This window comes from Mesorhizobium album (assembly GCF_033977205.1).
GTDB lineage: Bacteria > Pseudomonadota > Alphaproteobacteria > Rhizobiales > Rhizobiaceae > Mesorhizobium > Mesorhizobium album.
Genome location: NZ_JAVIIW010000017.1, coordinates 56,841 through 112,595 on the forward strand (window position 1 = coordinate 56,841; position 55,755 = coordinate 112,595).

At 64.5% G+C, this 55,755-nt stretch carries 55 protein-coding genes and 1 pseudogene (2 of these 56 running past the window's edge); 28 read left to right on the forward strand and 28 right to left on the reverse strand.

Annotated features, from left to right (window positions below):
* Window positions 1-114, forward strand: the end of a protein-coding gene (locus RFN28_RS15940) for an ArsC family reductase (RefSeq protein ID WP_320288278.1). 240 nt of this gene lie to the left of the window's left edge; 114 of the gene's 354 nt are visible here — the last part of the coding sequence; its start codon lies beyond the left edge, outside the window; its stop codon occupies window positions 112-114.
* A 208-nt stretch (window positions 115-322) separates the two neighbouring features.
* Here the strand turns inward: RFN28_RS15940 and RFN28_RS15945 are convergent, their stop codons facing one another.
* From RFN28_RS15945 to RFN28_RS15955, 3 genes are all read right to left on the reverse strand, one after another.
* Window positions 323-679, reverse strand: coding sequence for a DUF488 domain-containing protein (locus tag RFN28_RS15945; RefSeq protein ID WP_320288279.1), 357 nt, complete (start codon window positions 677-679; stop codon window positions 323-325).
* Window positions 680-703: 24 nt separating this feature from the next.
* Window positions 704-1,960, reverse strand: a complete 1,257-nt coding sequence (locus RFN28_RS15950; RefSeq protein ID WP_320288280.1) for an aminopeptidase — start codon at window positions 1,958-1,960, stop codon at window positions 704-706.
* A gap of 85 nt (window positions 1,961-2,045) precedes the next feature.
* The gene (locus RFN28_RS15955; protein ID WP_320288281.1) at window positions 2,046-2,960 is read right to left on the reverse strand and encodes a LysR substrate-binding domain-containing protein; all 915 of its coding nucleotides are present in this window, start codon (window positions 2,958-2,960) and stop codon (window positions 2,046-2,048) included.
* 97 nt (window positions 2,961-3,057) lie between these two features.
* On the opposite strand from RFN28_RS15955, the gene RFN28_RS15960 reads away from it, so the two are divergent.
* The 3 genes from RFN28_RS15960 to sbmA all read left to right on the forward strand — a co-directional run bounded on the left by RFN28_RS15960 (window position 3,058) and on the right by sbmA (window position 5,868).
* Window positions 3,058-3,255, forward strand: coding sequence for a hypothetical protein (locus RFN28_RS15960; protein ID WP_320288282.1), 198 nt, complete (start codon window positions 3,058-3,060; stop codon window positions 3,253-3,255).
* 71 nt (window positions 3,256-3,326) lie between these two features.
* The gene (locus RFN28_RS15965) at window positions 3,327-4,487 is read left to right on the forward strand and encodes a YbfB/YjiJ family MFS transporter (protein WP_320288283.1); all 1,161 of its coding nucleotides are present in this window, start codon (window positions 3,327-3,329) and stop codon (window positions 4,485-4,487) included.
* 121 nt (window positions 4,488-4,608) lie between these two features.
* Entirely contained in the window at window positions 4,609-5,868 is a 1,260-nt protein-coding gene (sbmA, locus tag RFN28_RS15970; protein WP_320288284.1) for a peptide antibiotic transporter SbmA, read from the forward strand.
* Window positions 5,869-5,889: 21 nt separating this feature from the next.
* Here the strand turns inward: sbmA and RFN28_RS15975 are convergent, their stop codons facing one another.
* A complete protein-coding gene (locus RFN28_RS15975) occupies window positions 5,890-6,900 on the reverse strand; it encodes a polysaccharide deacetylase family protein (protein ID WP_320288285.1) in 1,011 nt (336 codons plus the stop codon).
* Between the two features lie 202 nt (window positions 6,901-7,102).
* On the opposite strand from RFN28_RS15975, the gene RFN28_RS15980 reads away from it, so the two are divergent.
* Both RFN28_RS15980 and der read left to right on the forward strand, forming a co-directional pair.
* On the forward strand, window positions 7,103-7,768 hold the full coding sequence (locus tag RFN28_RS15980) for a tetratricopeptide repeat protein (protein WP_320288286.1): 666 nt from the start codon (window positions 7,103-7,105) through the stop codon (window positions 7,766-7,768).
* 6 nt (window positions 7,769-7,774) lie between these two features.
* Window positions 7,775-9,202, forward strand: coding sequence for a ribosome biogenesis GTPase Der (gene der / locus RFN28_RS15985; protein ID WP_320288287.1), 1,428 nt, complete (start codon window positions 7,775-7,777; stop codon window positions 9,200-9,202).
* Between the two features lie 229 nt (window positions 9,203-9,431).
* On the opposite strand, the gene RFN28_RS15990 is transcribed toward der, so the two are convergent.
* Complete coding sequence (locus tag RFN28_RS15990; RefSeq protein ID WP_320288288.1) at window positions 9,432-10,349, reverse strand: LysR substrate-binding domain-containing protein; 918 nt, start codon at window positions 10,347-10,349, stop codon at window positions 9,432-9,434.
* A 116-nt stretch (window positions 10,350-10,465) separates the two neighbouring features.
* Here RFN28_RS15990 and RFN28_RS15995 point away from each other — a divergent pair, with 116 nt between their 5' ends.
* From RFN28_RS15995 to RFN28_RS16025, 7 genes are all read left to right on the forward strand, one after another.
* Entirely contained in the window at window positions 10,466-11,740 is a 1,275-nt protein-coding gene (locus RFN28_RS15995; protein ID WP_320288289.1) for an MFS transporter, read from the forward strand.
* A gap of 138 nt (window positions 11,741-11,878) precedes the next feature.
* A complete protein-coding gene (locus RFN28_RS16000; protein WP_320288290.1) occupies window positions 11,879-13,060 on the forward strand; it encodes a cell wall hydrolase in 1,182 nt (393 codons plus the stop codon).
* A gap of 266 nt (window positions 13,061-13,326) precedes the next feature.
* Window positions 13,327-13,719, forward strand: coding sequence for an AtpZ/AtpI family protein (locus tag RFN28_RS16005; protein ID WP_320288350.1), 393 nt, complete (start codon window positions 13,327-13,329; stop codon window positions 13,717-13,719).
* A 66-nt stretch (window positions 13,720-13,785) separates the two neighbouring features.
* Window positions 13,786-14,544 (forward strand): F0F1 ATP synthase subunit A, encoded by a 759-nt coding sequence (locus tag RFN28_RS16010; RefSeq protein WP_320288291.1) that lies wholly within the window; start codon window positions 13,786-13,788, stop codon window positions 14,542-14,544.
* An 80-nt stretch (window positions 14,545-14,624) separates the two neighbouring features.
* The gene (locus RFN28_RS16015; RefSeq protein ID WP_040971820.1) at window positions 14,625-14,849 is read left to right on the forward strand and encodes a F0F1 ATP synthase subunit C; all 225 of its coding nucleotides are present in this window, start codon (window positions 14,625-14,627) and stop codon (window positions 14,847-14,849) included.
* A gap of 62 nt (window positions 14,850-14,911) precedes the next feature.
* On the forward strand, window positions 14,912-15,493 hold the full coding sequence (locus tag RFN28_RS16020; protein WP_320288292.1) for a F0F1 ATP synthase subunit B: 582 nt from the start codon (window positions 14,912-14,914) through the stop codon (window positions 15,491-15,493).
* Between the two features lie 10 nt (window positions 15,494-15,503).
* Window positions 15,504-15,995 (forward strand): F0F1 ATP synthase subunit B, encoded by a 492-nt coding sequence (locus RFN28_RS16025; protein WP_320288293.1) that lies wholly within the window; start codon window positions 15,504-15,506, stop codon window positions 15,993-15,995.
* A 307-nt stretch (window positions 15,996-16,302) separates the two neighbouring features.
* Here RFN28_RS16025 and rnhB read toward each other — a convergent pair whose 3' ends face one another.
* Window positions 16,303-17,001, reverse strand: coding sequence for a ribonuclease HII (gene rnhB / locus RFN28_RS16030; RefSeq protein WP_320288294.1), 699 nt, complete (start codon window positions 16,999-17,001; stop codon window positions 16,303-16,305).
* Between the two features lie 255 nt (window positions 17,002-17,256).
* Window positions 17,257-18,411, reverse strand: coding sequence for a PA0069 family radical SAM protein (locus RFN28_RS16035; protein ID WP_320288295.1), 1,155 nt, complete (start codon window positions 18,409-18,411; stop codon window positions 17,257-17,259).
* Between the two features lie 148 nt (window positions 18,412-18,559).
* Between RFN28_RS16035 and RFN28_RS16040 the strand changes: the two genes are divergently transcribed.
* Complete coding sequence (locus RFN28_RS16040) at window positions 18,560-19,063, forward strand: glycosyltransferase (protein WP_320288351.1); 504 nt, start codon at window positions 18,560-18,562, stop codon at window positions 19,061-19,063.
* A gap of 174 nt (window positions 19,064-19,237) precedes the next feature.
* Window positions 19,238-20,212: a hypothetical protein gene (locus tag RFN28_RS16045; protein WP_320288296.1), complete on the forward strand. Its 975-nt coding sequence runs from the start codon at window positions 19,238-19,240 to the stop codon at window positions 20,210-20,212.
* Window positions 20,213-20,227: 15 nt separating this feature from the next.
* Here RFN28_RS16045 and RFN28_RS16050 read toward each other — a convergent pair whose 3' ends face one another.
* From RFN28_RS16050 to RFN28_RS16080, 7 genes are all read right to left on the reverse strand, one after another.
* Window positions 20,228-20,653 (reverse strand): GFA family protein, encoded by a 426-nt coding sequence (locus tag RFN28_RS16050; protein ID WP_320288297.1) that lies wholly within the window; start codon window positions 20,651-20,653, stop codon window positions 20,228-20,230.
* A gap of 121 nt (window positions 20,654-20,774) precedes the next feature.
* Window positions 20,775-21,332 (reverse strand): molybdenum cofactor biosynthesis protein B, encoded by a 558-nt coding sequence (moaB, locus tag RFN28_RS16055; protein WP_320288298.1) that lies wholly within the window; start codon window positions 21,330-21,332, stop codon window positions 20,775-20,777.
* Window positions 21,332-22,213, reverse strand: a complete 882-nt coding sequence (locus tag RFN28_RS16060; protein WP_320288352.1) for a 4-(cytidine 5'-diphospho)-2-C-methyl-D-erythritol kinase — start codon at window positions 22,211-22,213, stop codon at window positions 21,332-21,334. Before RFN28_RS16060 ends, moaB begins: the two co-directional genes overlap by 1 nt.
* Before the next feature lie 25 nt (window positions 22,214-22,238).
* The gene (locus RFN28_RS16065) at window positions 22,239-22,424 is read right to left on the reverse strand and encodes a hypothetical protein (protein ID WP_127229574.1); all 186 of its coding nucleotides are present in this window, start codon (window positions 22,422-22,424) and stop codon (window positions 22,239-22,241) included.
* An 83-nt stretch (window positions 22,425-22,507) separates the two neighbouring features.
* Window positions 22,508-23,365, reverse strand: coding sequence for a S49 family peptidase (locus RFN28_RS16070; RefSeq protein ID WP_320288299.1), 858 nt, complete (start codon window positions 23,363-23,365; stop codon window positions 22,508-22,510).
* Window positions 23,366-23,473: 108 nt separating this feature from the next.
* Window positions 23,474-24,268, reverse strand: a complete 795-nt coding sequence (locus RFN28_RS16075) for a tRNA1(Val) (adenine(37)-N6)-methyltransferase (RefSeq protein WP_320288300.1) — start codon at window positions 24,266-24,268, stop codon at window positions 23,474-23,476.
* Window positions 24,268-24,492, reverse strand: a complete 225-nt coding sequence (locus RFN28_RS16080) for a putative signal transducing protein (RefSeq protein ID WP_059186744.1) — start codon at window positions 24,490-24,492, stop codon at window positions 24,268-24,270. Before RFN28_RS16080 ends, RFN28_RS16075 begins: the two co-directional genes overlap by 1 nt.
* A gap of 162 nt (window positions 24,493-24,654) precedes the next feature.
* Between RFN28_RS16080 and RFN28_RS16085 the strand changes: the two genes are divergently transcribed.
* Together RFN28_RS16085 and RFN28_RS16090 are read left to right on the forward strand one after the other, a co-directional pair.
* Window positions 24,655-25,668: a polyprenyl synthetase family protein gene (locus RFN28_RS16085; RefSeq protein ID WP_320288353.1), complete on the forward strand. Its 1,014-nt coding sequence runs from the start codon at window positions 24,655-24,657 to the stop codon at window positions 25,666-25,668.
* 142 nt (window positions 25,669-25,810) lie between these two features.
* Window positions 25,811-27,586, forward strand: a complete 1,776-nt coding sequence (locus RFN28_RS16090) for a tetratricopeptide repeat protein (protein ID WP_320288301.1) — start codon at window positions 25,811-25,813, stop codon at window positions 27,584-27,586.
* Window positions 27,587-27,647: 61 nt separating this feature from the next.
* Here RFN28_RS16090 and RFN28_RS16095 read toward each other — a convergent pair whose 3' ends face one another.
* Entirely contained in the window at window positions 27,648-28,109 is a 462-nt protein-coding gene (locus RFN28_RS16095; protein WP_320288302.1) for a GNAT family N-acetyltransferase, read from the reverse strand.
* 145 nt (window positions 28,110-28,254) lie between these two features.
* Between RFN28_RS16095 and RFN28_RS16100 the strand changes: the two genes are divergently transcribed.
* Window positions 28,255-29,229: a glycine--tRNA ligase subunit alpha gene (locus tag RFN28_RS16100; RefSeq protein WP_430678153.1), complete on the forward strand. Its 975-nt coding sequence runs from the start codon at window positions 28,255-28,257 to the stop codon at window positions 29,227-29,229.
* Between the two features lies 1 nt (window position 29,230).
* On the opposite strand, the pseudogene RFN28_RS16105 reads toward RFN28_RS16100, so the two are convergent.
* Window positions 29,231-29,341, reverse strand: a pseudogene (locus RFN28_RS16105) (IS5/IS1182 family transposase); the annotation flags it as partial.
* 276 nt (window positions 29,342-29,617) lie between these two features.
* Here RFN28_RS16105 and RFN28_RS16110 point away from each other — a divergent pair.
* Entirely contained in the window at window positions 29,618-31,168 is a 1,551-nt protein-coding gene (locus tag RFN28_RS16110; protein WP_320288303.1) for an FAD-dependent monooxygenase, read from the forward strand.
* Window positions 31,169-31,273: 105 nt separating this feature from the next.
* Here the strand turns inward: RFN28_RS16110 and RFN28_RS16115 are convergent, their stop codons facing one another.
* The gene (locus RFN28_RS16115) at window positions 31,274-31,450 is read right to left on the reverse strand and encodes a hypothetical protein (RefSeq protein ID WP_320288304.1); all 177 of its coding nucleotides are present in this window, start codon (window positions 31,448-31,450) and stop codon (window positions 31,274-31,276) included.
* Between the two features lie 260 nt (window positions 31,451-31,710).
* Here RFN28_RS16115 and glyS point away from each other — a divergent pair, with 260 nt between their 5' ends.
* Window positions 31,711-33,864, forward strand: a complete 2,154-nt coding sequence (gene glyS, locus RFN28_RS16120; protein ID WP_320288305.1) for a glycine--tRNA ligase subunit beta — start codon at window positions 31,711-31,713, stop codon at window positions 33,862-33,864.
* Between the two features lie 220 nt (window positions 33,865-34,084).
* On the forward strand, window positions 34,085-34,399 hold the full coding sequence (locus RFN28_RS16125) for an ATPase (protein ID WP_320288306.1): 315 nt from the start codon (window positions 34,085-34,087) through the stop codon (window positions 34,397-34,399).
* A 91-nt stretch (window positions 34,400-34,490) separates the two neighbouring features.
* Here RFN28_RS16125 and RFN28_RS16130 read toward each other — a convergent pair whose 3' ends face one another.
* Window positions 34,491-35,054: a hypothetical protein gene (locus RFN28_RS16130; RefSeq protein ID WP_320288307.1), complete on the reverse strand. Its 564-nt coding sequence runs from the start codon at window positions 35,052-35,054 to the stop codon at window positions 34,491-34,493.
* Window positions 35,055-35,225: 171 nt separating this feature from the next.
* Between RFN28_RS16130 and RFN28_RS16135 the strand changes: the two genes are divergently transcribed.
* From RFN28_RS16135 to RFN28_RS16145, 3 genes are all read left to right on the forward strand, one after another.
* Complete coding sequence (locus RFN28_RS16135; protein ID WP_320288308.1) at window positions 35,226-36,188, forward strand: L-threonylcarbamoyladenylate synthase; 963 nt, start codon at window positions 35,226-35,228, stop codon at window positions 36,186-36,188.
* A gap of 19 nt (window positions 36,189-36,207) precedes the next feature.
* On the forward strand, window positions 36,208-37,650 hold the full coding sequence (locus tag RFN28_RS16140) for an FAD-binding oxidoreductase (protein ID WP_320288309.1): 1,443 nt from the start codon (window positions 36,208-36,210) through the stop codon (window positions 37,648-37,650).
* A 182-nt stretch (window positions 37,651-37,832) separates the two neighbouring features.
* Window positions 37,833-38,399 carry a DUF6101 family protein gene (locus RFN28_RS16145; RefSeq protein WP_320288310.1) on the forward strand — a complete coding sequence of 189 codons (567 nt, stop codon included), beginning with the start codon at window positions 37,833-37,835 and terminating at the stop codon, window positions 38,397-38,399.
* 237 nt (window positions 38,400-38,636) lie between these two features.
* On the opposite strand, the gene ubiA is transcribed toward RFN28_RS16145, so the two are convergent.
* Complete coding sequence (gene ubiA / locus RFN28_RS16150) at window positions 38,637-39,620, reverse strand: 4-hydroxybenzoate octaprenyltransferase (RefSeq protein ID WP_320288311.1); 984 nt, start codon at window positions 39,618-39,620, stop codon at window positions 38,637-38,639.
* Between the two features lie 320 nt (window positions 39,621-39,940).
* Here ubiA and purD point away from each other — a divergent pair, with 320 nt between their 5' ends.
* The gene (purD, locus tag RFN28_RS16155) at window positions 39,941-41,221 is read left to right on the forward strand and encodes a phosphoribosylamine--glycine ligase (RefSeq protein ID WP_320288312.1); all 1,281 of its coding nucleotides are present in this window, start codon (window positions 39,941-39,943) and stop codon (window positions 41,219-41,221) included.
* A 59-nt stretch (window positions 41,222-41,280) separates the two neighbouring features.
* On the opposite strand, the gene RFN28_RS16160 is transcribed toward purD, so the two are convergent.
* The 6 genes from RFN28_RS16160 to RFN28_RS16185 form a co-directional block, all read right to left on the reverse strand.
* Window positions 41,281-42,651 carry an alpha-glucosidase/alpha-galactosidase gene (locus RFN28_RS16160; RefSeq protein ID WP_320288313.1) on the reverse strand — a complete coding sequence of 457 codons (1,371 nt, stop codon included), beginning with the start codon at window positions 42,649-42,651 and terminating at the stop codon, window positions 41,281-41,283.
* Between the two features lie 20 nt (window positions 42,652-42,671).
* Window positions 42,672-44,342 carry an ABC transporter ATP-binding protein gene (locus RFN28_RS16165; protein WP_320288314.1) on the reverse strand — a complete coding sequence of 557 codons (1,671 nt, stop codon included), beginning with the start codon at window positions 44,340-44,342 and terminating at the stop codon, window positions 42,672-42,674.
* A 12-nt stretch (window positions 44,343-44,354) separates the two neighbouring features.
* A complete protein-coding gene (locus tag RFN28_RS16170) occupies window positions 44,355-45,491 on the reverse strand; it encodes an ABC transporter permease (protein ID WP_320288315.1) in 1,137 nt (378 codons plus the stop codon).
* Window positions 45,492-46,499 carry an ABC transporter permease gene (locus RFN28_RS16175; RefSeq protein WP_320288316.1) on the reverse strand — a complete coding sequence of 336 codons (1,008 nt, stop codon included), beginning with the start codon at window positions 46,497-46,499 and terminating at the stop codon, window positions 45,492-45,494.
* Between the two features lie 127 nt (window positions 46,500-46,626).
* Entirely contained in the window at window positions 46,627-48,705 is a 2,079-nt protein-coding gene (locus RFN28_RS16180; protein ID WP_320288317.1) for an ABC transporter substrate-binding protein, read from the reverse strand.
* Between the two features lie 103 nt (window positions 48,706-48,808).
* On the reverse strand, window positions 48,809-50,275 hold the full coding sequence (locus tag RFN28_RS16185) for an alpha-glucosidase/alpha-galactosidase (protein ID WP_320288318.1): 1,467 nt from the start codon (window positions 50,273-50,275) through the stop codon (window positions 48,809-48,811).
* 250 nt (window positions 50,276-50,525) lie between these two features.
* Here RFN28_RS16185 and RFN28_RS16190 point away from each other — a divergent pair, with 250 nt between their 5' ends.
* A complete protein-coding gene (locus RFN28_RS16190; protein ID WP_320288319.1) occupies window positions 50,526-51,368 on the forward strand; it encodes an AraC family transcriptional regulator in 843 nt (280 codons plus the stop codon).
* Between the two features lie 19 nt (window positions 51,369-51,387).
* On the opposite strand, the gene RFN28_RS16195 is transcribed toward RFN28_RS16190, so the two are convergent.
* From RFN28_RS16195 to RFN28_RS16205, 3 genes are all read right to left on the reverse strand, one after another.
* Window positions 51,388-52,497, reverse strand: coding sequence for a glycoside hydrolase family 25 protein (locus tag RFN28_RS16195; RefSeq protein WP_320288355.1), 1,110 nt, complete (start codon window positions 52,495-52,497; stop codon window positions 51,388-51,390).
* Between the two features lie 147 nt (window positions 52,498-52,644).
* Window positions 52,645-52,800, reverse strand: a complete 156-nt coding sequence (locus RFN28_RS16200; protein ID WP_320288320.1) for a type II toxin -antitoxin system TacA 1-like antitoxin — start codon at window positions 52,798-52,800, stop codon at window positions 52,645-52,647.
* 49 nt (window positions 52,801-52,849) lie between these two features.
* Complete coding sequence (locus RFN28_RS16205; RefSeq protein WP_320288321.1) at window positions 52,850-53,086, reverse strand: hypothetical protein; 237 nt, start codon at window positions 53,084-53,086, stop codon at window positions 52,850-52,852.
* Window positions 53,087-53,283: 197 nt separating this feature from the next.
* Between RFN28_RS16205 and RFN28_RS16210 the strand changes: the two genes are divergently transcribed.
* Window positions 53,284-55,053, forward strand: coding sequence for an acyl-CoA dehydrogenase family protein (locus tag RFN28_RS16210; RefSeq protein WP_320288322.1), 1,770 nt, complete (start codon window positions 53,284-53,286; stop codon window positions 55,051-55,053).
* A gap of 29 nt (window positions 55,054-55,082) precedes the next feature.
* Window positions 55,083-55,755, forward strand: partial view of a crotonase/enoyl-CoA hydratase family protein gene (locus tag RFN28_RS16215; protein WP_320288323.1) — the 5' portion only. 83 nt of this gene lie beyond the right edge of the window; the window shows 673 of its 756 coding nt (coding positions 1-673); the start codon lies at window positions 55,083-55,085; the stop codon falls past the right edge of the window.

The window sequence follows — 55,755 nt, forward strand, 5'->3', positions numbered from 1 at the left end:
AAGCTGATGCTCGCCAAACCGACCATGATCAAGCGCCCGGTGCTGGAGGTTGGCGACCGCATCCTGGTTGGGTTCAAGGCGGAGGCTTACGGGGAGGCGGTTGGCGGAAGGTAGCGTCAGCCTCGCACGTCGCGTTCCTTCGCGCCCCCTCTGTCCTGCCGGACATCTCCCCCACGAGGGGGGAGATTAGCAGCTCGGGTACCCTCGCTTATTCCTGCAACGTTGGCGATTGGCGAAGGCCGGCGCGACTACCGATCTCCCCCCAAGTGGGGAGATGTCCGGCAGGACAGAGGGGGGGGCTGTCCCGCCGGCGTCTCAGTGCTTATGCATGAGTTCGCAAATACCCCGCCAGCGCCACCGCATTGTTGTGCGCCTCGTCATGCGCGCCGTAGAGCAACGTCACCTTCCCCTCATGCAACAGCCCGCGCAGTTGCGTGACCGCCGCCTCGTTCCGGTCAAGCTCGGCACGATACCGCTTCTGGAACTCGGCCCAGCGCTCGGGATCATGTCCGAACCACTTGCGCAGCTCGTCGCTCGGGGCTATCTCCTTCAGCCACAGCGTCAGTTCGGCATCCTTCTTGGCGACACCGCGCGGCCAGATGCGGTCGATCAGCACCCGCTGGCCGTCGGTCTTCTCGGGCGCCTCGTAGACGCGCTTCACCGCTATGTCGAAGGCCATTACGCCTCCTTTTGCCCGAACCTCTCAGGCCCACTCGCCCTTGCGCATCACCGGCACGCGGCTGCCGTCCTTGGCCACACCGTCGATGTCGATCTTGTCCGAGCCGATCATCCAGTCGATGTGGATGAAGCTCTTGTTGCCGCCGCGCTGCGCGATCTCGTCCTGGCTGAGCGAAGCGCCGTTGACGAAGCACTTCGAATAGCACTGTCCGAGCGCGATATGGCAGGCGGCATTCTCGTCGAACAGCGTGTTGAAGAACAACAGCCCGCTCCGCGAGATCGGCGAGGAATGCGGCACCAGCGCCACTTCGCCGAGGCGGCGCGCGCCCTCGTCGGTGTCGAGCACCTTTTTCAACACGTCTTCGCCCTTCGAGGCCTTGGCCTCGACGATCCGCCCACCCTCGAAGCGCACCGAGATCTCGTCGATCAGCGTGCCTTGGTAGGAGAGCGGCTTGGTCGAGGTGACATGGCCCTCGACGCGCCAGGCATGCGGGGTGGTGAAGACTTCCTCTGTCGGGATGTTGGGGTTGCACGTAATGCCGTTCTTGGCGGTCGAGGCGCCGCCCATCCACTCATGCCCCTCCGCCAAGCCGACCGTCAGGTCGGTGCCGGGACCGGTGAAATGCAGCGCATGGAAATTGTGCTCGTTCAGCCATTTGGTGCGCTCCGCCAATGCCGCGTTATGCGCTTTCCAGTTGCCGATCGGATCCTCGACATCCACCCGCGAGGCCGAGAAGATCGCGTCGGCGAGCTTCGCCACCGCGACGTCGTCGAGCTCGCCCGGAAACACCTGCTTCGCCCAAGCCAAGTCGGGATAGGCGACGATGTTCCAGTTGATGTCGAAGCCGGTGATCTTCTCCAGCGCCAGCTGGTAGGCCATCGAGTTCGCCTTGTTGGCGCGCGCCACCTTGGCCGGGTCCTGCGAGGACAAGAGCGACGGGTCCTCGCCGCGCACCGCAAGCCGCGCCGCATTGTTGGAGAAGGCTTTCGCCATGCCTTCGTAAAGCCAGCCGGCGGCGCGATCGAAGCCGGCGTCGGCGCCGTAGCGGAAGCGTGCCAGCGTGATCTCGTCGTCGTTGAAGATCGGCGTCACCAGCCCGGCGCCGGCCTTGTAGGCATGCTCGACGATGCGCCGGGTGAGCGGCAGCGCCGCGATCGACGAGGTCAGCACCAGATCCTGTCCGGCCTGCAGCTGCAGCCCGACCTTGACCGCGACCTCCGCCAGCCTGTCGAGCTTCACCGGGTCGATCGTTGCTGAGACGCCGCGCGAATGTGTGGTCATGATCCTGCCTGCCGTATGTTGGGGTCTGGCCCATACATAGACCGGCAAGGTTGGCCTTTCCACCGCGATCGACTGGGCCTGTGTTTCAGGCGGCGCTGTCGAGCGCCCGGAACTGCGCCATCGTCGCCTCGATCTCCTCGCGAATCCAGGCCTTGAAATCGCGCACCTTGCGGCTCTCGCTTTTTGTTGCCGACGTGACCAGCCAGTAGCCCAGCCCGCTCTCGGCCCGCACGCCGAAGGGCGCCACCAGCCGGCCGTCGGCCAGCGCATCGGCGGTCAGCAATTGCCAGGCGAGCATCACGCCGTGGCCGGCGATTGCCGATTCCAGGCACAGCATCGGGTCGGTGAAGCGTGCGCCTTTTTGGAAAGTGACCGGCTCGACGCCTGCCGCCTCGAACCAGCTGTCCCAGCTGATCATCGCCCGCTCGTCGGTGATGGCGCAGGTCTGCGCCAGGTCCTCGATCGACTTCAGCTTGGCCGCGATCGAGGGCGCGCAGACCGGAAATACCTCTTGCGCGAGCAGCAGCTCAGCCCGGCCGCCCGGCCATTTGCCGTCGCCCAGCCGGATGGCGATGTCGATGTCGGAATGGTCGAGGTCGGCGATCCGAGCGGAAGCGTCGATGCGCAGCAGCACGTTCGGGTGGCGGGCGAAATGCCGCGACAGCCTTGGCAGCAGCCATTTCGAGGCGAAGGCCGGCGCCACCGATACCACCAGCGTGCATTCGGTTGCCTCATCGGCCAGCGCCACCGCTTGCACGAGCTCGCGGAAGCCGGCGCTGAGCCGCGCCGTGAACACAGTGCCGAATTCCGTCAGCACCAGTCCTGCAGGCGTCCGCTCGAACAGCGCCTGCCCCAGTTGTTTTTCCGCGCGCTTGATCTGCTGGCTGACGGCGCTGACCGAGACGTTGAGCTCGGCCGCCGCAGCGGCGAGCGATCCAAGGCGGGCAACGGTTTCGACGGCGCGCAGGCCGTTGAGGTGGACGCGATTCAGCATAGCCATTCAGTTTTTCTAAACAGGTGGGGCCGAAATCTCAATTGAAACCCGGCAAGGAAGGGCAGATTTTAGCGAGAGAAGGCCAGACCGTGGAGGCAATCCGATGAAGATTTTATCCTTCCTGAAGGGGCTTTCCGGTGCCGAGCCAAGACAAGCTCGGCAGGACGACGACGAGATTGCCCGCTGGATCGTCGACCCGCTGTCGCATCCGGTGCTCGACACCATGTCGGAGCGCGAGCTCGGCGACATGCCGTTCCGACTGACGGCCGGCCGCACGGTGTACGAGACAGCTTGCCGCTGAAGGCGGCCCGACCGAACTGGCCCAAGGCAACCGCATTGTTTCGCCTGCGCACACACCTATGTTGCGCTGCAATGAACGCCGCCTCGCCATCCCCTTTGCGTCTTGTTTTCGCCGGCATGGTCGCGCTTGCCGTCGCCATGGGCATCGGCCGCTTCGTCTACACGCCGATCCTGCCCGGCATGATGGAGGAGCTGCATCTGACGCCGGCCGATGCCGGCTGGATCGCCTCCGCCAACTATCTCGGCTACCTCATCGGCGCGCTTGCCGCGGCAGGCGGCTGGGCGCACGGCCGCGAGCGCCTGCTGATGTTTTCCAGCCTCGCCGCCAGCGCCGTACTTGCGGGCCTGATGGGCCTCAATGAGACGATGGGGGCATTCATCGTCATCCGCTTCCTCGCCGGCCTCGTCAGCGCTTTCGTCATGGTGTTCATGTCGTCGATCGTCTTCAGCCACCTCGCCGAAGCCGGCCGCAACGACCTGCAGGCACTGCATTTCGGCGGCGTCGGCTTAGGGATCGCGGCATCCTCGGCACTGTTGGCCATTCTCGTTACCTCCCATGCCGGTTGGTCTGCGGGCTGGCTGTGGTCGGGAGCGATTTCCGCTGTCGGCTTGGCCGCCGTCGCCTGGCTCACCGGCTCCGCCATGCCTGCCAACGGCGACGACGGGCCTGAGCCGGCCTTGCCGAAGAACAGATCGCTGACGAAGATGATTCTTGCCTACGGGCTCTTCGGCTTCGGCTATGTGGTGACCGCGACCTTCCTGGTTGCCATCGTGCGCCAGGGCGGCGGCGGGCGCGTCTTCGAGGCCGCGGTCTGGATGGTCACCGGACTTGCCGGTCTTCCGGCGACCTGGTTCTGGCAGAAGGCCGCCGGCAGGATTGGGCTCTACGCGGCTTACGCCGTGAGCTGCCTGGTCGAGGTGGTCGGCGTCACCGCCAGCGTCGTCATCAAAGGGTCCGCCGGACCGCTGCTCGCCGGCATCCTGCTCGGCGGCACCTTCATCGCCATCACAGCGCTCGGCCTGCAGGCGGGCAGGAAGCTTGCGCCACAGGCGCCGCGCCGCATCTTCGCGGTGATGACCGCCGCCTTCGGCCTCGGCCAGATCGTCGGCCCGGTCGCCGCCGGCCTACTCGCGCAGGCGTCGGGCAATTACGTGCTTGCCTCGGCCATGGCAGCTGCCGCTCTGCTGGTTTCCGGCGTCATTGCCTGGACGGCGGCGCCAAAATCGCCATGATTATGGTCTTGCTCGGTGCCGGGCATCGGGCAGGGCATTTTCTTTCCCACTAATGTGTGAATTTATGCCCGCCGAACAGCAACGCCGCTGATTTGCGGTCAGACCGAGGAAACCCGCCACAGTGTTCGTATCCTTCTTCCCGCAGCCGAAGCTTTTCTTCACCTCGGCGATCCTTTGGAGCGCGGTCATGGTCGCCGTGTGGTTTCTGGGCGGTGAGCAGATTGGGGCTCTGATCGGTTTACCTCCCGCCGCTGCCGACGCAGCGCCCATCATCGGCGTATCAGTGTTCTTGTCGCCTCCATTCCTCTGGTTCTACATCTACTTTACGCTTGGCGTGCTGGCCTTTTATGCCTTCTGGCAACTTTATGCCCCACACCAGTGGGCGGGTTGGTCGATCCTCGGCAGTTCGCTGATCCTCTTCACAACCTATTTTCAGGTGCAGGTCAGTGTTGCGATCAACGCTTGGTACGGGCCGTTCTGGGACCTTATTCAGGGAATCGTCAGCAAAAGCGTGAAGGCCACGGAAAGTGATGTTTACGCACAAATAATAACGTTCCTCGGTATCGCTCTTGTGGCCGTTACCGTGCTTGTTTTGACGAACTTCTTTGTCAGCCACTGGGTGTTTCGTTGGCGCACGGCGATGAACGACTACTACATGTCGCATTGGCCTAGATTGCGCCAGATCGAGGGCGCCGCCCAGCGCGTGCAGGAAGACACAATGCGGTTCTCCCGGATCATGGAAGATCTCGGCACGAGCTTCGTCGATTCGATAATGACGCTGATAGCCTTCATGCCGATTTTGCTCGGCTATTCCAAGCATATCACGGTGTTACCATTCGTAGGTCAGGTTCCTCAGCCGCTTGTCCTGGCTGCAATCTTCTGGGCAATCTTCGGCACCGTGTGCATTGCCGCGGCAGGTGTGAAGCTTCCCGGTCTGCAGTTCCGTAATCAGCGGGTCGAAGCCGCCTATCGCAAGGAGCTTGTGTATGGCGAGGACCATGCCGACCGAGCCCAGCCGGTGACCACCGCCGAGCTGTTCGCCAATGTCCGCCACAACTATTTCCGGCTCTATTTCCACTACGTCTATTTCAATGTAGTCCGCTACCTTTACCTGCAGCTCAATACCGTCTTTCCTTACTTCCTGATGGTTCCTTCGCTGATAGCCGGAACGTTGACGCTGGGCCTCATCAACCAGATCAGTTCCGCCTTCTCGCAAGTGACGAGTTCCTTCCAATATCTCGTCAATTCCTGGTCGACGATTGTCGAGCTTCTGTCGGTCCACAAGCGCCTGCGTGCGTTCGAAGCTACAATCAAAGGCGCGCCGCTGCCGGACATCGACCAGCGTTATCTCGCCAAGCACGGCGCGGAGGATGCGGCCTGAACCAGACCAGACGATGGGCGGCTAGCCGCCCACGACTGCCTGCTTTTGATCGGAACGCTGCCGCGCGATATAGTCGCGGAAGCTGATGCATTCCACATCGGCTTTCACGCAGACCTCGTCGGCGAAGCGCTCGAGCGCGTTCCAGTAGGTGCCGCCGTTCATCTGCGTGAAGTGGAAGCCGAGCTCCAGCGGAAGGCGCTTGCCGTTGTATTGCACCTCGAAGGCGGCGCGGAACGCGTGATAGGCGCGGTCGGCGAATTCGGCCGCCCTGGCCGGCTCCTCGAATCCGCTCGAATGGCGGACATAGAGATTGTAGTCCATGGCGACCACCGGTTTCGATTTCGGCCCTTCCGGGATCAGCGGCAATGCAAAATGCGTGACGCCGTTCTTCGTCGGCGGCAGGGCAGGGCCGTTCGAGACACCGCTCGCGTCGTATTGGAAGCCGGCCTCGGGTAGCGCCTCATAGAGCGCCTTGTCGGTCGACAGATACGGCGCGCGAAAGCCGACTACGGTGTGCCGCGCGAAATCGCGCCAGCCGGCGGGCGCCGGCGAAATGCCGTTGATCGTATAGGCATTCTCGAGGATGCGCCGGAAGGCTGAGAACTCGGCCAGCCAGTCGGCCTTGCTCCAATCCTTGCCGTCGAAATGGCCGCAGGCATGGCTGCCAAGGTCATGGCCTTCGGCGACCGCGAGGCGGATCTGGTCCAGCCGGTCCGCCACTTCCTGCTTGGAGGCCGCAAAGCCGATATTCGATTTGCCGGCGCCCTTGCCGGGCGCGATGTACTCAGCGCGCGTTTCCGGCGAGAGCAGGAAGACGCAGGACAGAAAATAGGTGAAATGCGCGCCGGTGCGCTTTGCCAGCGCGCGGCTGCGTTCCCATTGCGAGATCTCGCGCGCGCTGTCGAAGGAGATGAGGACGATCTGCTTTGGCTTTGCCGGTATCGGCTCCGGCGATTTGGGCGGATCGGCGAAGGCTACGGATGTGGCAAGCGAGGCGAGACTGAACACGACGACGCGGAACGGATGTGGCACTGGCAACCTTAGGGAGCAATCTTCTGAGGATTGGAAAGCCGGCTATTGCCCAATTGTGGCATCGGTGCGTTACGGCGCTTGTCGAACCGCCTAAGCCTGTCCCGCCGATTTTCCGGCGATCCCCCTTCCATGCCGATAAAATTTCGCTAAAACGCGGGGCTCAAGAAGCGCCCCGTTCCGGGGCCGCAATGGTTTTTGATTGATGTCGGACGACAGTTTTATCCGCGAAGTCAACGAAGAGATGCGTCGCGCGCAGGCGCAGGCGCTGTGGGATCGTTTTGGTCCGGCCCTGCTTGCCGCCGCGATCCTGATCGTGGTGGCGACAGCCGGCATGGTCGGCTACCGCTATTGGGACGAGACCCGCGCCAACCGTTCGGGTGATGCCTTCTCGCAGGCGCTCAAGCTCGCCAATGACGGCAAGAACGACGAGGCGATTGCCGCCCTCGATCAGCTGGAAAAGGACGGCTACGGCGCTTATCCGCTGCTCGCCCGCATGCGCGCCGCGACCGTCAAGGCCGACAAGGGCGACGTCGACGCCGCCGTCAAGGATTTCGACGAGGTCGCCGCCGACAGCGCCATCCCCGCCGGCATCCGCGACATGGCGCGGCTGAGGGCGGCGCTGCTGCTTGTCGACCACGGCTCCTTCGCCGATGTCTCCAGCCGTGTCGAGGCGCTGACCGCCGACACCAACCCGCTGCGCCATTCCGCGCGCGAGGCGCTCGGCCTTGCCGCCTGGAAGGAAGGCAAGTCGGCGGATGCGCTGAAACTGTTCGACCAGATCGCTTCGGATGAGGGCGCCCCGCGCAATTCGCGCCAGCGGGCGCAGCTGATGTCCGAACTGATCCGCGGGTCGGGCAACGCTTCGTGACCTCGGATGGGCTTCAAAGTCGCCATCATCGGCCGGCCTAACGTCGGCAAATCGACTCTTTTCAATCGGCTGGTGGGAAAGAAGCTGGCGCTTGTCGACGACACGCCGGGCGTGACGCGTGACCGCCGCGTCCACGCCGCCAAGCTCTACGATCTTCACTTCGACGTCATCGACACCGCCGGTTTCGAGGATGCGGCAGCTTCGACGCTGCCCGGCCGCATGCGCCAGCAGACCGAGATCGCGATCCGCGAGGCCGACCTGATCTTCTTTATTGTCGACGCCAAGTCGGGCCTGATGCCAGACGACCGGACCTTCGCCGAGGTGGTGCGCAAATCCGGCAAGCCGGTCGTGCTGGTCGCCAACAAGGCGGAGGCCCGAGGCGCGCAAGGCGGCATGTTGGAGGCCTGGGAACTCGGACTCGGCGAGCCGATCCCTGTCTCGGCCGAACACGGCCAGGGCATGCCCGACCTGCGCGACGCAGTGATCGCCGCGCTCGGCGAGGAGCGCGCCTTTGGCGAGGACGAGGAAGCGAGCGATGAGATCGCCGTCAGCGAAGTGCTGATCGGCGAGGACATCGCCGACCCCGACGCCGAGCCCGCCTATGACGATACCAAGCCGCTGCGCATTGCCGTCGTCGGCCGCCCCAATGCCGGCAAGTCGACGCTGATCAACGCGCTTATCGGCGAGGAGCGGCTGCTGACTGGTCCGGAAGCCGGCATCACCCGCGACTCCATTTCGGTCGACTGGGACTGGCGCGGCCGCCGGATAAAACTGTTCGACACGGCCGGCATGCGGCGCAAGTCGAAGGTGCAGGAAAAGCTGGAAAAGCTGTCGGTGCAGGACGGGTTGCGTGCCATCCGCTTCGCCGAGATCGTCATCATCGTGCTCGACGCCACCATTCCCTTCGAGAAGCAGGACCTGCAGATCGCCGACCTCATCATCCGCGAGGGGCGTGCGCCGGTGATCGCCTTCAACAAATGGGACCTGATCGACAACCCGCAGGAGCTTCTGGCCGAGCTGCGCGAGAAGACCGAGCGGCTTCTTCCCCAGGTGCGCGGCATCCAGGCGGTGACGGTCTCTGCCGAGACCGGCCGCGGCCTCGACCGGCTGATGGACGCCGTCATCAAGACGCACAAGGTCTGGAACAGCCGCGTCTCCACCGGCAAGCTCAACCGCTGGCTGGAAGGCATCCTCGCGCATCATCCGCCGCCCGCCGTCGCCGGCCGTCGGCTGAAGATCAAATATGTCACGCAGGCCAAGACCCGCCCGCCGGGCTTCGTCGTGTCCTGCTCGCGGCCCGACGTGATGCCGCAGTCCTATGTCCGCTACCTTTCGAACAGCCTGCGCGAGGCTTTCGACATGCCGGGCGTGCCGATCCGCATGGCGCTGCGCACCTCGGACAATCCTTTCGCCGGCCGGGCTAAGAAGCGCTGAGGCCGAGAAAACGGCAGCAAACCCATTCGGTCGTCATCCTTGGGCGCAGCGACGCGGAGCGGAGCGAAGACCCAAGGATCCTGTGACGTCGAAGCCGCCGCTACGGTGCAGAATTCTGCTCCGCCGCGCACCTCGGCGAACGTTACGGCAGGAACCCAGGGTCTCCGCGACGGAGCTTAGCTCCTGCTTCGCCCTGGGATGACGAAGTCGATAGGCTGCGGCTAAGAGACTAAGCGACGGCTTTCAGATTCCCTTTCGTCTCGGCACTCTCAGGCAGCGCCTCGAAAGCCGACTGCAGCAGGATGTCGGCCAGCCGCGCCGCGACCGGATCAAGCTCGGCATCCCTCTGATGCAGATGCAGCGCCATCTTCGGCAGCGCCGGCAGTCCGAGCGCTCCGGGCGCGAGCGCCCTGACACTGGCGGGCAGGCCGATATCGGTGCGGATCGTCAGCCCAAGGCCGGCCGCGACTGCTGCCCAGATGCCGCCGAGGCTCGGGCTCGAGAAAGCCATGCGCCAGGCAAGGCCGGCGCGGTCGAGCGTCTCGGTCGCCACTGTGCGCAGCAGGCAGGGCGCCTCGAACACCACCAGCGGCAGCGCTTCACCATTGTGGCCGGCCACCATCGGCTTCGCCGGGCCGATCCAGCGCGCCTGCACGTCGGCGATATGCCGGCTATAGGGCAGCGTCGTGCCGTCGTGCCAGGCGAGCGCGATGTCCAGGTTGCCGGAAAGGACGCGCTCGGCAAGCTCATGGCTGCGCCCGATCCGCGCTTCGATCCGGACTTTTGGATGGGCGCGGGCAAAGCGGCCGAGCACTTCCGGCAGCACGGCCTCGCCGAAATCCTCCTGCAGGCCGAGCCGCACCCAGCCTTCCAGCTCGACATCGCGGATGGCGGAGGCCGCCTCGTCATTGAGCTCGATCAGGCGCCGCGCAAAGCCGAGCATCGTTTCGCCGGCTTCGGTCAGCGCCAGGCCGCGCCCGGCCCTGCGGAAGATCGGCGTCGCCGCCTGCTCCTCCAGTTTCTTCAACTGCGCGCTGACGGCTGAGGTCGAGCGGCCGAGCCGCTCGGCTGCCTTGGCGAAGCTGCCCAGCTCCATGCCGGTGACGAAAGTCCTGAGGATGTCGAGATCGAAGGTGACGCGTCGCATGTGACCGTCCTTGTTTTCAGGATTATTGGTCAAAAACTTCCTGATTTTTTGAACGAAGCTATGGCGCTACACCCGTTCCGTCAAGGCCGGTCGACCGGCGCAACGGGAATGGAATCATGTCAGCCATCGTCACCCGCAACGACTGCCAATCGCCTGCGAGCGGAAGCGCCACCGCCTCGGCCGGCCGGACCTTCGGACCCAACCATCGCTGGAAGGTGCTGGGCATCGGGGTCGCCGCCAATGCCGGCTTCTCCGCCACCTTCTCCGGCGTTCCGGCAACCGCGGTGGTGATGCGTCAGGGCTATCATCTCGGCAATGCCGAGCTCGGTCTGGCGCTCGGCCTTCTCGGCCTCGGCGTGGCGCTCAGCGAACTGCCCTGGGGCGTGCTCACCGACCGCTGGGGCGACCGCCGTGTGCTCCTGACTGGGCTCGGCGCGACGGCGGCATGGCTCTTCATCATGGCGATGCTCGTCGTGCCAACGAAAACAGCCGTTCCCGGCATCACGCTGCTTTCGGCAAGCCTGCTCGTTGCCGGCCTGCTCGGCGGCAGCGTCAATGGCTCCAGCGGTCGCGCCATCATGGGCTGGTTCGGCGAAGGCGAGCGCGGCTTTGCCATGAGCATCAGGCAGACGGCGGTGCCGCTCGGCGGCGGGCTCGGCGCGATGGTCCTGCCTTCGCTTGCCTTGGGCTTCGGCTTTGTCGCCGTTTTCGGCCTGCTTGCGGCGCTGTCCGCGCTCTCGGCCTTCTTCGCCTGGCGCTGGCTGCACGAGCCGCCGACGAGAGACGACATACGCGCCGCCGCGGCGAGTGGCCCGGGGCCGCTGCGCAACATCGAGGTCTGGCGCATCTCGACGGCGATCGGCCTGCTCTGCTTCCCGCAGGTGGCGGTGCTCACGTTCGCCTCCGTCTTCCTGCACGACTTCGCCGGCATGGGCACGTGGGTGACCAGTGCCAGCCTTGCCGCCGTCCAGACCGGCGCCATGGCGATGCGCGTCTGGAGCGGGCGCTTCACCGATCGCAACGGCAACCGCCGGGCGTTCCTGAGGCTCTGCAGCGCGCTGAGCGCTTTGGCCTTCCTGATGCTGTGGCTGCTGGTCATCGCGGCAGCAGCGCAGCCGGCGCTGATGATGCTCCTGCCAGTCATGGTGGTCGTGGCCGGCATCTGCGTCTCGGCCTGGCACGGTGTTGCCTATACCGAGCTTGCGACGCTCGCCGGCGCCGGCCATGTCGGCACCGCGCTCAGCCTCGCCAACACCCTTGTCTTCGTCGGCTTCTGCCTGGTCCCGATCGCCATTCCATGGCTGCTGCTCCTGTTCGCTTGGCCGGGCGTCTGGCTGGCGGCCGCGATCTGCGCGGCGATCGCATGGCCGATCTTCCTGCGAACGGCCTGATTCTTGGCCGGCTTTCCACAGGAGTGAGAAGCCGGCTTGCCTTCAACATGAAAAAAACACGATCGATGTCGTTAACCGCCCATCAAGGTTAATGCTTCATTGTGGCTCTCCGGGGTCAGTAGCGTTCTGGAGAGTTCCGTGCATCGACGCGTTTTAACGCGGCTCGTCGCCGCCGCCGTTGCGAAAAAACGTTCCTTTCTTCCGCCTCTGGTCGTTGGGCTCGGCATCTGGGTCGGGTTCCCTTCCGTCGTCGCCTACCAGGACATGGCAAGCCTCGTTTCCGGGCTTGAGTCGCCCAGCGCTCGCTGGAACGCCTATGTCGAAAAATCCGTCGCCGGCTCGGTGCACGCCGCCGAGATGCCGTTCGTCGATTCCGCCGCCACCGGCTCGATCTCAGGCTCCGGCGTGAAGCTGCCCGGTGTCGGCAAGGTATCGTTCCGCGGCAAGGGCAATGCCGCCGGCGCGACGCCCGATGAGGATCGCGTCGTGCGCGCCGACAAGAAGGGCCGTCTGGTCCAGGTCTCGCCGGTGGCGCCGCCGAAGAATTTCAGCGCCGGCTCGATCTTCCAGCGCACCTCCTCGCTGCTTCGCCCCGCCATGGACAGCGGCCTGAAGCTCACCTTCGCCAAGCCCGGCATCAAGGGCAAGGAAGTGCAGATCGCCCAAGCCTTCCATATCCGCGAGGACAAGACGCCGGACCCCGGCGTGCCGGCCGCGCTCGCCGCCCTCGTCAACAACGACAGGCCGGATATCCTCGCCACCGCCTACGCCCAGTCGGCGCCCGATTACGCCAAGGCCTCGCCCTTCGAGGCGCTGCTGCAGGACGATCCGAACGATGGCCGCTTCATCCCGCCAATGGGCAAGGGCGACCACTCGTGGATACAGAATCCGCTGCCCGCGGCCGTCTTCTCCAAACCCGAGCAGGAATGCCTCGCCAAGGGCATCTATTTCGAGGCGCGCAGCGAGCCGGTGCGTGGCCAGGCCGCGGTCGCGCAGGTGATCCTCAACCGCGTCCGCAACCCGGCCTATCCGAAGTCGATCTGCGGCGTCGTCTATCAGAACGACAACTGGTTCAACCGCTGCCAGTTCTCTTTCGCCTGCGACGGCAGGAAGAAGCGCATCGACGACCCGGTCGCCTACAAGACCGCCCAGGATGTCGCCATGGCGGTGACCGCCGGCAAGATCTTCATCCCCGAGGTCGGATCCTCGACGCACTACTACGCCAACTACGTCCATCCCGGCTGGGCGCGCGCCATGCAGCGCATGACCAGGATCGGCCTGCACATCTTCTATCGCACCTATGGCGGCGGCTGGAGCTGAGCCGTTTAAGCGAGGCCTCCCGCCGTGTTCTTCGCGCCCCTGCGCGCACACCGATCGACGCGGCTTGCTGCGCGGATTCGCACCGAGTCCTCGCGCGGGTGTGGCGGGCACGATGTCGCACCTGAATAAGTCATTGATTTAAAATAGAAAAATACATCGCTTCGAAGTTCGACCCGTGGCTTGACGGGCGCGGACCCTCTAACTATGTTGCCGGCGACTTTAGAAGCGGACGGACGGTGATCGTCTGCCCGGGCAGGGGGGTTGCGATGGCCAACAAAGACAGGCCAGACGGAACCGGAGAAACCGGCCGCGGCAGGCAGCCAGACGCCTCCATCCGCGACGACGAACTTGAGCGCCGCCGGCGCGAGCTTGAAGCATCGCTTGCATCAAGACGCACGGACCGGCTCGAGGGGAAAGACGAAGCGAAAGCTGCGACCGGTTACGGTCAGGCACTCAAGCTGTCCAGCGAGTTCATCGCCGGAGTGGTGGTTGGTGTCGGCTTGGGCTGGATCATCGACCGCTTGGCCGGAACCGCGCCTTGGGGTCTGATCGTCGGCCTGTTGCTGGGCTTTGGCGCCGGCATACTCAATGTCCTGCGTTCGGCGGGACTTGCACCGGAATTCGGCCGGGGCGGCAAGCCGCCCGAGCCGAAGGAGTGAAGTGAGGCGCCGAAAGGCGCGAGAGCGAACTTAAGAAGCCGGTTGCGGCTTTGACGGGGATAAAAAGTGGCTGCTGACAAGGTCGATCCGATCCACCAGTTCCAGATCCATCCGATCATCCCGATTCACATCGGAGGCTACGACGTCTCTTTCACCAATTCCGCTCTGTTCATGGTCGTGACGGTCATCGTCGCTTCTGCTTTCCTTTACATGAGCACCGCCAGCCGCGCCCTCATCCCGGGTCGCCTGCAGTCGGTGTCGGAAATGGCCTATGAATTCGTCGGCAACATGCTGCGCGACGCGGCGGGCAAGCAGGGCATGCAGTTCTTCCCGCTGGTGTTTTCGCTGTTCATGTTCGTGCTGGTCGCCAACCTCGTCGGCCTGTTCCCCTATTTCTTCACCGTCACCAGCCACATCATCGTCACCTTCACGCTGGCCGCGCTGGTCATCGGCACCGTCATCGTCTACGGCTTCGCCAAACACGGCCTCGGCTTCCTCAAGCTGTTCGTGCCGCATGGCGTGCCCGGCTACCTCCTGCCGCTGGTGGTGGCGATCGAAATCATTTCCTTCGTTTCTCGTCCCGTCAGCCTCTCGGTTCGTCTTTTCGCCAACATGCTGGCCGGCCACATCACGCTGAAGGTGTTTTCGGGCTTCGTCGTCAGCCTCAGCGCGCTGGGCGCCGTCGGCATCGCCGGCTCGGTTCTGCCGCTCGCCATGGCGGTCGCGCTGACGGCGCTGGAGCTGCTGGTCGCCTTCCTGCAGGCCTATGTCTTCGCGGTGCTGACCTGCATGTATCTGAACGACGCTCTGCACCCGAGCCACTGATCGATTTTCACCGGCGCCCCGGCGCCAGCATACCCAACGTACCAACCGCAACGATTACGAAAAACCACAGGAGTTTTGAAATGGACGCAACTGCAGCAGCTGCTATCGGCGCTGGTATCGCCTGCATCGGCATGGGCGGCGCGGGCATCGGCCTCGGCAACATCTTCGGCAACTACCTCTCGGGCGCGCTCCGCAACCCGTCGGCTGCTGATGGCCAGTTCGGCCGCCTGATCTTCGGCTTCGCCGTGACCGAAGCTCTGGGCATCTTCTCGCTCCTCATCGCGCTGCTGCTGGTCTTCAAGTAAGAAGCGTGCGCTGACGAAAGGGGCCGCATGGTGCGGCCCCGCCGTATGGACAGGGGAATGAGATGTTCGTGACATCTGCCTTTGCGCAAGAATCCGCGCCGGCCGCGGCCGAAGGCGAGACGCATGCGGGCACCGCCGTGCCTGCCGAAGAGCATGGCACGTTCCCGCCGTTCAATGCCGCGACCTTCCCGTCGCAGATCCTGTGGCTCGTCATCACCTTCGGGCTCTTCTATCTGTTCCTGAAGCGGGTTGTGATGCCGCGCGTCGGCGGTATCATCGATGTCCGCAACGATCGCATCACCCAGGATCTCGACCACGCCGCGAGGCTGAAGGGCGAGGCCGATGCCGCCGTTGCCGCCTATGAGCAGGAGCTGGCGGAAGCCAAGTCGCGCGCCAACGCGATCGGCCAGCAGGCGAGCGAGGCCGCCAAGAGCGAAGCCGAAAGCACGCGCAAGAAGCTCGAGGCGGAACTCGACAAGAAGCTCGGCGAGGCCGAGGCGAGCATCGCCTCGATCAAGGCCAAGGCGATGAAGGAAGTCGGCACGATCGCCGAGGACACCACGTCGGCCATCGTCGAGGCGCTGGTCGGCGGCAAGACCGACAAGGCCGAGATTGCGGCCGCGGTCAGATCCGCGACCCGGTGAGGAGGGCATCATGGACGCCACATCACTCGCAACGCTCTGGGCAACCATTGCCCTGATCATCTTCCTCGGCGCCGTCATCTATCTGAAGGTGCCGGGCATGCTCGCCAAGTCGCTCGACGCCCGCGCGGCCAAGATCGCCAGCGAGCTCGAGGAAGCGCGCCGCCTGCGCGAGGAGGCCCAGCAGCTGCTCGGCCAGTATCAGCAGAAGCGCAAGGAAGCCGAGAAGGAGGCTGCCGACATCGTCGCCGCCGCCAAGCGCGAGGCCGAGCTGCTTGCTTCCGAGGCGCACAAGAAGACCGAGGACTATGTCGCCCGGCGCACCGCGCTTGCCGAGCAGAAGATCAGCCAGGCCGAGCGCGAAGCGATCGGCGAGGTGCGCGCCAGCGCCGTCGACATTGCCGTCGAAGCTGCCCGCGCGCTGCTTGCCGCCAAGGTCGATGCCAAGGCCGGTGCCGATCTGTTCAAGTCTGCGCTGCAGGACATGAAGGCCAAGCTGAACTGACGCGTTTCGCGGTCAGGGAATCGAAAAGCCGCCTGGGCAACCCGGCGGCTTTTTTGTTGTGGCGCGGAAGCTGCCAATCTCCCCCCTTGTGGGAGAGATGCCGGGCAGGGCAGAGGGGGCGCAAAGGATCGTCGGCGTCTCATCTTATGCGCTGGGTCGGGTGCAGATAGTCCAAGGAGTTCGCGGAATTGGCTGATAGGCTGGAGGGACAGCGCCTCCCTCTGTCCTGCCCGTCTTCCGCAGCAGCTGCGGAGGGTGGACCGGACATCTCCCCCACAAGGGGGGAGATCAGCAGCGTCGCCGTCGCTCACTCCAGCCCGGCGAAGCTCTCTTCTTCTTCGACCACCTCAACCCCACCCAGCCGGAACGGTGCGAACGACGCCCGGTGCAGCCGTGCCACCGGGCCATGCGCCTCGATCGCGGTCCGGTGGCGGACCGTCGCATAGCCCATGTGCACCTCGAAGCCGTAATGCTCATGATGGCCACCGCAGCAGCACATCATGCGGTCGCGCATCACCTTGGCGACGATCGAGGCGGCGGCGATCGATTGCGAGCGCTGGTCGCCCTTGATCAGCGCGCGGCCCTCGCAGGTGAGCCCAGGCGGCACGTCGCGGCCGTCGGCTAAAGCCAGCTTCGGCTGCAGCGACAGGCCGGCCGCGGCGCGGCGCATCGCTTCTAGGCTGGCTTTCAAAATATTGCTGTTGTCGATGCCTTCGGCGCTGATGGACGCCATCGAGACGCTGAGCGCCGAACCGAGGATCTTGAGGAACAGCGCCTCGCGCTGCAGATGCGTGAGGCGCTTGGAATCGTCCAGACCTTCCGGAATGTTGGCCGGGTCGAGCACTACGGCCGCGGCCACCACGGGACCGGCGAGCGGACCGCGGCCCGCCTCATCCATGCCCGCGACAGGCCAAAGCCCTTCCGCGATCGCCTTCGTTTCGATGGAGAAGTCGGGCTTCTCGACCATTTCAAAGAGAAACGGAGAATCGGAACGCGCGCGAGCCATGGTGCGGCGAGGTTCGCATCGGCTCCGATTCTCCGCAAGTCCCTCCGGGTCGGGTGGGGCGCCGGACCGGGAGGGCACCGTCTCACGGCCGGGGGACAAGGGCCGGACGGGATTCTTGAGCAATTCCAGGAAAAATGCGCAGCGGTTTTCCGTTAGGAATTGCGTAAAAACAAATACTTAGCGGGCTGCAATCCGGGCGGAAAACTCGCGTCTCCCGAATTGCCTGGCGCCGGCCTTTCGCGGCCGGCGCCGTCTTCACAGCAGCATCAGCTGCTCGCCGGCGCCGGACCCTGCGACGAATTGGTCCGTCCGAAGCTGTCGCCGCTCCATGTTGAGCCCGAGCCGCTTGGCCGCGATCTCGAAGCGCCGGCCGATCTGCCAGGCATAGGGCCCGGCGCCCTTCATGCGCTTGCCCCATTCTGAATCGTAATCCTTGCCGTCGCGCATCGAGCGGATCAGCGACATCACGTGCCGGTAGCGGTCCGGATAATGCCGCAAGAGCCAGTCCTTGAAGATCGGCGCCACCTCGAGCGGCAGGCGCAGAACGACATACCCGGCTTCGCGGGCGCCGGCCGCGCGCGCCGAATCGAGGATGCGCTCCAGTTCCGGGTCGTTGAGGCCGGGAACGATCGGCGCCACCATCACCGAGGTGGGAACGCCGGCATCCGAAAGCTGCCTTATCGCCTCCAGCCGCTTCGTCGGCGTCGACGCGCGCGGTTCCATGGTGCGCGCCAGCATGCGGTCCAGCGTCGTCACCGACAGCGCCACTTTGGCCAGGCCGCGTTCGGCCATGCGCGACAGGATGTCGATGTCGCGCGTCACCAGCGCCGACTTGGTGACGATGCCGACCGGATGGCCGCGCGCCTCCAGCACCTCCAGGATCTCGCGCATGATCCGGTATTGCTTCTCGATCGGCTGGTAGGGATCTGTGTTGGTGCCGATGGCGATGGTGCGCGGCTGGTAGCCGGGCTTCGACAATTCCCTGTCGAGCATGCGCGCCGCATCAGGCTTGGCGAAGAGCTTCGATTCGAAATCGAGCCCCGCCGACAGGCCCATGAAGGCATGCGTCGGCCTGGCGAAGCAGTAGACGCAGCCATGCTCGCAGCCTCGATAGGGATTGATCGAACGGTCGAATGAGATGTCCGGCGATTCGTTGCGCGTGATGATGGTGCGCGGCTTTTCGACCTGCACCTCGGTCTTGAAGGGCGGCAGCTCCTCCAGCGAGTTCCAGCCGTCGTCGAAAACATGCCGGCTGACCGGCTCGAACCGGCCGGACGGATTGATGCCGGCCGAGCGTCCGCGATTGCGGTCCGGCCGCACACGCATGCCGCTCTGTTCTATCATTGCGTTTGCCATTTCGGCCCTGCCTGCTCCGAAGGCGGCAATGTCGGCACGCACGATCTGTTCCATTTTCGCCCTCTCCCAAGGACTGTCGGCAGGCTGTCGAATCGTTCTGCTCATGAAACTATTCCTATTTTGCCGATGAGAACAAAGCAAGAACTTTTTGAGCCGCGATGCGCAACTGGCGCAGCGCCCGGCTTTCCGCTATTCGGCTGAAATGCTCAGCGTTCTCATCGAAACCCGCAACGACGAAGAAGGCCTTGCCCGCACGCTCGCCTCGCTGATCGGCGGCGCGGTCGAAGGCGTCGTGCGCGACGTCATCGTCTGCGATGCCGGTTCGACCGACCAGACGCATCGTGTCGCCGAGCACGCCGGCTGCCATTATCTGGCCGGCGGCATCGCAGCCGGCATCGGCCAGGCCAAGGGCGATTGGCTGCTGCTGCTCGAGCCCGGCGCTCGGCTGGCCGAAGGCTGGATCGAAGAGGTGGTGGCGCATACGGCAAGGCAAACCATGCCGGCGCGTTTTTCACGCGCCCGCGCCAATCGCACGCCCTTCCTGGCCCGGGTCTTTTCAGGCAACCGGGCGCTGGCCGAAGGCCTGGTCATCAGCAAGCGGCAGGCCTCGGCCCTCGCGAAAAACGCGCGCAGCGCCGAAGCCTTGGCGCGCGGCCTGGCCAGCAGAAGGCTGAATGCCGAAATCTGGGTGGCGCCGCCGAAGTGACGCCTAGCAAGGGAGGAAAAGCAGGGCGGCGAGTTTCAGTACTAACTTTATTGTGCGTTGCACAAAATCGAAGGTGAGGCTAGCATCCTCCTCACGCGGGACGATCGGGATTGGGTAATGCCGAAGCGGTAGGCGGCTGTCGCTTCGTCGAACTCCAAAGCATATGAGGACCCGATGAATCTTGCTCCCCCAGACAATTCCGGCGCGGCCAGCCTGGAGGCTATCGCCCGCGACGGCAGCCTGTTCAAGCGCATCGCCGTGCGCATCCCGACCTATCTGACGGACCTTCGCGAAAACCCGGCCTGGCTGCCGATGTTCGTACTGGCGCGCACCATGCCGGGGCGCCGCATGCACTGGCTGGGCGCCAAGCGAGCCCGTCCGCGCGATGATGCGGGAAACACGATGTTCACCGGCATCGAGCGCGAAGCGGTGGTCGAGGCCTTGCGCTCCGACGGGTTGTTTTCGGGCTTCATGCTGCCGCGGGAGATCCAAGAGGAGATCGCCGCTTTCGCGCAGCGCACGCCCTGTTTCGGCAATTTCGACCGCCGTCTCGAATTCATGCCGGGCGAGCATGACGAGGCGGAAAAGCGGTTCGGCCGCTCGCTGCTCAGTGGCCACTATTTCGAGCGCATCCTGGACTGCAAGGCGGCCCTTGCCATCCAGAAGGACCCGCTGCTTCTCGACGTCGCCCGGCACTATCTCGGCGGCCAGGCCAAACTGATCACGACGCGCGTCTGGTGGAGCTTCCCGACCGGCAAGGCATCAGATGCCGACAAGAACCTCGCCTCGCTCGGCAAATATCATTTCGACCTCGACGACTGGCGCATGCTGAAGTTCTTCTTCTATCCGAAGCCCTGCGATGCCGGCACCGGCCCGCATGTCTATATCCGCGGCAGCCACAGGCGGCGCGCGCTCAAGCACCAGCTGACGCTTCTGGTCGGCCACCCTGCCGAAGACGTGCTGGACGTCTACGGCCCGGAAAGCCCTGTGACGCTGACCGGCGAGGCGGGCCTCGGCTTCGTCGAGGATCCGTTCGGCTTCCATATGGGCACAGTGCCGGCGCACACGCCGCGGCTGATGATGGAGATCGGCTTCGGCGTCTCGCGCCCGTCACGTCGTCGCTTCCACGGCGAACCTGTCATCCGCTGAGCCGGACCTGGCCGGTCAAATCCCCTCAATCTCGACCGGCATCCATGCGGCGCGGCGCCTCGCCAGGCGCTGCTCGCGGCTTTCGGCGTCGTAGCGGACCGGGATCGGCTCGCGGCAGAATTGCTCGCGGTCGTCGAGCGCGCTGACGATGACGATCGCCCTGGCGTCATCGCCGCCTCCGGCAATCGCCGCGACATAGACGCCGCATTCGCGGCACAGAAGATAGTCGGCCGTGCGCAGGCCGAAACGGTAGATTTGCAGCTTTGCCCGGTTTTCGACCGATATGCTCAGCCTGCCGTTCGGATCGGCAGCCGCCCGCGATCCATGCCGGGTACAGAACGAGCACTGGCAGGCGCGGATTTCCAGTCCGGCAGGATCGAGCGCGCTGGAGAAACTCAGGCGGATGTTGCCGCAATGGCATCCGCCGCTGTGAACGGTCATGGCACTGTCCCTTGTTCCTCGCACAAGGTACTTCGCTCGCATCGGCTTCGGAATGGTGCCTCGAAGGCGGGAGCGCCATTCCACCTGCAAACCGGATGCCGATCGGTGCTTTGCCTGCGGTTTACGAGGCAGGCTTGCCGCCGCGCCGCAGATGCTCGTCGAGGCGCGGCATGATTTCCACGAAGTTGCAGGGCATGTGCCGGTAGTCGAGCTGCGGCTTGAGGATGCCGTCCCAGGCGTCCTTGCAGGCGCCGGGCGAGCCCGGCAGCACGAAGACGAAGGTGGCGTTGACGACGCCGCCTGTCGCCCGGCTCTGGATCGTCGAGGTGCCGATCTTGTCGTAGGAAATGCGGTGGAAGACTTCCGAAAACCCATCCATGCGCTTTTCGAAGATCGGCTCTAGCGCTTCCGGCGTCACGTCACGGCCGGTGAAGCCGGTGCCGCCGGTGGTGATGACGACATCCACCGCTTCGTCCTTCGACCAACCGAGCACTCTTTCGCGGATCATTTCCCGATCATCGGTGACGATGTCGCGGGCGGCCAATATGTGGCCTGCCTCCGCGATGCGTTCGGCCAGCGTCTGACCCGACTTGTCATCGGCGAGGCTGCGCGTGTCGGAAACCGTCAGCACCGCGATGCGCACTGGAATGAAAGGCCGGCTCTCGTCGATCCTGGCCATCAGTCAGCCTCCATGCTACGCGTCGCGGCGACGAACCAGCCGGGATGGCGAGCGCGGATCTCGATTGCCGCGCGCTTGGCGAAATTGCCGGTTTCGAATAGGCCGAAGCAGGTGGCGCCGGAGCCGGACATGCGGGCAAAAGCGGCGCCTGCTTTTTTGAGCGCCTTGAGCGCTTCGCCGATGCCGGGCTGGATCGAACGGGCAGCGTCTTCCAGATCGTTGCGCGTCATCTCCAGCCAATTACGGACACCGTGGAAATCGAGGCTTCGCGGCAGGCCCGGCAGCGCCTCATTTTCGCGCCGGGAAAGCGCCTTGAAGACTTCCGGCGTCGAGACTGCGACGCCCGGGTTGACCAGAACCAGCGCCAGCGCCGGAAATTCCGTTAGCGGCGACAATTCATCGCCGATGCCGCGCGCGATCAGCGGCTTGGCCTTGAGGCACATCGGCAGGTCGGCGCCGAGCGAAAGCCCAATCCGCGCCAGTCCAGCTTCGTCGATATCGAGCTCCCAGAGGCGCGCGAGACCGTTAAGCGCGGCCGCCGCGTCGCTCGAGCCGCCGCCGACGCCGGAAGCGATCGGCAGGTTCTTCTCCAGCCGGATGGCGACGGGCGGTGTCTGCCGCGCGCCGGCTTCCCGCCGCAAGGCTTCGCGCGCCTTTACCACCAGATTGTCGCCGCTGACCGGCACGCCCCCGGCGAACGGGCCTGACACCGAGAACGCATCGCGCTCCGCCGGCCCGATCTGCAGCCGGTCGCCAAAGCGGGCGAAGACGGCAAGGCTGTCGAGCAAATGATAGCCGTCCGCGCGCCGGCCGGTGACATGCAGCGCCAGATTGATCTTGGCAGGCGCAAGCCATGTCCGGGACTTGGCCTCGGGCTCCAGAATGTCGGCTGCTGACGAGATGGCTTCAGTCCTTGGCGAGACGGTATTCGCCGGTCTTCGGATCCTTGACCAGCGTGCCCATCGTGCCGTTGGCCGCCTGCTTCTCGGTGCGCCGGATCTTGGCCGTCACACGCTCGGCCTCACGCACGAAAGCGCGGTAGCCGAAATAAGCGGCGGCGCCGACGGCAGCGAAGAAAATGATCTGCGGCATCCCAAAACTCCTCCCGCGATTGCGCGGCAAGGCCGGCCGGACAGGTCGGTCAAGCCATTATGCTAGACGCTTTCATGGCTTTTTCAAAGCCCGAAGCGCGCCCACAGTGCGCGCTCTTCCGCCGCATCGATGATACCGTTCGCGGCGGCTGCGGCGATATCCGGCGCCGAAAAGCGCGAGCCGAACAGGCCGAAACGGCCGAAAAGCCCGCGCGGCGCGGTGATCAGCTTGAGCTGCGTCTTTTCGCCGAAACGGGTCTTGAGCACGCTGCGCATGTCGCCCAGGGCATCGACCAGACCGAGCTCCAGGCCCTTCTTGGCGGTCCAGAACAGGCCGGTGAACAGGTCCGGATCGTCCTTGAGTTTGGTGCCGCGCCGCTCTTTCACGAGATCGATGAAGGTCTCGTGCACCTCGAGCTGCAGCGCCTTCAGCCGCTCGACGTCTTCCTTCTTCTCCGGCTTGAATGGGTCGAGCACGGCCTTGTTCTGGCCGGCGGTATGGACGCGCCGCTCGACGCCGATCTTCTTCAACAGGTCCGGGAAACCGAAGGAGGCCGAGACGACGCCGATCGAGCCGACGATCGAGGAGGGGTCGGCGAAGATCTCGTCGCCGGCGATCGCGATCATGTAGCCGCCGGAAGCCGCCACGTCCTCGACGAAGACCAGCACCTTCTTGTTCTTCTCTGACGCCAGGTCGCGGATGCGCTTGAAGATCAGCCTCGACTGCACCGGCGAGCCGCCCGGCGAGTTGATCGAGATGGCAATCGCGGGCGCGTCGAAGGCGAATGCCTTTTCGATGACGCCGGCCGTCGAGGCGAGCGACAGGCTCGGCCGGAACTGGCCGCCGCCCGGCAGGATGGTGCCATGCAGCCGGATGACGGGAATGGTGACGACTGTCGAGCGCCAGGATTTCGGCAGCAGGCGGTTGAAGAAGCGTTTCACGAAAGCTTGTCTCCGGAAGAGGTGCAAAGAGCAAGGCGAGACCTCGTCCCTGCTCCCGGCATGTAGGAATTCGCCGGCCAACGGCAATGCCGCATTGCCGGCCTCTGATCAATCGCCGAACAGCGACGCCAGCCCGTTGTTGATCATCTCGGTCCGCTCCGCCGGCTCGTTGCCCGACGGTCCGTGCAAGGTGAGCGGCGGCCGGATCGACAGCTTGCCGCGCGCGCCGAGCACCGCCCTGACGACGATGCGGATCGCCGCCGCGTCCGGGCGCGGGTGGACGCACAGCATCTCGGCATCGCCGAAGCGGCCTTCGATCGCATCGAGGATGGCGACGAGCTGCTGCGGCCGGGCAATCACCGCCAGTCCGCCGCGCGGCTTGACGACGGCGGCAGCGCTTCTGATCCAGCGCTCGAACAGCCCGTCCTCCGTGACATGCGCCTCTCTGCGCAGCGCATCCGGCGTCGATCGATCCTCGACGGCGTTGAAGGGCGGGTTCATGATGACGAAGTCGAACGAATTGTCGGCAAGCCCGGCTTGGGCACGCGCCCGGCCGGCGAGCGTGACGTCGGCCGTCAGCGCCGAGGCGCGGTCGCCGAGATGCGCATTGCCGGGATGCGCAAGCGTGGCGGCGGCAAAGGCGGCCATCTCGGCGGAGCGTTCGACCAGCATGGCGCGCGCCTCAGGGCAGCGCGAAAGCACCGCGAGCGCGGCGGCGCCGGCGCCGGCGCCGAAATCGGCGAGCCGTCCGGAAAAGGCGGACGGGACGGCAGCGGCCAGCATCATGGCGTCCATGCCAGCGCGATGGCCTTGCCTCGGCTGCACCAGCCAGAAGCGCCCGCGATGGAAGGCATCGACCGTGTGGGCCGGCATGTCCGGGGCGAGGGCGGTCGACGCTGCCATTATTTCCGGCGAATCTCGTTCTCGATACCCGCATCCTTCAGGATGCGCCGCGCCGCATCGGCTTTGTCGGCATCGACCATGATGCGCCTGGGCAGGATGCCGATCGATCCGTCGAGCACGCTCATATTCTGATCGGCCACGAAACAGGCGATGCCGGCGTCACGCATCAGCGATTCGACGAAGGAGATGAGGACGGCGTCGTTGGTGCGGACGAGTTCAATCATGGAATGAAAATCGCAGGTTGCGGCGTTCATGTAAACGTCGAGACAATCCCGTGCCAGCCAAGCCGCGCCAATTCGCCTCTTGCGGTGCCCGGTTGTACCGACCTAGAGTCCGCCCGGGATCAGGGTGTTGTCGTGCGCGTCAACGAGACGGGAGTGATCGTGGTGGGAGTGGTTCTCAATATCGAAGGCAAGCGGGAACCCGCTTCGATCAAGGATCTCATCGATCTGACGGCAGCCGATATGGGGCGCGTCAATGAGCTGATCCTGTCCAAGGCCGGCTCCGACGTCGAGATGATCCCCGAGATCGCCAACCACCTGATCTCGTCCGGCGGCAAGCGGCTCAGGCCGATGCTGACGCTCGCCGCCGCCCAGATGTTCGGCTATGCGGGCGAAGGCCACGTCAAGCTCGCCACCGCGGTCGAGTTCATGCATACCGCGACGCTGCTGCACGACGATGTCGTCGACGAGAGCGCGCTTCGCCGCGGCAAGAAGACCGCGCGCATGATCTGGGGCAACCAGGCAAGCGTGCTGGTCGGCGATTTCCTGCTTGGCCAGGCTTTCCGCATGATGGTCGAGGTGGGCTCGCTTGAGGCCTTGGATATCCTGTCGAGCGCCGCCTCCATCATCGCTGAGGGCGAGGTGATGCAGCTTGCGGCCGCCAAGAATCTCGAGACCACCGAGGACGAGCATTTCGCCGTCATCAAGGCCAAGACCGCCGCCCTGTTCTCTGCCGCCGCCGAAGTCGGCCCGGTGATCGCGCTAGCCTCCCGCAACGACCGCGCGGCGCTGCGCTCCTACGGCATGAATCTCGGCCTCGCCTTCCAGCTGATCGACGACGCGCTGGACTATGGTGGTTCCAGCAAGGATCTCGGCAAAAATGTCGGCGACGATTTCCGCGAGGGCAAGGTGACGCTGCCGGTGATCCTCGCCTACCGGCGCGGCACCAAGGCCGAGCGCACCTTCTGGAAGCGCGCCATCGAGGACAACGTCGCCGACGACGCCGGGCTGGAAAAGGCGATCGGCCTGATGACCCGCCATGGAGCCATCGCCGACACGATCGGCCGCGCGCGCCACTTCGGCGAGATCGCCCGCGACGCGCTGGCGCCGCTGGAGGCGACGCCGCAGAAATCGGCGCTGATCGACGTCATCGATTTCTGCATCAGCCGCGTCAACTGAGCCCCTGCTAAGGCGCTGACCCGATTGTGAAATCGCGCCGGGATTGAAGCCCGACCGCAAAAAGGCCATGCTTTGTCAGGAAATGTTCGAGTCTGTGGGCGGTCCGCCGAAGGCGGGATCCCGTCTGGCTGAAAGGGATAAGATGCAGCAAAGACGCGCGCGCTGGCTGACGAGGCTGGCATTTTTGACGGGTGTGGCGCTTTCGGTGCTGCCTGCCCATGCCAAGGAAAACGCCCAACCGATCCAGATCACGTCCTTCTCGGGCGCCTATCTTGCCGCGCATATCGCCGAAAGCGACAACGATCTCGACAATGCCATCGCCTATTACAAGCAGGCGCTGGCCTTTGCTCCCAACGACACCGACCTGCAGCAGAGCCTGATGCTGGCGCTGGTCGCGCAAGGCCACTTCGAGGAATCGCTGGTCTATGCCGACAAGCTCAAGGAGGTGCCCGATGTCGAGCGCTTCTCGCGCCTGGCGCTTGCCGTCGATTCCTTCCACAAGAAGGACTACGCCAAGGCTCAGTACTGGCTGAAGCTGTCGCTCGAATCCGACCTCGACCGGCTGCTTTCCGGCGTCATGGACGGCTGGGCCAAGGAGGGTGCTGGAAATGCATCCGAGGCGATGGAGTCCATTGACAAGCTCAAGGGGCCGGACTGGTTCGGCCTGTTCAAGTCCTTCCATCGCGCGCTGATCGCCGACGCAGCCGGTCTTTCCGACAAGGCCGATGAGATCTACGCCGCCACGCTGGCCGACACCGCCGCCGGCGGCTCCGCGCCCGAGACCTGGATGCGCAACGCCCAGGCCTATGCCTCCTTCCTCGCCCGCAGGGGCGACAAGGCGAAGGCGCTTTCGGTGCTCAACCAGGCCGAAGCCTTCGCGCCGGGTAAGCTCGAAATCACCACGCTGCGCGACAGGATCAATAAGGGTGACAAGATCGGGCCTCTCGTCGCCAGCCCGTCGGACGGCGCCTCGGAAATCCTGCTCGACCTCGCCACCGCGCTCAACCGCGGCGGCGGCGAGCCTTTCGTTCGCCTTTATCTGCAATATGCGCTGGCGCTGAAGCCGGACAGCGACGCCGCCCTCGTGCAGCTCGCCGCCGTCGACGAGCAGCTGAAGGACGGCGAGGGTGCGATCGCGCTCTACCGCCGCATTCCGGCCTCCTCGCCGCTGAAGGAACTTTCCGAGCTGCAGCTTGGTCTCAACCTTGCCGACATCGACCGCAACGACGAGGCGATCGCGCACCTCAAGGGGTATGTCGACGCGCACCCGACCGACATGCGCGGCTATCTCGCGCTCGGCGGCGTCTACTCCTCCAAGGAGGATTACCGTTCGGCCGCCAATCTCTACGACAAGGCGGCAGAGGTGCTGAAGACGCCGACTGCCGCCAACTGGAACATCTTTTACCAGCGCGGCATCGCCTATGAGCGGCTGAAGGAATGGCCGAAGGCCGAGCCCAATTTCCGCAAGGCGCTGGAACTGCAGCCCGACCAGCCTCAGGTTCTGAACTATCTCGGCTATTCCTGGGTCGACATGAACATGAACCTCAAGGAAGGCCTGGCGATGATCCAGAAGGCCGTGGATCTCAGGCCAAGCGACGGCTACATCGTCGATTCGCTGGGCTGGGCCTATTATCGCCTCGGCCGGTACGACGATGCCGTGCGCGAAATGGAGCGCGCCGTGTCGCTGAAGCCGGAAGACCCGGTCTTGAACGATCATCTGGGTGACGCCTATTGGCGCGTCGGCCGCAAGCTGGAAGCAACGTTCCAGTGGACCCAGGCGCGCGACCTGAAGCCGGAACCGGACGTGCTCGCCGCCCTGCAGCAGAAGCTGCTCAAGGGCCTGCCGCCGATCGAATCCAACACGGCGCAGGAAACCCAGAAGATGAAGCCGGTCACGCCGCCCCCACCGAAGGGCTGAGGCCTCAGATCGAGCATTTCTTACGGGGCCCTCGGGCCCCGGAGTTCTATCAGCAGCTCTGTCAGAACAGCTTCCGGTAGACGACGAAGCCGGAGCGCTCGCCGATCCTGTCATAGAGCTGCATGGCGGTGTGGTTGGTCTCATGCGTCTGCCAGTAGACGCGACCCGCGCCCGCCGACCTGGCGCGCTCGCAGACGCCTTCGATCAGCGCGCGGCCGACGCCCTGGCCGCGCGCGGCCTGTGAGGTGAAAAGGTCCTGCAGATAGCAGTTGGGCGCGATCGCCGTCGTCGAGCGGTGGTAGAGATAGTGGACGAGGCCGAGAAGCTTGCCGTCGCGCTCGGCCACCAGCGCATGCATCGGCTCATAGGCGTCGAAAAAGCGCGACCAGGTCATCTGGGTGATCTCGCCGGCAAGCGCCGTCTCGCCCGAGCGGCCGTAGAAAGCATTGTAGCCGTCCCAGAGCAGCAGCCACTGCTCGTAGTCCTGCCGGGTGACGGGACGGACGAGGAGTTGACCGGGCATGGCTGAACCTTTGTCGTTGCGGCTGAGGCTGAGAAAACGGCGAGCGTGAGCGCCCGGCAATGGGCCAGCCGGCCGCAAAGCGTTCAACCTCTCCATGCTCGGCGCAAGGCGCTGCCTTGACGCTTGCCGGCCCGGCAACTAGGGAATGCCCAATCCCGCGCTTTCCGAGGCCGCCGTGACCGTCGACATTCCTGCCCCCATGCATCCCAGCCGCTCCTTCCAGGGGCTGATCCTGACCTTGCACAATTACTGGGCCGACTATGGCTGCGTCATCCTGCAGCCCTACGACATGGAAGTCGGCGCCGGCACCTTCCATCCGGCAACCACCTTGCGTGCGCTAGGCCCCCGCCGCTGGAACGCCGCTTACGTGCAGCCGTCGCGCCGGCCGAAGGATGGCCGTTACGGCGAGAACCCGAACCGGCTGCAGCACTACTATCAGTACCAGGTGATCCTGAAGCCGAACCCGCCCAATCTGCAGGAACTCTATCTCGGCTCGCTTGAGGCGATCGGCGTCGATCCGCTGCTGCACGACATCCGCTTCGTCGAGGACGACTGGGAAAGCCCGACGCTGGGCGCCTGGGGGCTTGGCTGGGAATGCTGGTGCGACGGTATGGAAGTCTCGCAATTCACCTATTTCCAGCAGGTCTGCGGCATCGAATGCGCGCCGGTGGCGGGCGAGCTCACCTATGGACTCGAGCGGCTCGCCATGTATGTGCAGGGCGTCGACAATGTCTACGATTTGAACTTCAACGGTCGCGAGGGCGCCGAGAAAGTCACTTACGGCGATGTCTTCCTGCAGGCCGAGCAGGAATATTCGCGCCACAATTTCGAATTCGCCAACACGGCGATGCTGCTTCGGCATTTCGAGGATGCCGAGGCCGAATGCAAGGCGCTGCTTGCTGCCGGCGCGCCAGCGTCGAACGACAATCTGGCAATGCACCGGATGGTCTTTCCCGCCTACGACCAGTGCATCAAGGCGAGCCACCTCTTCAACCTGCTGGACGCGCGCGGCGTGATTTCCGTCACCGAGCGCCAGAGCTATATCCTGCGCGTGCGCAATCTGGCCAAGGCTTGCGGGGAGGCGTTCCTGAAGACGCAGGCGGGTGGTCTGGCGGCCTGATGCGCGGCCTGGGATGATCAAGCAACGTGCCTGCGATCTGACCGTCGTGCGTTGGCCTGGCGTCGCCAAATCGGATCGGGAATCCTTGCGCATCGACGACGACGTGGATCTTGCAACCGGCCGTTCATCCTGTGTCGCTTATCCGCGCATAGCGTTGGGCGGCCGGCCGTTGCGGTTAGCTCTCCATGATGCTATGCGAGCCGCGTCGGAAAAGGCAGACTTGGTTTGGTAAGCCCAAGTCCTTTCGGTAACGAAAGCTCTGGTCTTTGGCCTCGCGCACGAGATCCCCACGACGAACAACGGACGCTCTTCAAGCGCCCAATCGTTCGTCGGTGAGGTTCTCAGGTTCGAGAAACGCTCCGGTCGAACGTCGACAACGGAGAAGTTTATGCACCGCCCCGACACTGCCCTCTATGACGTCATCATCGCCGGCGCCGGTCCCGTCGGCCTGTTCCTGGCTTCCGAGCTGCGGCTTGCGGGCTGTTCGGTAACGGTGCTGGAAAAGGCGCAAGACCCGCATTCGCCGCTGAAGGACCAGCCGTTTGGGCTGCGTGGCCTTTCGGTGCCTACCATCGAGTGCTTCGATCGCCGTGACCTGCTGAACGATCTAAAGGTCCGCGCGGCCGGTCGCAACACGCCGGCGTCCGCGCACTGGATGCAGCAGCAGCGTCGCCCGGGCGGTCACTTTGCTGGTATCCAGTTCTTCCACGATCAGATCGACAGCGCGCAATGGCCATATCGCCTGTCCGGCCCGACCGGCAGCATCGCGGCCGATATGGCGAGCATCGAGGCCGTGCTGGCGATTCGCGCCGAGATGCTGGGCATAGAGATACGGCGCGGCTGCGGCGTCGAGACTCTCGAGCCATCGGGCGATCACGTCACCGTCGAGGCGGGCGGGGAAACGACCCGAGGCCGTTGGCTCGTCGGCTGCGACGGCGGGCGCAGCACCGTGCGAAAGGCGGCTGGTATCGGGTTCACCGGCACCGATCCGGAGTTCACCGGCTATTCGGTGCAGGTCGAGCTGGCCGATCCGGCCGCGCTCAGGCCCGGTCGCCATTACACAGCCTCGGGCATGTACACCTATGCGGCGCCCGGCACGATCGCGATGGTCGATTTCGACGACGGCGCCTTCCACCGCACCGAGCCTGGGCGCGACCATGTCGAGACGGTGCTGCGTAAGGTCTCAGGCATCGATGTGACGGTGACAGCCCTTCGTCTTGCCACCACCTGGACCGACCGCGCCTATCAGGCGACGAACTATCGCGAGGGCCGCGTGTTGCTGGCCGGCGATGCCGCGCATATCCATTCGCCGCTGGGCGGCCAGGGCCTGAACCTCGGCCTCGGCGACGCGATGAACCTTGGCTGGAAGCTCGCCGCCACGATCCGGGGCGACGCGCCGGACGACCTGCTCGACAGCTATGCGAACGAACGGCATCCGGTGGGCGCACAGATCCTCGATTGGTCCCGCGCGCAGGTCGCGCTGATGCGGCCGGGCGCCAGCTCGCGCGCGCTTGAAGCCATCATCCGCGATCTCATCGACACGCGCGACGGCGCGACCTATTTCGCCGAGCGCGTATGGGGCGTCGGGATCCGTTATGATCTGGGCGAGAGCCATCCGCTGGTTGGTCGCAGCGTGCCGGATTTCGAACTGCTCGACGGCAGCAGGGTGAACCACCATCTGCGGAACGGACGCGGCCTGCTGCTGGACTTCGGCGCGAATGCATTGCTGCGGGCGCTTGCGGCCCGCTGGGGCGATAGGATCAGCTATGTCGCGGAGGGCGCGACCGAGCGGCTTGGGATGAAAGCCGCGCTGGTTCGGCCGGACGGCGTGACTGCCTGGGCGTGCGACGCGAAGGCCGATCTCGGAGAGTTAGCGCAGATCGCGACGCGGTGGTTCGGCAAGCCGAAGGATTTTACGCAATCAGCCTCCGGGGTTTGACTGGCTTTGATGCTTGACGCGGAACGGCGGCGTTCCTGCCTGCGTCGCTCGAAAGGGCCTGACCGAGAACCACCAATCTCGGTCATTCCCGATTCATTGCCCAGCTCAATACGGCTTCGTGATTTCCGCGGCGGCGGTGACCGGCCACGTATTCTGGCTGCTTGCGCCGTCGATCGTGCGCATCGCCTGGCGGACGCCCGGCATCGAGAACGTGCCATGCATCTGGGCGGCGAAGCAGGCGCTCAGTGCCAGGATCTGCAGGGTTCTCGATACCGCCTTCATGGTCGTTCAGCCAATAGTTCTCTGCCTGAGCGTTGGTCGCTTCAGCGCTGCGTTCGGTTCACGGGAATTTCTGCTCCTAGGACGGGCAGGTCCGCGCCATCCCGACAGTCGGCCGAAAATTTCGCGAAATCGGCAGTAGCCAAGGCCTCGCTTGCGGGGTGACAGCGGCCAGCCGAGTTGCTATTTCCCGCGCATTCATGACACCCACCGGCGCTATGCGCCGGCCCTCCCCATCGAGGGGAGGGTGAGGAGCTCAATTTATGCCCGACCTGCTTTTGGAACTTCGCTCCGAGGAAATCCCCGCGCGCATGCAGCGCAAGGCTGCCGGGGATCTGAAGAAGATGCTGACCGACGGCCTGGTCGAGGCGGGTCTGACCTACGAGGCGGCGCGCGAATACTGGACGCCGCGGCGCCTGGCGCTCGACATACGGGGGCTGACCGCGCGCTCGAAGGACATTCGCGAGGAGATCAAGGGTCCCTCGACCACGGCGCCGGAGCAGGCTGTTCAGGGTTTCCTGCGCAAGGCCGGCCTTGCCTCGATCGCCGAGGCGCATATCCAATCCGATCCGAAGAAGGGTGACTTCTATGTCGCCCGGATCTCGAAGCCCGGCAGGGCGGCGGAAGCAATCATCGCCGAGCTGGTGCCGGGCATCATCAAAGACTTCCCATGGCCGAAATCGATGCGCTGGGGGCCGGCATCGGCCAAGCCAGGTTCGCTGCGCTGGGTGCGGCCGCTGCAATCGATCGTCTGCACTTTCGGCCCCGAGACCGAGGAGCCGGTGGTGGTCGATTTCGAGATCGACGGTATCCGCTCCGGCAACGTCACCTACGGCCACCGCTTCCACGTGCCGGGCGCGATCACCGTGCGCCGCTTCGACGACTACGTGGCCAAGCTCGAGGCGGCCAAGGTCGTGCTCGATGCCGACCGGCGCAAGGAGATCATCCTTCACGACGCCCGCAACATCGCCTTCGCCAACGGCCTCGACCTCGTCGAGGACGAAGGCCTGCTGGAGGAAGTCTCCGGCTTGGTCGAATGGCCGGTCGTGCTGATGGGCGAGTTCGAACAGGATTTCCTCACCATTCCGGCCGAGGTCATCCGCCTCACCATCCGCGCCAACCAGAAGTGCTTCGTCACCCGGCCGCACGGCGCGGCCGAGGACCTCTCCAACCGCTTCATCCTGGTCGCCAACATCGAGGCGTCCGATGGCGGCAAGGAAATCGCATACGGCAACGGCAAGGTGGTGCGGGCACGCCTGTCCGACGCGCTCTATTTCTGGAAAACCGACCAGGGCGACCTGCCGGACCTCGACCAGCTGCAGGAGTCGGCGGCAAAGTTCGACCTGAACTTGAAGAAGCCGCTTGACCAGCGCATGGCGCGGCTCGATCATCTCAACGTCACCTTCCATGCCAAGCTTGGCACGCAAGGGGCTCGCGTGGAGCGCATCAGGCGGTTGGCCGAGGAGCTGGCACCGGTGGTCCGCGCCGATCCCGCGCTCACCGCCCGAGCTGCGGTGCTCGCCAAGGCCGACCTGCAGACCGAGGTGGTCGGCGAGTTTCCGGAGCTACAGGGCGCCATGGGCCACAAATATGCGCTGCTGCAGGGCGAGCATCCGTCGGTGGCCGCGGCCGCCGAGGAGCATTACAAGCCGCAGGGCCCGTCCGACCGCGTGCCGACCGATCCGGTCTCGGTTGCCGTCGCCCTTGCCGACAAGCTCGACACGCTCACCGGCTTCTGGGCGATTGATGAAAAGCCGACGGGCTCGAAGGACCCCTTCGCGTTGCGTCGCGCAGCACTTGGCGTGGTAAGGATCCTGATCGAGAACCGCATTCGGCTGGGGCTGACTTCGATCTTCGGCAAGGCCTTTGCGAACGTCGCCGGCGGCGCCGGCCAGACGTCGGACCTGCTTGCCTTCTTCCACGACCGTCTAAAAGTCTATCTCCGCGATCAGGGCGCACGGTACGACCTGATCGACGCTGTCATCACGCCACAGTCTGACGACCTTCTGCAGATCGTCCGCCGCGTCGAGGCACTAGGCTCCTTCCTCGACACCGAGGATGGCAAGAACCTGCTTGCCGGCACCAAGCGCGCCGCCAACATCCTGGCGGCCGAAGAGAAGAAGAAAACGCTGATCGCCGAGACTGTTGAGCCGGCGCTGTTCCGCGAACACGCGGAAAAGAAGCTGTTTGTTGCGGTGAATCAGGCCGAGAAGGAAGCCGGCCAAGCGATTCAAAATGAAGATTTTTCCGCAGCTATGCTGACGCTTAGCGTGTTGCGTGAACCGGTTGATTCATTTTTTGAAGGCGTTCTCGTGAATGATGAGGACCGGGCCGTGCGCGCCAACCGGTTGGCCCTGCTTGCCCGCATCCGCGCCGCCACCGACCAGGTCGCCGATTTTTCAAAAATCGTCGGCTGACGGCTCAAAAATCGGATGATCCAAGGCTGCCTGCACCCACAAGGTGCGGGCATGCTTCAGCAATCTGGCGTCCGAAATTTAATGCGCCGGAGCCGGCTTACAGTCATATGGCGATGACCTCCGCATGGGAGAACCAATGCATGTCGCCCAGAAGTGTGCAGCGGTTCTGGGACAACGACATGCATCAAACAAAAGACGTTCCCTACCACGGAGGCATGCCATGAATTCCGTTCACGACATCGAATTGACCGAACAGACCCCGGCCGCCGCCGAGGCCATCGAATCCGCTTCCAACGACATCCTCGACCATGCCGCCGCTGCGGCGGTCGAAGCCGCCGATCTGTCCGACGAGGACGAGGAAGAAGGCGACGAGGGCGACGATGAAGACAGCGACGAAGTCAGCGACGACGATGACGACGAAGACGCTGATGAGGAAGCCAAAGCCTCGGGCGACGATGAGTCGGACGACGAGGATGAAGACGGCGAGGACGACGAAGACGAGTCCGAAGACGACGACAAGGAAGAAGCGGCCTGAGCCGTTTCTCGTTGCGTGAAAAACGAAGGGCGGCGCGGCAAGCGTCGCCCTTTTTTCATCGGTTCCCGAGATCGGCGGCCGCGCGGCTGGCCTACATTGCCTTGCCGACCGGCGGCAGTGTCGCGGGGGTTTTTGGTTTGGCTTGCGGCTGCGCGTGGCCGCCCGACGCGTTTGCTGCCGCCTTGTTGTCTGCAGCTTTCGTCTCGCCGTTGGGCGCCGCCGCAGTGGTGCCGTTTGCCGGTATCGCCGTAGCCGGCGCGGTACCGGTCGCCGGTGTCGCCGGCGCGGTGGTCTTGGCTGAGGCGGTCGCCGCAGGCGTCGCGAAGGCGCCGCCGACCACACCGCCGCGAATGATCATCGGCGTCTGCGCGTGCCGCGATTTCTCCGGGATCGCCGCGACCTTCTCATCCGTGACGGCCGGCACCGGATCGCCGAGCGCCACGATCGACGGCGTCGAGGCAGCGGAGATCTGCCCGACCGCGGCCAGCCTGACCACCGATGGCGTCGAGGTCGCAGCGCCAAGCACGACGATGGATGAAGCTTGCGCCAAACCGGTCGTCGCCAAAAGGCCGATGCCGATAGCTCCCAGAGCAATTCCGGGAAAAGCGGGTAACGCTTTTCCGTCCGGAATTGCGCCAAAATAAAGCATGCGCATCACGAGAACTCCCCGAGCCCAACAACCGGAAATCCGCACCCTAGTGCCGGCGAATTGATGCCGGCTTGCCCGGAAACTTAACATTTTAGGGATTGATAAATCGCCAATGCCCGCCTTGCCCCGAATTCGCCGCCGTATTACGGGACCGGCGTATCGATGATGGTGACGAATTTGGCTGAGATACTTGCCGTCGGCGAGGCGATGAAACGGGCGCTGGCGCTGCTGGAAGGCGGCGAGGTTGTCGCCATCCCGACCGAGACCGTTTACGGGCTGGCGGGCGACGCCACCAGCGGCGCTGCCGTGGCGCGCATCTTCGAAGCCAAGGGCCGCCCGCGCTTCAATCCGCTGATCGCCCATGTCGCCGATCTCGCCATGGCCGAACGCATTGCGGTGTTCGATCCGCTGTCGACCAAGCTGGCCAAGGCCTTCTGGCCCGGCCCGCTGACACTGGTGCTGCCGCAGCGCCCTGAAAACGGCATCCATCCGCTTGTCACCGCGGGGCTGGACACCATCGCGCTGCGCATGCCGCGGGGCTTCGGCGGCGGGCTGATTGCGCGGCTCGGCCGGCCGCTCGCCGCCCCCAGCGCCAATTCCTCGGGCAGGATCAGCGCCACGACGGCGCAAGCGGTTGCGGCCGATCTCGGCGGGAAGATCAAGCTGGTCGTCGATGGCGGCGCCACGCCGGTCGGCCTGGAATCGACCATCGTCAAGATCGAGGATGGCAAGCTGAAACTGCTGAGGCCGGGCGGCATCGCTGCCGAAGAGATCGAAGCTGTCGCCGGCGTGGAACTGGTGCGCGGCGCTGCCGGTATTGAGGCGCCCGGCATGCTCGCCTCGCATTATGCGCCGGGCGCTTCGATGCGGCTCAATGTCGGCAGGATCGCCAGCGGCGAGGCGCTGCTCGCCTTCGGCCGCGATCGTGCGGAAGGCTGGCAGAATGCGGTGGCGGTGCGCAATCTTTCCGAGACAGGCGATCTGCGCGAGGCGGCGACCAATCTATTCGCCTATATGCAGGCGCTCGACCGCAGCGGCGCCGCCACCATAGCCGTCGAGCCGATCCCGTTCGACGGCCTCGGCGAGGCGATCAACGACCGGTTGGCGCGCGCCGCCGCGCCGCGTGACAAGATCGAATGAGCGCCATAGTTTGGGCTCCATGAACGATCAAGCCGACGACCAGCCCTTCGACCTCGATCCCGCCCTCATCGACCGTTTCGCGGCCATCGTCGGCGACAAATACGCGCTGCGCGACCAGGCCGACATCGCGCCCTACATCACCGAGCGGCGCGGCCTCTGGCACGGCAGGACATCGCTGGTGCTCAGGCCGGGCAGCGTCGAGGAAGTGAGCCGCATCATGCGGCTGGCGAGCGAAACCGGAACGCCGGTTGTGCCGCAGAGCGGCAACACCGGTCTGGTCGGCGCCCAGGTGCCGGACAAGTCCGGGCGCGACATCGTGCTGTCGTTGTCGCGGCTGAACCGCATCCGCGAAATCGATGTGCTGTCGAACACGATCACCGCCGAGGCCGGCGTCATCCTGCAGACGCTGCAGGAAGCAGCCGACGCCGCCGACCGCCTGTTTCCGCTGTCGCTCGCAGCGCAGGGCTCCTGCCAGATCGGCGGCAATCTCTCCTCCAATGCCGGCGGCACCGGCGTGCTCGCCTATGGCAATGCGCGCGAGCTGTGCCTGGGCGTCGAGGTGGTGCTGCCGACCGGCGAAGTGTTCGACGATCTGCGCAAGCTGAAGAAGGACAACACCGGCTACGATTTGAAGAACCTCTTCGTCGGCGCCGAGGGCACGCTGGGCGTCATCACCGCCGCGGTGCTGAAACTCTTTCCCAAGCCGAAGGGCAGGGAGGTCGCCTTCGTCGGCCTGTCTTCGGCGAGAGATGCGCTCTCACTGTTCACCCTGGCGATGGACCAGGCCGGCGCTGCGCTCACCGCCTTCGAGCTGATCGGCAAGAGGCCCTATGACTTCACGCTTCTGCATGCGCAGGGCGTGACGCGGCTGCTGGCCGGCGACTGGCCGTGGTATGCGCTGATGCAGATCTCTTCCGGCCGCTCGGAGGCGGACGGCAGGGCGCTGATGGAGGAGGTGCTGGCGGCCGGCCTGGAGCGCGGCATCGTCGGCGACGCGGTGGTCGCGGCAAGCCTTGCCCAGGGCTATGCCTTCTGGAATTTCCGCGAGGTGCTGCCCGAGTGCCAGAAGCCCGAAGGCGCCTCGATCAAGCACGACATCTCGGTGCCGATCGCCTCGATCCCGGATTTCATCGAGAAGGCCGCAAGCGCGGTCGCCTCCGTCAGCCCCGGCGCGCGCGTCGTCTGCTTCGGCCACATGGGCGACGGCAACCTGCACTACAACATTTCGCGTCCCGAAGGCGGCGACGACGAAGCCTTCCTCGCTCTCTACCGCCCGATGAACAAAGCCGTGCACGATGTCGTGCGCTCCTTCCACGGCTCCATCTCGGCCGAGCACGGCATCGGCCAGCTGAAGCGCGACGAACTGATCGCAACGGCGCCGCCGATGGCGATCGAACTGATGCGCCGGGTAAAGGTGGCCTTCGATCCGGCAGGCATCATGAATCCCGGTAAGGTTATCTAACTCTTCCTACATCTTGTGGCTGGTCGCATTCCGATAACCATGGCTCAGATCAGCAAAATTTAACCGACTTTCTTAAGCGCGGCGGTAAGAAGCGAGCACTAATGTTTCTCCCATAACGAGGCCGGAAAACCGGCCCGGAGAGAACCGGAAAACGGCCCTCAGGAGAAACAGGAAGGCACTCGATGAACACTGGACTGAAGCCAGTCTGGGCCGGGCGCAACATGCGTCTCGACCCGTTTCGCCTGCCGCAAATGGTGAGCTATGCCACGCGCGACGACTATGGCGATGTTACCTTCACCATCGACCAGCGTGGCGCGATCATCCGGCGCATGCTGGAGATGAGCGGCGTGCCGGCGATCATCGCGCTGCCCGCCAAGGCGTTTCGCGGCGTCGCCGCCCGCGCCATGGAAGACCCGGACGGCAATGTCACCGTGACGCTGGAGCTTCTGCACAATGATCCGATGCTGTCGGTGCCGCTTCTGGTCGCCGACGATCTCGACGACGTTGCCGCCGACTGGCGCGCCTGGGCCGAAGCCTATCGCCTGCCGATGCTCCTGATCGAGGCCGACGGCATTGCCCGCACGCTGGAAGAATCGCTCGGCGCCGCCATCAAGGCGCTGCCGCCGCAGGAGCGCCGCAAGGGCCGCGTGTCCAACATGCGCCGCCCGCGCTTCCTAGCACGCCGCAAGGCCGGCAATCTTGGCCTGCGTCTCGTCATCGGCGGCGAGGAGATCATCGCGCGGGAGTAGGCTGCTTGTCGCGCTGGCGATTGGCGAAACCGTCGATGACAGCCTTCTTCCCCCGTCACTATACGGGGAGAGGTGCCCGGCAGGGCGATGAGGGGCGGCGCTGACCTTGATGTTTGGCCATCTCAAAATCTAATCCGACGCACCGCGGTATCGCCGCTGTGCATTCGCCTTGCCTCCAAGGTTGGCGCTACATCCGGCTGCCGCCACCTTCCCGTATAGTGACTGGGAGAAGGGAGACTACACCAGCGGCTTCAGCGCCACCCACAGCGCGCCGCCGATAAGCCCCAGAAAGATCAGCCAGCCCACCTGGTTGTTCGACTTGAACAGTCTCAGGCACTGATCCGGATCGTTGATGTCGAGCCGGATGATCTGGCGCGCCATATGCGCGCCGGCGGCGATCAGTCCGGCCAGCGCCGGCATCGGCACTTGCGCCGAGGCGAAGGCGATTGCGAAGCAGACGAGCGTGCCGCCATAGAGCCCGGTGAGCCAGGTCTTAGTGTTGTCGCCGAAGAGCCGCGCCGTCGAGCGCACGCCGACAATGGCGTCGTCTTCCTTGTCCTGATGCGCGTAGATCGTGTCGTAGCCGATCACCCACAGGATCGAGCCGACATAGAGCATGATGGCCGGCCCATCGAGATCGCCGAACTCGGCCGCCCAGCCCATCAGCGCGCCCCATGAGAAGGCCAGCCCAAGCACCAATTGCGGCCAGTTGGTAATGCGCTTCATGAACGGATAGACGGCGACGATGGCGAGCGAGGCGATGCCGAGCAGAATGGCGAAACTGTTGAACTGCAAAAGCACCGCGAGGCCAATCAGCGCCTGGATGACCAGAAACGCCCAGGCCTGGCGGCGCGTCACCTTGCCGGCCGGCAGCGGTCGCGAGCGCGTCCGCTCGACCTGGTTGTCGATGTCCTCGTCGACAATGTCGTTGTAGGTGCAGCCGGCACCGCGCATCGCGACGGCGCCGATGAAAAACAGCAGCAGGTACCAAGGCGCCGGCAACAGCGTCAGCAGCGGATCGGTCGGTCGCGGATAGGCGCTTGCGGCAAGGGCTGCAGACCACCAGCAAGGCCACAGAAGCAGTTGCCAGCCGATCGGTCGATCCCAGCGCGCAAGCTGCGCATAGGGCCACAGCCAGCGCGGCAGCGCGCGGTAGACCCAATGGCCGCTCGGCGCATCGGCGACGCGGCCCTGATTTGCTTTCGACTGGATGGGTTCCATTGCTTTGGAGTGGCAGCAGCGGCGGGCGCCGTCAAGCGGCAGGCAGAGCAATTCCGAGAAACGTGTGAAGCGGTTTTCCGTTCGGAATTGCGTGAAAACAAAGAGATAGAGTGGTTCGCCGTTTCCGTGAAACGGTGAACCACTCGAGCGGTCAGCCGGTGAAAACATCGTGAGCCAGCGAGGCCATCGCAGCCTGGAGGATAGCCGGCGCGCTATTGTTCTGGTGTGCAACCGTCACCAAATTGCCGACACGCCTTGACCCGCCGCCCGCGGACCAATAGCGGGTTCAGGGCAGAGACGATCGGCAGCAAGAGGTGGCCATGAACGTTCTTCTTCTCGGTTCGGGCGGCCGCGAACACGCGCTGGCCTGGAAGCTCTCCGCCTCGCCGCTGCTCACCAGGCTCTATGCCTCGCCGGGCAATCCCGGCATCGGCCGCGTTGCCGAGCTGGTCAAGCTGGACATTTCCGACCATTCCACCATTGCCGCCTTCTGCCAGCAGAACAAGATCGATCTCGTCGTGGTCGGTCCGGAGGCCCCGCTGGTGGCCGGCATTGCCGACGATCTGCGCGCCTGGGGCATACGCGTCTTCGGCCCATCCAAGGCAGCTGCCCGGCTCGAAGGCTCGAAGGGCTTCACCAAGGACCTTTGCGCGAAATTCAATATTCCGACCGCCGCTTATGGCCGCTTCAGCGACCTCGCTTCGGCCAAGGCCTATGTCGAGAAGATGGGAGCGCCGATCGTCATCAAGGCCGACGGGCTCGCCGCCGGCAAGGGCGTCACGGTCGCCATGACGGTGGACGAGGCGCTTGCTGCGCTCGACGCATGCTTTGACGGCTCGTTCGGCGCTGCCGGCGCCGAGGTGGTCGTCGAGGAATTTCTGACCGGCGAGGAGGCGAGCTTCTTCTGCCTCTGCGACGGCGCCACCGCCTTGCCCTTCGGCACAGCGCAGGACCACAAGCGCGTCGGCGACGGCGATACCGGCCCGAACACCGGCGGCATGGGCGCCTATTCTCCGGCGCCGGTGATGACGCCTCAGATGACCGAGCGCACCATGCGCGAGATCATCGAGCCGACCATGCGCGGCATGGCCAATATCGGCGCGCCTTTCGCCGGCATCCTCTTCGCCGGGCTGATGATCACCGACCAGGGGCCGAAGCTCATCGAATACAACACCCGCTTCGGCGATCCCGAATGCCAGGTGCTGATGATGCGGCTGAAGGATGATCTGCTCGTCCTGCTCAACGCCGCCGTCGATGGCCAGCTCGCGCATATGTCGGCGCGCTGGAGCGACGAGGCCGCGCTCACCGTGGTGATGGCGGCGAGGGGCTATCCCGGCACGCCGGAAAAGGGCTCGGTCATCCGCGGTTTGGAGCAGGCGGAAGGCGAGGGCGTGGAGATCTTCCACGCCGGCACCACCATCAATGGCGGCGCGCTGGTCGCCAATGGCGGTCGCGTGCTCAATGTCACCGCGCTCGGCGCCACTGTCGGGGAGGCGCAGAAACGAGCCTACGCCGCGCTCGACCGCATCGACTGGCCGCAGGGCTTCTGCCGCCGCGATATCGGCTGGCGCGCCGTCGAGCGCGAAAAGGCCGGCGTCTGAGCAATTCCAGGAAAAGTGCGTAGCGGTTTTCCGTCCGGAATTGCGCAAAACAAACGTGATCAGGCGGCCTTGCTCCTGCCGTCCTTGCGCGCCCAGGCCGGCAGCCAGTCGCCGTGAGCGGCGATGAGATCGTCGACAAGCGACCAGATCTGGTCGAGATCGAGCTCGGCCGCGGTGTGCGGATCCATCATCGCCGCGTGGTAGATGTGCTCGCGGTTCTCGCTCATCAGCGCCCGCACCGTCAGTTCCTGCACATTGATATTGGTGCGGATCAGCGCCGTGAGCTGCGGCGGCAGGTCGCCGATATAGGTCGGCTGGATGCCGGAGGCATCGACCAGGCATGGCACTTCCGCCGCGCAGTCGAACGGCAGCGAGGTGATGCAGCCATTGTTGCGGACATTGCCGTAGATCACCGACGGCTCGGCGGTCCAGACCGAGTTCATGATCTCTGAGGCATATTCCCTCGACTGCGCCACCTCGATCCGGTCGGCCGAGCGGTAGGCCTCGGCCTGTCTCTTCCAGCCCTCGATCTGCTCGATGCAGCGCTTGGGATATTCATCCAGCGGAATGCCGTATTTCTCGATCAGGTCGGCGCGGCCGTCCTTGATGAAATAGGGCGTGTACTCGGCGAAATGCTCCGAGCTTTCGGTGACGAAATAGCCGAGCCTGGTCAGCATCTCGTAGCGCACCTTGTTCGGGCAGCGCGGGTTCCAGCCGGGCTTCGGCGCCCGACCCTCGCGATAGGCGCGGATGAGGTCGGGGTAGAGGTCACGATAGGAGCCGTCCGGCTGGCGATGCTCGAACTTGAGATAATAGGCCATGTGGTTGATGCCGGCCGAGCGGTAGCGGATCTCCTCGTAAGGGAGGTCGAGGTCGTGCGCCAATTCCATCGCCGTGCCCTGCACCGAATGGCAGAGGCCGACCTGCTTGATTTGGGGGTATCTCTCGGCGATCGCCCAGGTGTTGATCGCCATCGGGTTGACATATTGCAGCATGATCGCCTCGGGGCAGACGGCGAGCATATCCTCGCAGATCTTCCACAGATGCGGCACGGTCCTTAAGCCCCGCATGATGCCGCCGACGCCGAGCGTGTCGGCGATCGTCTGGCGCAGGCCGTATTTCTTCGGCACCTCGAAGTCGGTGACGGTGCAGGGCTCATAGCCGCCGATCTGGAAGGCGACGACGACGAAGTCGGCGCCGGAGAGCGCCTTGCGCTGGTCGGAATAGGTCTCGGCCTTCGCCTTCACGCCGAGCGTGGCGATCAGCTTGTTGACGACGAGCGCGCTTTCTTCCAGCCGCTGCGGATTGATGTCCATCAGCGCGACCGTGGCGCCCGAAAGTGCCGGCCTCTGCAGCACGTCGCCGATGATATTCTTCATGAATACCGTCGAGCCGGCGCCGATGAAGGTGATCTTGGGATTTCTTGCCACTGTAAGCCTCCGGAAAATGGTCACGCCACATCGAAGGCGGCCCTGACGAGCCGTTCGGTGTAGACGGTCTTGGGATTGGAAAGGACTTCGTCGACGGACCCTTGTTCGACGATCTTGCCCTGCTGCATGACGATGACGCGGTGGCAGAGCGCCCGCACCACCTTGAGGTCGTGCGAGATGAAGAGGTAGCTCAGGCCGCGCTCGTCCTGCAGCTTGCGCAGAAGGTCGATGATCTGCGCCTGTACGGACAGGTCCAGCGCCGAAGTCGGCTCGTCGAGCAGGATGAACTCCGGTTCCAGCGCGATGGCGCGGGCGATCGCGATGCGCTGCCGCTGGCCGCCGGAGAATTCGTGCGGAAAGCGCGACAGGATATCGCCCGGCATGCCGGCACTGACCAGCGCCTCGCGCACCCGCTCGATCCGCTCGCGCCGCGTCGCACCAATCCTGTTGACGACCAGCCCTTCCTCAATGATCTGGCCGATCGTCATGCGCGGATTGAGCGAGGAGAACGGGTCCTGGAAGACGATCTGCATGCGCGAGCGCAGCGGCCGCATCTCGGCGCGCGACAGGTCCTGGATGGGCTGGCCGTCGAAACGGATCTCGCCGCGCTTGGCGTCCAACAGCCGGAGCAGGGCCTGGCCGAAGGTAGTCTTGCCGGAACCGGATTCGCCGACCAACCCAAGTGTCTCGTGACGGCAAAGTTTCAGGTCGAGGTCGTCGACCGCGACCAGCTCGCGCCAGTCCGGCTTCAAGAACGTGCCGTGGCGCAGCGTGAAGCAGACGCGCACGCCGTTCGCCTCGAGGATTGTGCCGGACTTATCGGGCAGCGGCTTCGGCCGCCCATGCGGCTCGGATGCGAGTAGCCGCCTTGTGTAGGGATGCTGCGGATCGGCGAACAGCCGTTCGGTGACGTTGTGCTCACGCATCTCGCCATGCTGCATGACATAGACATAGTCGGAGAACTTGCGCACCACGGTGAGGTCGTGGGTGATCAGGATCACCGCCATCCGCAATTCTTTCTGCAGGTTGCGGATCAGGTTCAGGATCTGCGCTTGCACCGTGACGTCGAGCGCGGTTGTCGGCTCGTCGGCGATCAGCACGTCAGGATCGTTGGCCAGCGCCATAGCGATCATGACGCGCTGTCGCTGGCCGCCGGAGAGCTGATGCGGATACTGCTTGAGCCGTGCTTCCGGCTCGGGAATCTGAACATGCCGCAAAAGCTCGAGCGCCCGCGCCCAGGCTTGCCTGCGGCTTACCTTGCGATGCACCCTGATCGCTTCGACGATCTGGCTGCCGACCGTGTAGATCGGGTTGAGCGAGCTCATCGGCTCCTGGAAGATCATCGAGATGCGGTTGCCGCGCAGCTTGCGCCGGGCGCGTTCCGGGAATTTCAGGATGTTTTGCCCGAGATATTCGACACTCGACCTCGGCGACACCGTCGCCCGCCGCGACAGCAGTCCCATGACCGTACGGGCCGTCACCGACTTTCCGGAACCGGATTCGCCGACGATCGCGATCGTCTCGCCGCGATAGAGCTGGAACGAGACGTCCTTCACCGCCTCGACGGTGCCGTGCTCGACCTTGAAGGCGACCTCGATGTTGCGGGCGTCGATGACGGGCTGGTCATGGCGTCCGTTATGGTCAAGCCGGACGGCTGGTGCGAAGGATTCGGCAAGCGCGATCGTCGTCATCTCTCTGCCACCTCAATAGGGATCGACGGCATCGCGCAGGCCGTCGCCCAGCGCGTTGAAGGCAAAGACGGTGACCAGCACGAAGCCGACCGGCGAGAGGATCCACGGATAGGTACCGATGACCGAATAGGTCGCGGTGTCCTGCAGCATCAGGCCCCAGGAGATCAGCGGCGGCTTCACCGCAAAGCCGAGGAAGCCGAGGAAGGATTCCAGAAGCACCACCGTCGGGATCGCCAGCGTCACGGCGACGATCACGTGGCTCATCACATTGGGGAAGATGTGCTGCATGATGATGCGGCGGTCGGTGGCGCCGACCGCCATGGCGGCGCGCACATAGTCGATTCGCGCCAGTGCCAGCGTCTTGCCGCGCACCTCGCGCGACATCTGCGCCCAGCCCAGCGCCGACATCACGATGATGACGAAGGCGAGGAAAACATTGGTCGGCGCCGTGACCGGGATCAGTGTCGTCAGCGCCAGATAAAGCGGCAGCTGCGGGAAGGCGAGCACAAGCTCGACGAAGCGCTGCATCCAGACATCGAACCGGCCGCCGAAATAGCCGGAGACCATGCCGACGGTTGTGCCGATGACGGTGATGATGAAGACGACGGTGAGCGCGATCATCAGCGAGACGCGCGAGCCGTGGATGGCGCGCGACAGCACGTCGCGGCCGAACTTGTCGGTGCCGAGGAAGTGTACCGGCTGGCCGTCCATCGAGCCGAAGAAATGCCGGTTCGCCGGGATGAGGCCGAAGAGCTTGTAGGGCGCGCCCTCGACGAAGAAACCGAGCAGCCGCGGATGGTCGTAGTCGGGGCCGACGATCGGCTGGAAGGTGACCGGGTCGAGATCGGCCGATTCAGCGAGCGCATAGATTCTCGGCCGCGCGACGAAATTGCCGTCCTTGTCGTGGAAAACAGCCACCTGCGGCGGCGCGAAGGCGATATCGGTTGCCTTCGGGTCGAGAGGTGCCAGAAATTCCGCGAACAGGGCCATCGCCAGCAAGAGCACAACCAAGCATAGTCCGGCCATGCCGGTCCAGGAGCGCCTCAGCCGGCGCCAGACGAGCGCGATGTAGCTCTCGTTGCCGTGCGCCGGTTGGCTAACGGCGCCTTCGGCCGGCATCGGCGGGGGGGAGGGATCGCGCGCCAGCATCTAGTGCTCCCCGAACTGGCGCACGCGCGGATCGAGCAGGGCGAGCAGCATGTCGGCGATGATGTTGCCGACGATCAGCGTCGCCGACAGCACCATCATGAAGGTGGCCGTCACATAGACATCGCCCACCGCCATCGAGCCGACGATCGCCGGCCCGACGGTCGGCAGCGCGAAGATGATCGCCGTCTCGATCTCGCCGGTCAGCATGTAGGGCAGCACCACGCCCTGATACATGACCAGCGGATGCAGCGCATTGGGCACGGCGTGGCGCATGACGACCGCGCCGCCGGTCAGGCCCTTGGCCTTGGCCGTCTCGACATATTGGGCATTCAGCGTGTCGAGCAGGTTGCCGCGCATGACGCGCATATTGTAGGCGAGCCCGCCGAAGGTCGCGATCGCTACCACCGGCCAGACATGCTTGATGAGGTCGACGAACTTCGCCCACGACCACGGCGCGCCGCCATATTGCGGCGAGAAGAACGAGCCGATCTCCGACACGTTGAACTGGAAGACGAGCAAATAGACGATGATCAGCGCCATCAGGAAGCGCGGCACCGTCATGCCGAGGAAGGAGATGGCCGAAAGTGTGGAGTCGATCCAGGAATATTGCCGCGTCGCCGCCCATATGCCGAAGGTGATGCCGAGCACCGAGGCGAGCAGATGGCAGACCAGCGCCAACAGTAGCGTGCGCGGCAGGCGCTCGGCCACTACATCTGCCACCGGCTTGTTGTAATAGAGGCTGTAGCCGAAATCGCCGCGCGTGACGATGCCGCCGATCCAGTTGAGATACTGGACAGGCAGCGGCTTATCCAGCCCATGTTCTTTCCGGTAGGCCTGTGCCTGCGCGTCCGCCTCGGCGTAGGAAGCGCCGCCCTGGTTGATGAGCTGCGATTTGATGTAGTCGGCGTAGTCGCCAGGCGGCGCCTGGATGATGGCGAAGGTGACGAGGCTCAAAATGGCGAGCACGGGAAGCGCCGACGCTATGCGCATGAGCAGGAATCGCAACATGGACGGTCCGTTTCCTTTCTCGCCGGTTACGCGTTCGCCGCGTTTGGAGGATCTGCTTTGTCCGGCCGCGCCGCAACGCGGCCGGACAGCTCTTCGTCAGGGAGGTAAAGCTTAATCCATCGGGCCCCTAGTCCATCGGACCCTTGTCCCCAGGCTTGCCGGGAAGTTCCTGGGGAAAGAGTTCATACTTGGCCTGTTTGTCCGCCTTGACGAAGACGCGCTCGCGGACGATCGAATCCTCGGCCCAGTTGAACATGAAGATCGGCGTTCCTTGCGGAATGTTCGAGAAGCGCTTGTTGACGATCAGCGCGCCCGGATATTCCGTCAGGCCGACATTGTAGACGTTTGCCGTCGAGATCTCCTGGAACTTCTTCATCAGGCTGGCGCGCTCGTCATTGTCCTGCGTCGAGACGAACTTGTTGACGATGTCGACAAGGTCCTTCTCGAACGGCATCAGGTCGACCTCGCCGCTTTCCGGCGCGCGGTGGTTCCAGCTGGTCTTCGGACCGACGGGCGCGAGCTGCTCGGTGTTCTGCACCACGGATGTCAGCTCGGTGTCGTTACGCCGGATCAGCCAGTCGAAGCGGCCGGAATATTCGGCGGCGTCGCGCTGCGTGCCGTTGACCCCGTTGATGACGATCCTCAACCCGAGCTTCTCCATCTGGGCGACCACGCCTTCGGCAAGGCTTTTATCGGTCGTGTAGTCGTTGTTGACCAGCATCACGATCTCGACATTCTTGCCGCCCGCGGTGCCGGCCGGGAAGTTCACGAAGCCGTCGCCGTCCGTATCCTTGAGGCCGGCTTTGGCGAGCTCGGCCTTGGCGCCCGTGAGATCGAAGGGATAGTAGACGGTCGACTTGCGGTCATAGAAGCTGGTGCCCGAGGAGAAGCCGCCGGGATAGATGGCGGTGAACGGTCCCTTGACCAGCGAGTCGCCCAGCGCCTTGCGGTCGAGCGCCATGGTGACGGCCTTGCGGAAGTCCTCGTTGCGGTTCAGCTCGCGCAGCGCCTGGCCGCGTTCGTCCGGGTTGCCCCAGCCATTGGCGGAGAAGTTGAAGCGCAGATTGTAGCCGATGAGCCGCGGGCCGAAGGCAAGCCGAGCCGGTGCGTTCTTCTCAGCCGCGCGCTTCAGCGAGGCGACGAAATTCTCCGGCTGCTCGAGGTTGGAGAAGTCGCCCGAGCCGGCCACTGCCTGCACGTCGCGATCGGCCCAGGTTGAGAGCTTGTACTGCAGCTCATTGAGATAGGGCAGCTGGTTGCCCTTCTCGTCGACCTTCCAATAATAGGGGTTGCGGCGCATGACGATGATGTCGTCCGGCCGGTATTCGACCGGCACCCAGGCGCCCATCACCGGCATGTTCATGAACTCCGGCGGGAAGGCGTTCTTGAACTGGTCGTAGGTGTTCTTCGAATATTTCGGATGCTTCGGCTTCAAGATATGCGAGGGCCCGGGGCAGAAGGTGCCGTAGGCCATCGCATAGAGATATTGCTTCGGGAACGCCTCCTTGAACGTCCACTCGACGGTGTAGTCGTCGATCTTCTTCAGCGTCGTGCCGACGCCGAAGGTTTCCTGCGTCGCGCCGTTGAGCGGTGAGACATTGGGATCGAGGACCTCGTCCTCCCAGTAGAACATCAGGTCGTCGGCATTGAATGGCGCGCCGTCCGACCATTTGGCGCCTTCGATGAGATGCATGGTGAGCTTGTGGCCGTCCTTCGACCACTCCCAGCTCTTGGCGAGGTTCGGCAGCGGCTCGGTGTCCTTTGCATCGACCTGGAACAGCGGCGCGGTGCGCGTCAGGCATTCGGAAAGCGCGATGTCGATGCCGCCCCAGCCTTGCGTCTGGCCGGCGCCGTAGTTCCAGCCTTCCGGCCTGCCGCCGATGACATGGCGCATCGTGTCGCCATAGACGCCGATGCCGTCCGGCATGTTGGCGGTCTTGAAGACCAGCGGCTCCTTGGGCAGCCTGTCCTTGACCGGCGGCAGCTTGCCGGTCTTGACGTATTTCTCCGTCACCCAGTCCGGCTCGTGATATTCGGGCAGCGCCTTGAACTCCAGGATGGAGTCGCGCGCCACATAGTGGATCTTGCCTTCGGCCGGGAACGTCGCCGGCCCCGGCGGGATCGTCGGTTCGGACGCGAAAGCGGTGAGTGCCGGAATTGAAACGCTCAATGCCAGTCCGGCGGCAATGCTGTGTAATTTCCTCATTGTCTCCTCCCAGATGTTTGGACGTCTGCTGCTGCCCGCCCTTATTTTGGACAACTGATTTTGGCTGACCTGCCTCCTGCAGGTCAGCCGCCAAGCCCGAGCTTCAGCCGGCCTGTTTCAGTGCGGCCTTTTCGGCGCGCAGTTCCTCGATCGAGCGCACGCTTCGCCGCGCCGCGCCCGCCCATTCGCGGGTCTTGACCTTCGACTTCGCAAGCCGCTCTTTTGCCGCCGGGACGGCATCAGCATATTGTGGCAGCCAGGCGGCTTCAGCGACCACCATCTCGTCCACCATCTGCCAGACTTCCTCCGGCGTCGAAACCGCGCCGACCAGCGGGTCGTGCAGCACGGCGAGCTTCAAGAGGTCGATGTCGCCGGCGATGGCGGCATGCACCGACATGCGCTGGACGTTGATCGAGGACATGCAGGTGGCCGCACATGCCTCAGGCAATGTGATGCCGGCGGCCATGTTGATGCCGAAGCGGTCGACGAAGCCGGGCGATTCGATGATGGCGTCCTGCGGCAGGTTGGTGATCACGCCGTTGTTCTTGACGTTGAAATGGCCGCGATAGACCCGGTTCGTCTCGAGCGCCTCCAGGATATGGCTGGCATGCTCGTTGGAACGCTTGGCGGGGTCGATCGGCCTCGATGCCGCTTCGAGGAACTGCGGATACTCCGTCTCGAACCAGTTGCGGGTCTCGGTCGAGTAGCGCAGATACCCGCCCGTCTCGCCATGGATCCAGTCGGACATGTCGATCCAGCGCGTGATCTCGTCGGGGCGTTTGCGGTACCAGGGCAGATATTCGGAGAGGTGCCCGTTGCTTTCGGTCGAATAGACGCCGAAGCGTTTCAGCACGTCGATCCTGAGCTTTTCCTGCTTCGAATAGACCGGATGCGCCTCGAAGGCGGCAATCAGCTCGTCCTTGCCGATCGGCCGGCCGTTCAGCCGCAATTCGATGAACCAGGTCTGGTGGTTGATGCCGGAACAGACATAGTCGAGTTCCCTGGCCGATTTCGCGCCGAGCACCTCGGCGATCTGCGCGGCGCCATGCTGGACGCCATGGCAGAGCCCGACCGTGTCGACCTTGCCATATTCGATCGCGGCCCAGGTGTTCATCGCCATCGGGTTGGCATAGTTCAGGAACTTGGCGTCGGTCTCGGCGACCTCGCGGATGTCCTTGCAGAAATCGAGGATCACCGGGATGTTGCGCTGGCCGTAGAGGATGCCGCCGGCGCAGATCGTATCGCCGACGCACTGGTCGATGCCATATTTCAGCGGAATGCGGATGTCGTCGGCATAGGCTTCGAGGCCGCCGACGCGCACGCAGCTGATGACATAGCGCGCGCCCTCCAGAGCCTTGCGGCGGTCGGTCGTCGCCGTCACTTTGGTGGGCAGATTGTTGGCTTCCACGATCCTGTCGAGGATCGCCTTGATCATCCCGAGATTGTGCTCGCTGATATCGGTCAGCGCGAATTCGATGTCCTTGAATTCGGGGACGCAGAGAATGTCGGTGAACAGCTTCTTGGTAAATCCGACGCTGCCGGCGCCGATAATAGCGATTTTGAAGCTCATCACCTTCACCTCGATCCAATCGAATGTTAGGCAAGGAGCAGCAAGGGAGGGTTATGGCCGCACGCCAGCATGCGCGCTTGCCATCCGAGCCGGAAATCCAGCTCTTTCTCCTCCCGCCCGCTCCTCGACCGCGGGTCTTTCCCGTTCTTGAGGAGCCGGATTATGCGCTTATTCGCCGGCGCGGCCAGAGAAGGATTATGCTTTCGAGGGTAATTTTGTGCTGCAGGACCTGATCGCGAACGGAAAGCTGATGCGGACGATCTCTCTGCCGCGCGGGCGCCAGCGCCTGCATGCCATGCCGACCAGCACCGGCTACGAAGTGCGCGAGGACGAGACCTACGACTGGGACGGGCGAAAGCGCGGCCAGACGCCGTTCACCGTTCTCCAGCACACGATCAGCGGCACCGGCCAGTTGCGCTACGAGAGCCGCAACTATCGTCTGCAGGCGAACGACACGCTGCTGGTGCTGGTGCCGCACAACCATCGCTACTGGCTCGCCAAGGGCGACCGCTGGGAATATTTCTGGATCTCGATGAACGGCGAGGAGGCGCTACGCATCCACAAGTCGATCCTCAGCGTCTCGGGCCCTGTGTTCCGTCTGCAGCCGGCGACCATCGACCACCTTGCCGATTGCAGCCTGCGCCTCATCAAGGGCGCCGCCTCGCCGGGCGCGGCCTCCGCCATCGCCTATGAGGCGGCGATGGCGCTTTACGACGATGTCTTCGGCTCGCACGCCTTCGCCGAAAAGCAAAGCGCCATGCAGCCGATCATCGATCACATCAACGCCAATCTCGACAAGCCCTTACCCGTCGCCGAACTGGTTCAAATCAGTGGCCTCAGCCGCGCCCATTTCTCGCGTTGCTTCGCCGAGAGCGAAGGGTTGCCGCCGGCCGAGTTCGTCCTGCAGCAACGGCTGCAGCGCGCCGCCAAGCTGCTGACCAAGGCCGATTTCCTGCCGGTCAAGGAAGTCGCCGTCCTCTGCGGCTTCGACGACCCGAACTACTTTTCCAAGGTATTTCGCCGCTGCTATGGCATCACGCCGACACAGTTTCGCACCACCGGCATGTATGCCAGCCTGGGCAACCATCGCTGACGGCATTTATTTGGAATGATCAGCGGCGGTTCCGGTCGAGCGTCGTCGATGCGGTGCTGACAGGATCGGCAGCCGCGAAGGCGGCGTCGAGCTGTTCGGGCGTGCGCTGTCCAGCCCGTTTCCAGGCGACATACTGGACGATGCCGAAGCTCGAGCGCTGCGGCACCGTTTTCACAACCGGCATGCGGAAACCGTCGCGGAATTTCTCCCAGCGCGACCCAAGCACCGCAACCATTTCTTCGAAGGTCGGCGGCGTCGCCACGTTGGCATAGGTGATGGTGACCTTGCCGGCGAGGCCCGCTTCGCGCGAGATCGGCACCGGGATCGAGGCGAGGTAATCGGACGGCACGTCGATCAGCCCGCCGAAGGCCCATTGCTGGCGTAGCTCATCGGCGTTCATCGGCGCGACGCTGACATCGATGTCGTTGGGCGTGCCCGGCACACGATAGGGGCATCTGAAGCGACCGCAATTCGCCTGCGCCGAGAACTGCCAAAGCGCGTAACCCTGCCAATTGCCCATCGGGAAATGCACGTCGATGACCGGCTTGTAGCGCGCATACCAGAGCGGCAGTCGCGACAGCAGCCGGTAGGTGTAGCGGTTGTCGGCGATGTACTGGGCGGTTTTGCCGTTGGTGTAGAGCACCGGGAAGCGGCCGAGCCGCCTGTGCACCTGGCGCACGAATTCTTCCGCGTCCTCCAGCGACATCCATTGCGTCGGGTCGTTGCCTTCGAGGTCGAGGGCAATGAGGTCGTCCGGCGCGGGCTCGGCGAAATCGACGAAATTGTTGGCCTGCTCGACCGGATTGCCTGGGCGGGCAAGGTGATAGGCGCCCCATTTCAGACCAAGCGCCTTGGCCACCACCTTGCGCGTCTGGAACAGTTCGCGCGTCACCGCATAGCGCTTCCACAGTGCCTTGCAGAGCTTCACGTCGGTCTCGCTGCCGAAGCAGAAATAGGGCGGCGGCAGACCGTCGGACGCCTTGTTGATGAAGCCGACGATACGCTTGTCGGTGGCAAGCTTAGCCCAGTCGATGGAGTTGTATTCGTAGGCGTCGATCACCAGCGCGCGGTCGGCATTCTTCCACGGCTCGGAGAAATCCGAGGCCTTTGCCGCCGTGCCCAGCACCATCGCTGCCGCGAGAAGCGCCAGGCGGCGAAGAGCGCGCGCCGGCTGTTTCAATCAGGGTGTCCCCACTGACCAGGGGACGATCCTGAACCGCTATGGTTAAGGAAGTGCTTCAGGACGGAAGAGCTTTAGAGCCGAGGCCCTTAGTGGCTACCGTGATTCAATGACCAGGCTTTTGTAGGCGTCGAAGGCTTTGCGCAGCCCTTCATTTGGCTCCGGCGGGTTCACGATTGCCTCGACCAAAGCAAGTTGATCTGCGGCCGACAGCTGGTTGCTGGCGGTCTCAATGATGATCTGCTGCGCCACTTCGAGGCGGGCGCGTCGGGGAGTCCGTTGGCTTGGCATTGTAGCGACCTCAGCGCCGAAACGGCGACTGCACCGCGAACGGATCGGGCGCCGGCTCCTGCGAGAGCGTGCCTTCCGCCGCGCGCTTCTTGTGATGTGCCAGCGAGCATTGCGGCGAGCACAAGATGCCGCGATCCGACCAGTAGGCAGGCCCATGCTCGATCTTGCCCTCATGATACCAGAAGCCCGTGGCCCGGTAGGGGAGGCCGCATTCGATACAGCGATAGGCGTCGGGTCTGGCAAGCATGGATTCGATCCGGTCTCAAGCCGGACCTCAACGGTCGGCTGTTCCGAATTTAGTGTGCTTGGAAAACTTTGCAAAAATCCACGTGACAAAGTTTGACGTTTACGTAAAAAGAAGGTGCAGATCGACCCATAGGCGGATGGTCTCGCCGCGGCTGAGGTCCTACGATCGAGCGCAGGAACGGAGGAGGAGCAGGAAACATGTATCGCGCACCGGTCGAGGACATCGCTTTCACGCTGAAGCATGTGGCCGGGCTGAAGCCGGCGCTTGATGCCGGCACTTTCGGCGATCTCGGAGAAGACCTTGTCGACGCGATTCTGGCCGAGGCCGGCCGCTTCGCCAGCGAGGAGGTGGCACCGCTTTACAAGGTCGGCGACGAGCATGGCGCGGTGCTGAAGGATGCTTCCGTCACAACGCCGCCCGGCTGGAAGGAACTCTACCGCCGCTGGATCGACGGCGGCTGGAACGCGCTGTCCGGTCCTGAGGAATTCGGCGGCCAGGGCCTGCCCACCATGCTTGCCGTCGCGGCGCTCGAAATGTGGAACTCGGCCGCCATGGCCTTCGGCATCGGCCCGACGCTCACCATGGGCGCGGTCGAGGCGCTCGACAAGCACGCTTCCGAGGCGCTGAAAGCGAAATATCTGGCGAAGCTCGTCTCCGGCGAATGGATGGGCACGATGAACCTGACTGAGCCGCAGGCCGGTTCCGACCTCAACGCGCTGCGCAGTCGCGCCGAGCCCGCCGACGACGGCACCTATCGCATCTTTGGCCAGAAGATTTTCATCACTTATGGCGAGCACGATTTCACCGATAACATCGTGCATCTGGTGCTGGCGCGGCTGCCGGACGCCCCGGCTGGCACGCGCGGCATCTCGCTGTTCCTGGTGCCGAAATTCCTGGTCAATGACGATGGCACGCTCGGCGCCCGCAACGATGTCTTCTGCTCGGGCCTCGAGCACAAGCTCGGCATCCATGCCTCGCCGACCTGCACCATGATCTATGGCGACGGTTTTCAAGGCGCGACACCAGGCGCCATCGGCTGGCTGATAGGCGAGGAGAACAAGGGGCTGGCCTGCATGTTCACGATGATGAACAACGCCCGCCTTGCCGTCGGCATGCAGGGCGTGGCGGTGGCCGAGACCGCCACCCAGAAAGCGATCGCCTACGCCAATGAGCGCCGCCAGGGCAAGGCGTCGGACTATTCGGGGCCCGGCATGGCGCCGATCGTCCATCACCCCGACGTGCAGCGCAATTTGCTCACCATGCGGGCGTTGACCCAGATCGCGCGCTCAATCAGCTATTCCTGCGCGCACGCCATCGACCGCGCGCGCGTCGCCGAGGGCGAGGCCGCCGCCAACTGGCGCGACCGCGCCAATCTGCTGACGCCGCTGGCAAAAGCCTTTTCGACCGATGTCGGCGTCGAGGTCGCTTCGCTTGGGCTGCAGGTGCATGGCGGCATGGGCTTCATCGAGGAGACGGGCGCTGCGGCGCTTTATCGCGATGCCCGCATCGCGCCGATCTATGAAGGCACCAACGGCATCCAGGCGATCGACCTTGTATCGCGAAAACTGCCTCTGGGCGGCGGCGAACATGTGCATAGGTACATCGGCGAATTGAAGGCGGTTGCCGATGCGGTGCGGATCTCCAATGTCGAAGGTTTCGGCCGCACCGCCGATGGCCTCGACCGGGCGCTGGACGACCTTGCCGAAGCGACGCGCTTCCTGCAGACGCTGATGGCCCACGGCCGGTCCGATGCCGCCATGGCCGGCGCCACGCCCTATCTGCGCCTGATCTCGCTTGCCGCCGGCGGCGCCTATCTGGCGCAGGGCGGGCTTGCCGACCACGGCCGCATCGCGCTTTGCCGCTTCTTTGCCGAAAACCTGCTCGGCGAGACGCGCGCCCTGAAGGAGCGCGTCATCGACGGCGCCGACAGCCTCGCCGCCGCCGGCAAGGCGCTGATAACGGCCTGAACAACCCCTGACATTCGAAGGAACCGACCGTGACCGACCATATCCTCGTCGAGCGACAGGGCACCGTGCAGATCATCCGCATGAACCGGCCGGACAAGAAAAACGCGCTGACGCGCGCCATGTACGCCAAGATGTCGGCGGCCCTTGCCGAGGGTGATGCCGATCCGGCGGTTCGCGTCCATGTCTTTCTCGGCGTGCCCGGCGCCTTTTGCGCCGGCAACGATCTTGCCGATTTCCTCGTCGTCGCCACCGGCGGCGAGGGCGGCACCGAGGTCTGGGATTTCCTGATGGCGCTGGCCAAGGTGGAGAAGCCGATGCTGTCGGGCGTCGACGGCATCGCGGTCGGCATCGGCACCACGCTCAATCTGCATTGCGACCTGACCTTCGCCACGCCGCGCACGCTCTTCCGCACGCCCTTCGTCGACCTCGGCCTCGTGCCGGAGGCCGGCTCCAGCCTGCTGGCGCCTCAGATCCTCGGCCGGCAGGGCGCCTTCGCGCTGCTTGGCCTCGGTGAAGGCTTTTCCGCCGAGCGCGCCAAGGCCGCCGGCCTGATCTATGAGGTGGTCGCGGAAGACGCGCTGGAGCGATCGGTACTGGCCGCGGCTGCCCAGATCGCCGCCAAGCCGCCGCAGGCGCTGAAGATTGCACGCGATCTGATGCGCGGTTCCGGCGAGGAGCTCGTCGCCCGCATCAAGGTGGAGA

Bases quoted from the DNA above. Each gene is read 5' to 3' on its own strand.
- RFN28_RS15945 (WP_320288279.1), bottom strand. From the start codon at position 679: ATGGCCTTCGACATAGCGGTGAAGCGCGTCTACGAGGCGCCCGAGAAG.
- RFN28_RS15950 (WP_320288280.1), bottom strand. From the start codon at position 1,960: ATGACCACACATTCGCGCGGCGTCTCAGCAACGATCGACCCGGTGAAG.
- RFN28_RS15955 (WP_320288281.1), bottom strand. From the start codon at position 2,960: ATGGCTATGCTGAATCGCGTCCACCTCAACGGCCTGCGCGCCGTCGAA.
- RFN28_RS15960 (WP_320288282.1), top strand. From the start codon at position 3,058: ATGAAGATTTTATCCTTCCTGAAGGGGCTTTCCGGTGCCGAGCCAAGA.
- RFN28_RS15965 (WP_320288283.1), top strand. From the start codon at position 3,327: ATGAACGCCGCCTCGCCATCCCCTTTGCGTCTTGTTTTCGCCGGCATG.
- RFN28_RS15980 (WP_320288286.1), top strand. From the start codon at position 7,103: ATGTCGGACGACAGTTTTATCCGCGAAGTCAACGAAGAGATGCGTCGC.
- der (WP_320288287.1), top strand. From the start codon at position 7,775: ATGGGCTTCAAAGTCGCCATCATCGGCCGGCCTAACGTCGGCAAATCG.
- RFN28_RS15990 (WP_320288288.1), bottom strand. From the start codon at position 10,349: ATGCGACGCGTCACCTTCGATCTCGACATCCTCAGGACTTTCGTCACC.
- RFN28_RS15995 (WP_320288289.1), top strand. From the start codon at position 10,466: ATGTCAGCCATCGTCACCCGCAACGACTGCCAATCGCCTGCGAGCGGA.
- RFN28_RS16005 (WP_320288350.1), top strand. From the start codon at position 13,327: ATGGCCAACAAAGACAGGCCAGACGGAACCGGAGAAACCGGCCGCGGC.
- RFN28_RS16015 (WP_040971820.1), top strand. From the start codon at position 14,625: ATGGACGCAACTGCAGCAGCTGCTATCGGCGCTGGTATCGCCTGCATC.
- RFN28_RS16020 (WP_320288292.1), top strand. From the start codon at position 14,912: ATGTTCGTGACATCTGCCTTTGCGCAAGAATCCGCGCCGGCCGCGGCC.
- RFN28_RS16025 (WP_320288293.1), top strand. From the start codon at position 15,504: ATGGACGCCACATCACTCGCAACGCTCTGGGCAACCATTGCCCTGATC.
- rnhB (WP_320288294.1), bottom strand. From the start codon at position 17,001: ATGGCTCGCGCGCGTTCCGATTCTCCGTTTCTCTTTGAAATGGTCGAG.
- RFN28_RS16035 (WP_320288295.1), bottom strand. From the start codon at position 18,411: ATGGAACAGATCGTGCGTGCCGACATTGCCGCCTTCGGAGCAGGCAGG.
- RFN28_RS16040 (WP_320288351.1), top strand. From the start codon at position 18,560: ATGCTCAGCGTTCTCATCGAAACCCGCAACGACGAAGAAGGCCTTGCC.
- RFN28_RS16045 (WP_320288296.1), top strand. From the start codon at position 19,238: ATGAATCTTGCTCCCCCAGACAATTCCGGCGCGGCCAGCCTGGAGGCT.
- RFN28_RS16050 (WP_320288297.1), bottom strand. From the start codon at position 20,653: ATGACCGTTCACAGCGGCGGATGCCATTGCGGCAACATCCGCCTGAGT.
- moaB (WP_320288298.1), bottom strand. From the start codon at position 21,332: ATGGCCAGGATCGACGAGAGCCGGCCTTTCATTCCAGTGCGCATCGCG.
- RFN28_RS16065 (WP_127229574.1), bottom strand. From the start codon at position 22,424: ATGCCGCAGATCATTTTCTTCGCTGCCGTCGGCGCCGCCGCTTATTTC.
- RFN28_RS16075 (WP_320288300.1), bottom strand. From the start codon at position 24,268: ATGGCAGCGTCGACCGCCCTCGCCCCGGACATGCCGGCCCACACGGTC.
- RFN28_RS16080 (WP_059186744.1), bottom strand. From the start codon at position 24,492: ATGATTGAACTCGTCCGCACCAACGACGCCGTCCTCATCTCCTTCGTC.
- RFN28_RS16090 (WP_320288301.1), top strand. From the start codon at position 25,811: ATGCAGCAAAGACGCGCGCGCTGGCTGACGAGGCTGGCATTTTTGACG.
- RFN28_RS16095 (WP_320288302.1), bottom strand. From the start codon at position 28,109: ATGCCCGGTCAACTCCTCGTCCGTCCCGTCACCCGGCAGGACTACGAG.
- RFN28_RS16100 (WP_430678153.1), top strand. From the start codon at position 28,255: ATGCCCAATCCCGCGCTTTCCGAGGCCGCCGTGACCGTCGACATTCCT.
- RFN28_RS16110 (WP_320288303.1), top strand. From the start codon at position 29,618: ATGCACCGCCCCGACACTGCCCTCTATGACGTCATCATCGCCGGCGCC.
- RFN28_RS16115 (WP_320288304.1), bottom strand. From the start codon at position 31,450: ATGAAGGCGGTATCGAGAACCCTGCAGATCCTGGCACTGAGCGCCTGC.
- glyS (WP_320288305.1), top strand. From the start codon at position 31,711: ATGCCCGACCTGCTTTTGGAACTTCGCTCCGAGGAAATCCCCGCGCGC.
- RFN28_RS16125 (WP_320288306.1), top strand. From the start codon at position 34,085: ATGAATTCCGTTCACGACATCGAATTGACCGAACAGACCCCGGCCGCC.
- RFN28_RS16130 (WP_320288307.1), bottom strand. From the start codon at position 35,054: ATGCGCATGCTTTATTTTGGCGCAATTCCGGACGGAAAAGCGTTACCC.
- RFN28_RS16140 (WP_320288309.1), top strand. From the start codon at position 36,208: ATGAACGATCAAGCCGACGACCAGCCCTTCGACCTCGATCCCGCCCTC.
- RFN28_RS16145 (WP_320288310.1), top strand. From the start codon at position 37,833: ATGAACACTGGACTGAAGCCAGTCTGGGCCGGGCGCAACATGCGTCTC.
- ubiA (WP_320288311.1), bottom strand. From the start codon at position 39,620: ATGGAACCCATCCAGTCGAAAGCAAATCAGGGCCGCGTCGCCGATGCG.
- purD (WP_320288312.1), top strand. From the start codon at position 39,941: ATGAACGTTCTTCTTCTCGGTTCGGGCGGCCGCGAACACGCGCTGGCC.
- RFN28_RS16165 (WP_320288314.1), bottom strand. From the start codon at position 44,342: ATGACGACGATCGCGCTTGCCGAATCCTTCGCACCAGCCGTCCGGCTT.
- RFN28_RS16170 (WP_320288315.1), bottom strand. From the start codon at position 45,491: ATGCTGGCGCGCGATCCCTCCCCCCCGCCGATGCCGGCCGAAGGCGCC.
- RFN28_RS16175 (WP_320288316.1), bottom strand. From the start codon at position 46,499: ATGTTGCGATTCCTGCTCATGCGCATAGCGTCGGCGCTTCCCGTGCTC.
- RFN28_RS16180 (WP_320288317.1), bottom strand. From the start codon at position 48,705: ATGAGGAAATTACACAGCATTGCCGCCGGACTGGCATTGAGCGTTTCA.
- RFN28_RS16185 (WP_320288318.1), bottom strand. From the start codon at position 50,275: ATGAGCTTCAAAATCGCTATTATCGGCGCCGGCAGCGTCGGATTTACC.
- RFN28_RS16190 (WP_320288319.1), top strand. From the start codon at position 50,526: ATGCGGACGATCTCTCTGCCGCGCGGGCGCCAGCGCCTGCATGCCATG.
- RFN28_RS16195 (WP_320288355.1), bottom strand. From the start codon at position 52,497: ATGGTGCTGGGCACGGCGGCAAAGGCCTCGGATTTCTCCGAGCCGTGG.
- RFN28_RS16205 (WP_320288321.1), bottom strand. From the start codon at position 53,086: ATGCTTGCCAGACCCGACGCCTATCGCTGTATCGAATGCGGCCTCCCC.
- RFN28_RS16210 (WP_320288322.1), top strand. From the start codon at position 53,284: ATGTATCGCGCACCGGTCGAGGACATCGCTTTCACGCTGAAGCATGTG.